The sequence below is a fragment of the Streptomyces sp. NBC_00376 genome, assembly GCF_036077095.1.
Lineage (GTDB): Bacteria > Actinomycetota > Actinomycetes > Streptomycetales > Streptomycetaceae > Streptomyces.
This window is the reverse complement of the sequence record NZ_CP107960.1, coordinates 1,031,889-1,088,458: the sequence shown is the minus strand read 5'-3', so window position 1 is coordinate 1,088,458 and position 56,570 is coordinate 1,031,889. Positions and strand designations below refer to the sequence as shown.

At 70.9% G+C, this 56,570-nt stretch carries 52 protein-coding genes, 1 tRNA gene and 1 pseudogene (2 of these 54 cut by a window edge); 21 read left to right on the top strand and 33 right to left on the bottom strand.

The genetic code is table 11. The annotated features are described in order from the left end of the window. On the top strand, positions 1-1,200 hold the 3' portion of the coding sequence (locus OG842_RS05080) for a DUF6519 domain-containing protein (RefSeq protein ID WP_266727798.1). 417 nt of this gene lie to the left of the window's left edge; the window shows 1,200 of its 1,617 coding nt (coding positions 418-1,617); its start codon lies off the left edge, out of view; its stop codon occupies positions 1,198-1,200. After that, complete coding sequence (locus tag OG842_RS05075) at positions 1,200-2,093, top strand: peptidoglycan-binding protein (RefSeq protein ID WP_266727796.1); 894 nt, start codon at positions 1,200-1,202, stop codon at positions 2,091-2,093. The genes OG842_RS05080 and OG842_RS05075 overlap by 1 nt, the downstream gene beginning before the upstream one ends. Positions 2,094-2,238: 145 nt before the next feature. Here OG842_RS05075 and fusA read toward each other — a convergent pair whose 3' ends face one another. Next, positions 2,239-4,323 carry an elongation factor G gene (fusA, locus tag OG842_RS05070; RefSeq protein ID WP_266727794.1) on the bottom strand — a complete coding sequence of 695 codons (2,085 nt, stop codon included), beginning with the start codon at positions 4,321-4,323 and terminating at the stop codon, positions 2,239-2,241. Between the two features lie 543 nt (positions 4,324-4,866). Here fusA and OG842_RS05065 point away from each other — a divergent pair. Beyond that, entirely contained in the window at positions 4,867-5,499 is a 633-nt protein-coding gene (locus OG842_RS05065; protein ID WP_266727792.1) for a class I SAM-dependent methyltransferase, read from the top strand. Positions 5,500-5,536: 37 nt separating this feature from the next. On the opposite strand, the gene OG842_RS05060 is transcribed toward OG842_RS05065, so the two are convergent. Continuing rightward, a complete protein-coding gene (locus tag OG842_RS05060) occupies positions 5,537-5,863 on the bottom strand; it encodes a hypothetical protein (RefSeq protein ID WP_266727790.1) in 327 nt (108 codons plus the stop codon). Positions 5,864-5,983: 120 nt separating this feature from the next. Beyond that, positions 5,984-6,862, bottom strand: a complete 879-nt coding sequence (locus tag OG842_RS05055; RefSeq protein ID WP_266733436.1) for a DUF2510 domain-containing protein — start codon at positions 6,860-6,862, stop codon at positions 5,984-5,986. 173 nt (positions 6,863-7,035) lie between these two features. Here OG842_RS05055 and OG842_RS05050 point away from each other — a divergent pair, with 173 nt between their 5' ends. The 6 genes from OG842_RS05050 to OG842_RS05025 all read left to right on the top strand — a co-directional run bounded on the left by OG842_RS05050 (position 7,036) and on the right by OG842_RS05025 (position 12,958). Then, positions 7,036-7,815: a crotonase/enoyl-CoA hydratase family protein gene (locus tag OG842_RS05050; RefSeq protein WP_266727788.1), complete on the top strand. Its 780-nt coding sequence runs from the start codon at positions 7,036-7,038 to the stop codon at positions 7,813-7,815. 92 nt (positions 7,816-7,907) lie between these two features. After that, complete coding sequence (locus tag OG842_RS05045) at positions 7,908-8,954, top strand: S66 family peptidase (protein WP_266727786.1); 1,047 nt, start codon at positions 7,908-7,910, stop codon at positions 8,952-8,954. 135 nt (positions 8,955-9,089) lie between these two features. Continuing rightward, positions 9,090-9,836, top strand: coding sequence for a FadR/GntR family transcriptional regulator (locus tag OG842_RS05040; protein WP_266727784.1), 747 nt, complete (start codon positions 9,090-9,092; stop codon positions 9,834-9,836). 184 nt (positions 9,837-10,020) lie between these two features. Then, on the top strand, positions 10,021-10,788 hold the full coding sequence (locus OG842_RS05035; protein WP_266727782.1) for a (Fe-S)-binding protein: 768 nt from the start codon (positions 10,021-10,023) through the stop codon (positions 10,786-10,788). Then, positions 10,785-12,329, top strand: coding sequence for a lactate utilization protein B (locus OG842_RS05030; RefSeq protein WP_266727780.1), 1,545 nt, complete (start codon positions 10,785-10,787; stop codon positions 12,327-12,329). Before OG842_RS05035 ends, OG842_RS05030 begins: the two co-directional genes overlap by 4 nt. Continuing rightward, positions 12,326-12,958 carry a LutC/YkgG family protein gene (locus OG842_RS05025; RefSeq protein WP_266727778.1) on the top strand — a complete coding sequence of 211 codons (633 nt, stop codon included), beginning with the start codon at positions 12,326-12,328 and terminating at the stop codon, positions 12,956-12,958. The genes OG842_RS05030 and OG842_RS05025 overlap by 4 nt, the downstream gene beginning before the upstream one ends. Positions 12,959-13,033: 75 nt before the next feature. On the opposite strand, the gene OG842_RS05020 is transcribed toward OG842_RS05025, so the two are convergent. The 6 genes from OG842_RS05020 to OG842_RS04995 all read right to left on the bottom strand — a co-directional run bounded on the left by OG842_RS05020 (position 13,034) and on the right by OG842_RS04995 (position 20,594). Next, the gene (locus OG842_RS05020) at positions 13,034-14,932 is read right to left on the bottom strand and encodes a DUF2264 domain-containing protein (protein WP_266727776.1); all 1,899 of its coding nucleotides are present in this window, start codon (positions 14,930-14,932) and stop codon (positions 13,034-13,036) included. Then, positions 14,929-15,975 carry a hydroxyacid dehydrogenase gene (locus tag OG842_RS05015; RefSeq protein WP_266727774.1) on the bottom strand — a complete coding sequence of 349 codons (1,047 nt, stop codon included), beginning with the start codon at positions 15,973-15,975 and terminating at the stop codon, positions 14,929-14,931. The genes OG842_RS05020 and OG842_RS05015 overlap by 4 nt, the downstream gene beginning before the upstream one ends. Before the next feature lie 35 nt (positions 15,976-16,010). After that, the gene (locus OG842_RS05010; protein ID WP_266727773.1) at positions 16,011-16,883 is read right to left on the bottom strand and encodes a carbohydrate ABC transporter permease; all 873 of its coding nucleotides are present in this window, start codon (positions 16,881-16,883) and stop codon (positions 16,011-16,013) included. Beyond that, complete coding sequence (locus tag OG842_RS05005) at positions 16,880-17,830, bottom strand: carbohydrate ABC transporter permease (RefSeq protein ID WP_266733435.1); 951 nt, start codon at positions 17,828-17,830, stop codon at positions 16,880-16,882. Before OG842_RS05005 ends, OG842_RS05010 begins: the two co-directional genes overlap by 4 nt. 139 nt (positions 17,831-17,969) lie before the next feature. After that, positions 17,970-19,331 (bottom strand): ABC transporter substrate-binding protein, encoded by a 1,362-nt coding sequence (locus OG842_RS05000; protein WP_266727771.1) that lies wholly within the window; start codon positions 19,329-19,331, stop codon positions 17,970-17,972. Positions 19,332-19,433: 102 nt separating this feature from the next. Beyond that, positions 19,434-20,594, bottom strand: coding sequence for a substrate-binding domain-containing protein (locus OG842_RS04995; RefSeq protein ID WP_266727769.1), 1,161 nt, complete (start codon positions 20,592-20,594; stop codon positions 19,434-19,436). 426 nt (positions 20,595-21,020) lie between these two features. Between OG842_RS04995 and OG842_RS04990 the strand changes: the two genes are divergently transcribed. From OG842_RS04990 to OG842_RS04980, 3 genes are read left to right on the top strand one after another with little or no spacing between them, the layout of a single operon-like run. Further along, a complete protein-coding gene (locus OG842_RS04990) occupies positions 21,021-22,937 on the top strand; it encodes a RiPP maturation radical SAM C-methyltransferase (protein ID WP_266727767.1) in 1,917 nt (638 codons plus the stop codon). Next, positions 22,934-23,539 carry a DUF5825 family protein gene (locus OG842_RS04985; RefSeq protein WP_266727765.1) on the top strand — a complete coding sequence of 202 codons (606 nt, stop codon included), beginning with the start codon at positions 22,934-22,936 and terminating at the stop codon, positions 23,537-23,539. Before OG842_RS04990 ends, OG842_RS04985 begins: the two co-directional genes overlap by 4 nt. 5 nt (positions 23,540-23,544) lie before the next feature. Next, on the top strand, positions 23,545-24,825 hold the full coding sequence (locus OG842_RS04980) for an MFS transporter (protein WP_266727763.1): 1,281 nt from the start codon (positions 23,545-23,547) through the stop codon (positions 24,823-24,825). A gap of 122 nt (positions 24,826-24,947) precedes the next feature. Here OG842_RS04980 and OG842_RS04975 read toward each other — a convergent pair whose 3' ends face one another. Then, entirely contained in the window at positions 24,948-26,477 is a 1,530-nt protein-coding gene (locus OG842_RS04975; protein WP_266727761.1) for an amino acid permease, read from the bottom strand. An 89-nt stretch (positions 26,478-26,566) separates the two neighbouring features. Beyond that, complete coding sequence (locus OG842_RS04970) at positions 26,567-27,574, bottom strand: hypothetical protein (protein ID WP_266733434.1); 1,008 nt, start codon at positions 27,572-27,574, stop codon at positions 26,567-26,569. Between the two features lie 448 nt (positions 27,575-28,022). Between OG842_RS04970 and OG842_RS04965 the strand changes: the two genes are divergently transcribed. The 3 genes from OG842_RS04965 to OG842_RS04955 are packed head-to-tail and all read left to right on the top strand — an operon-like array spanning position 28,023 to position 32,135. Beyond that, positions 28,023-29,456 carry an FGGY family carbohydrate kinase gene (locus OG842_RS04965; RefSeq protein WP_266727759.1) on the top strand — a complete coding sequence of 478 codons (1,434 nt, stop codon included), beginning with the start codon at positions 28,023-28,025 and terminating at the stop codon, positions 29,454-29,456. Between the two features lie 19 nt (positions 29,457-29,475). After that, positions 29,476-30,900, top strand: a complete 1,425-nt coding sequence (locus OG842_RS04960; RefSeq protein WP_266727757.1) for an NAD(P)/FAD-dependent oxidoreductase — start codon at positions 29,476-29,478, stop codon at positions 30,898-30,900. Then, entirely contained in the window at positions 30,897-32,135 is a 1,239-nt protein-coding gene (locus OG842_RS04955) for an FAD-dependent oxidoreductase (protein ID WP_266727755.1), read from the top strand. The genes OG842_RS04960 and OG842_RS04955 overlap by 4 nt, the downstream gene beginning before the upstream one ends. A 7-nt stretch (positions 32,136-32,142) precedes the next feature. Here OG842_RS04955 and OG842_RS04950 read toward each other — a convergent pair whose 3' ends face one another. After that, the gene (locus tag OG842_RS04950) at positions 32,143-32,631 is read right to left on the bottom strand and encodes a hypothetical protein (protein ID WP_266727753.1); all 489 of its coding nucleotides are present in this window, start codon (positions 32,629-32,631) and stop codon (positions 32,143-32,145) included. Between the two features lie 109 nt (positions 32,632-32,740). Next, complete coding sequence (locus OG842_RS04945) at positions 32,741-33,268, bottom strand: DUF309 domain-containing protein (protein WP_266727752.1); 528 nt, start codon at positions 33,266-33,268, stop codon at positions 32,741-32,743. 107 nt (positions 33,269-33,375) lie between these two features. On the opposite strand from OG842_RS04945, the gene OG842_RS04940 reads away from it, so the two are divergent. After that, positions 33,376-36,009 carry an ATP-binding protein gene (locus OG842_RS04940; protein WP_266727751.1) on the top strand — a complete coding sequence of 878 codons (2,634 nt, stop codon included), beginning with the start codon at positions 33,376-33,378 and terminating at the stop codon, positions 36,007-36,009. A 50-nt stretch (positions 36,010-36,059) separates the two neighbouring features. Beyond that, positions 36,060-36,133 (top strand) — tRNA-Pro (locus OG842_RS04935). A 110-nt stretch (positions 36,134-36,243) separates the two neighbouring features. On the opposite strand, the gene OG842_RS45165 is transcribed toward OG842_RS04935, so the two are convergent. From OG842_RS45165 to galE, 4 genes are all read right to left on the bottom strand, one after another. Continuing rightward, positions 36,244-36,570 carry a hypothetical protein gene (locus tag OG842_RS45165; RefSeq protein ID WP_266727750.1) on the bottom strand — a complete coding sequence of 109 codons (327 nt, stop codon included), beginning with the start codon at positions 36,568-36,570 and terminating at the stop codon, positions 36,244-36,246. 469 nt (positions 36,571-37,039) lie between these two features. Continuing rightward, positions 37,040-37,495 carry a transposase gene (locus tag OG842_RS45160; protein WP_443064053.1) on the bottom strand — a complete coding sequence of 152 codons (456 nt, stop codon included), beginning with the start codon at positions 37,493-37,495 and terminating at the stop codon, positions 37,040-37,042. 168 nt (positions 37,496-37,663) lie between these two features. Continuing rightward, on the bottom strand, positions 37,664-38,458 hold the full coding sequence (locus tag OG842_RS04925) for a GOLPH3/VPS74 family protein (RefSeq protein WP_266727749.1): 795 nt from the start codon (positions 38,456-38,458) through the stop codon (positions 37,664-37,666). 625 nt (positions 38,459-39,083) lie between these two features. Further along, on the bottom strand, positions 39,084-40,079 hold the full coding sequence (galE, locus tag OG842_RS04920; protein WP_266727748.1) for a UDP-glucose 4-epimerase GalE: 996 nt from the start codon (positions 40,077-40,079) through the stop codon (positions 39,084-39,086). Positions 40,080-40,545: 466 nt separating this feature from the next. Here galE and OG842_RS04915 point away from each other — a divergent pair, with 466 nt between their 5' ends. Further along, positions 40,546-41,136 (top strand): AAA family ATPase, encoded by a 591-nt coding sequence (locus OG842_RS04915; RefSeq protein ID WP_266727747.1) that lies wholly within the window; start codon positions 40,546-40,548, stop codon positions 41,134-41,136. A 154-nt stretch (positions 41,137-41,290) separates the two neighbouring features. On the opposite strand, the gene OG842_RS04910 is transcribed toward OG842_RS04915, so the two are convergent. The 4 genes from OG842_RS04910 to OG842_RS04895 all read right to left on the bottom strand — a co-directional run bounded on the left by OG842_RS04910 (position 41,291) and on the right by OG842_RS04895 (position 44,184). Further along, positions 41,291-41,749, bottom strand: a complete 459-nt coding sequence (locus OG842_RS04910) for an NUDIX domain-containing protein (RefSeq protein ID WP_266727746.1) — start codon at positions 41,747-41,749, stop codon at positions 41,291-41,293. A 232-nt stretch (positions 41,750-41,981) separates the two neighbouring features. Continuing rightward, positions 41,982-42,578: a class I SAM-dependent methyltransferase gene (locus OG842_RS04905; protein ID WP_323185703.1), complete on the bottom strand. Its 597-nt coding sequence runs from the start codon at positions 42,576-42,578 to the stop codon at positions 41,982-41,984. Between the two features lie 185 nt (positions 42,579-42,763). After that, on the bottom strand, positions 42,764-43,360 hold the full coding sequence (locus OG842_RS04900; protein WP_443063966.1) for an NUDIX domain-containing protein: 597 nt from the start codon (positions 43,358-43,360) through the stop codon (positions 42,764-42,766). After that, positions 43,357-44,184 (bottom strand): phosphotransferase enzyme family protein, encoded by an 828-nt coding sequence (locus OG842_RS04895; RefSeq protein ID WP_266727745.1) that lies wholly within the window; start codon positions 44,182-44,184, stop codon positions 43,357-43,359. Before OG842_RS04895 ends, OG842_RS04900 begins: the two co-directional genes overlap by 4 nt. 562 nt (positions 44,185-44,746) lie before the next feature. On the opposite strand from OG842_RS04895, the gene OG842_RS04890 reads away from it, so the two are divergent. Next, positions 44,747-45,058 carry a GFA family protein gene (locus OG842_RS04890; protein WP_266727744.1) on the top strand — a complete coding sequence of 104 codons (312 nt, stop codon included), beginning with the start codon at positions 44,747-44,749 and terminating at the stop codon, positions 45,056-45,058. Here the strand turns inward: OG842_RS04890 and OG842_RS04885 are convergent. From OG842_RS04885 to OG842_RS04835, 11 genes are all read right to left on the bottom strand, one after another. Next, on the bottom strand, positions 45,048-45,809 hold the full coding sequence (locus OG842_RS04885) for a GNAT family N-acetyltransferase (RefSeq protein WP_266733431.1): 762 nt from the start codon (positions 45,807-45,809) through the stop codon (positions 45,048-45,050). The two genes, OG842_RS04890 and OG842_RS04885, sit on opposite strands and share 11 nt — an antisense overlap. A 556-nt stretch (positions 45,810-46,365) precedes the next feature. Continuing rightward, entirely contained in the window at positions 46,366-46,518 is a 153-nt protein-coding gene (locus OG842_RS04880) for a hypothetical protein (protein WP_266727743.1), read from the bottom strand. Between the two features lie 95 nt (positions 46,519-46,613). Then, positions 46,614-47,831, bottom strand: coding sequence for a cytochrome P450 (locus tag OG842_RS04875; protein WP_266727742.1), 1,218 nt, complete (start codon positions 47,829-47,831; stop codon positions 46,614-46,616). Positions 47,832-47,866: 35 nt separating this feature from the next. After that, positions 47,867-49,243 carry an NAD(P)/FAD-dependent oxidoreductase gene (locus tag OG842_RS04870; protein WP_266727741.1) on the bottom strand — a complete coding sequence of 459 codons (1,377 nt, stop codon included), beginning with the start codon at positions 49,241-49,243 and terminating at the stop codon, positions 47,867-47,869. Next, the gene (locus OG842_RS04865) at positions 49,233-49,442 is read right to left on the bottom strand and encodes a ferredoxin (RefSeq protein WP_266727740.1); all 210 of its coding nucleotides are present in this window, start codon (positions 49,440-49,442) and stop codon (positions 49,233-49,235) included. The genes OG842_RS04870 and OG842_RS04865 overlap by 11 nt, the downstream gene beginning before the upstream one ends. A 590-nt stretch (positions 49,443-50,032) precedes the next feature. Then, positions 50,033-50,773, bottom strand: a complete 741-nt coding sequence (locus OG842_RS04860; protein WP_266727739.1) for an SDR family NAD(P)-dependent oxidoreductase — start codon at positions 50,771-50,773, stop codon at positions 50,033-50,035. A 478-nt stretch (positions 50,774-51,251) separates the two neighbouring features. Continuing rightward, a complete protein-coding gene (locus OG842_RS04855) occupies positions 51,252-51,401 on the bottom strand; it encodes a hypothetical protein (protein WP_266727738.1) in 150 nt (49 codons plus the stop codon). Positions 51,402-51,711: 310 nt separating this feature from the next. Then, positions 51,712-52,023 carry a hypothetical protein gene (locus tag OG842_RS04850; protein WP_266727737.1) on the bottom strand — a complete coding sequence of 104 codons (312 nt, stop codon included), beginning with the start codon at positions 52,021-52,023 and terminating at the stop codon, positions 51,712-51,714. A gap of 90 nt (positions 52,024-52,113) precedes the next feature. After that, positions 52,114-53,196 (bottom strand): protein kinase family protein, encoded by a 1,083-nt coding sequence (locus OG842_RS04845; RefSeq protein ID WP_266727736.1) that lies wholly within the window; start codon positions 53,194-53,196, stop codon positions 52,114-52,116. Between the two features lie 229 nt (positions 53,197-53,425). Next, the gene (locus tag OG842_RS04840) at positions 53,426-53,851 is read right to left on the bottom strand and encodes a DUF4267 domain-containing protein (protein ID WP_266727735.1); all 426 of its coding nucleotides are present in this window, start codon (positions 53,849-53,851) and stop codon (positions 53,426-53,428) included. A gap of 230 nt (positions 53,852-54,081) precedes the next feature. Then, entirely contained in the window at positions 54,082-54,528 is a 447-nt protein-coding gene (locus OG842_RS04835) for a DUF1772 domain-containing protein (protein ID WP_266727734.1), read from the bottom strand. A gap of 91 nt (positions 54,529-54,619) precedes the next feature. Between OG842_RS04835 and OG842_RS04830 the strand changes: the two genes are divergently transcribed. Together OG842_RS04830 and OG842_RS04825 are read left to right on the top strand one after the other, a co-directional pair. Next, complete coding sequence (locus OG842_RS04830; RefSeq protein ID WP_266727733.1) at positions 54,620-55,198, top strand: TetR/AcrR family transcriptional regulator; 579 nt, start codon at positions 54,620-54,622, stop codon at positions 55,196-55,198. Positions 55,199-55,670: 472 nt separating this feature from the next. After that, a complete protein-coding gene (locus tag OG842_RS04825; RefSeq protein ID WP_266727732.1) occupies positions 55,671-55,814 on the top strand; it encodes a hypothetical protein in 144 nt (47 codons plus the stop codon). A gap of 378 nt (positions 55,815-56,192) precedes the next feature. Here OG842_RS04825 and OG842_RS04820 read toward each other — a convergent pair. Then, positions 56,193-56,570: pseudogene (locus tag OG842_RS04820) on the bottom strand (transposase); its annotated part runs 290 nt beyond the window's last position; the annotation flags it as partial.

Below are 56,570 nucleotides of genomic sequence, written 5' to 3'. Positions count from 1 at the left end.
AAGGAGAAGCCGGGTGACCGGCTGCCCACCGACTACCCCTTCGTCGTGTACCTCGACGTGTGGGAGCGGGCGGTGACCGCCGCCGAGGACCCGGCGCTGCGCGAGGTGGCCCTCGGCCCGGCGATGCCCGACACCGCCGCCCGCCGCAAGGTCGTCTGGCAGGTACTGCCGCTCGCCTACTCGAAGCTGGGCATCGAGGGCGATGTGCCGTCGCCCGACGAGGTGCGCCGGGCCTTCGAGCGCTGGGCGGCGGGCGAAGCCGCCCCCAAGTCCCGCCTCGCCGCCCGCAGCGAGCGCCCCGACCACGCCGACGAGGACCCCTGCCTCGTCAAGCCGGACGCCCGCTACCGGGGTCCGGAGAACCAGCTCTATCGCGTCGAGATCCATGAGGGGGGCGAGGCCGGCAAGGCGGGCAAGCCCGGCAACGCCACCTTCAAGTGGTCCCGCGAGAACGGCTCAGTGGTCTTCCCGGTCGATGAAGTCGACGGCATCTGGGTGCAGTTGGCGAACCTCGGGCAGGACGACAAACTGGACCTGGACGTCGGCGACCACGTCGAGCTCGTCGACACCGCGTACGCCTCCCGTCTGGAGCCCCTGCCGCTGCTCAAGGTCGAGGAACTGGACCTGCCGGGCCGCCGGGTACGTCTTTCCGCCGAGCCGGACCAGCACGTCGGGCGGCGCCCCGAACTCCACCCGTACCTGCGCCGCTGGGACCACCGGGCGGGGCCGAGCCACCGCGGCGGCCGCACCACCGCGCTGCGCGGCGGCGCCATCCGCATCGAGGAGGGCGCCTGGCTGCCGCTGGAGGACGGCGTCGAGATCTACTTCGAGAAGGGCCGGACGTACCGCACCGGCGACTACTGGACCGTCACCGCCCGCACCGCCACCGGCAGCGTCGAATGGCCCGTGAACGCCGCCCGCAAGCCGCTCCTGATCCACCCCGCCGGCATCGTCCGCCACTACGCGCCGCTCGCCCTCGTCAAGGGTGAGGGCAGCCCCGTCGACCTGCGCCTCGGCTTCACCCCTCTCGCCACCCGGGCCGTCCCGCCGGCCGGCGCGGCCGCTCTCGCCGCCGAACAGCAGGCACGGGAAGAGGAGCTGGCCGCCGAGGGCGCCGCCCCGGCCGCGACAAGGTCGCAGACGACCGCCGCCGCCGAGGCAGCGGTGGACGAGGCCGCGGGCGGAGAGGAGAACGCCTGATGGCCACGCCCCTGACCGCGTCCAAGCTGGTGGAGGTCCTGCGCGCCGAGGGCCTCACCGTCCACGAGGTACGCAACTGGCGCCGCCACAACCGCAACGCGAAGGGCCCGTACGGCCCGATGCACGGCGTGATGATCCACCACACCGTCACCTCCGGGACGGACTCCTCGGTCGCGCTCTGCTACGACGGCCACTCCAGCCTGCCGGGCCCGTTGTGCCACGGCGTCATCGACAAGAAGGGGGAGATCCACCTCGTCGGCAACGGCCGGGCCAATCACGCGGGCCTCGGCGACAGCGACGTGCTGCGCGCCGTCGTCAACGAGACGAAGCTGCCGCACGACAACGCCGCCGACACCGATGGCAACCGCCACTTCTACGGATTCGAGTGCATCAACCGCGGCGACGGCAAGGACCCATGGCCCGAGGCCCAGAAGGAGGCCATCGAGAAGGTCGCCGCCGCCATCTGCCGCGCCCACGGCTGGAGCGAACGCTCGGTGATCGGCCACAAGGAGTGGCAGCCCGGCAAGGTCGACCCGCGAGGCTTCACGATGGACGGAATGCGAAAGCGCATCGCGGACCGGCTGGACGGCCACGGCGGGGACAGCGGGAGCCACGAACCGAAGCCGAAGCCGAAGACCGAGTACGAGAGGTTCCCCGGCAGCGGATTCTTCCACGTAGGCCGGAGCCACCCCGTGATCACCATGATGGGGCGTCGCCTGACTGCGGAGGGCTGCAGCCACTACGAGACGGGCCCGAGCCCCGAGTGGACCGAGGCGGACCGCAAGTCGTACGCGGCGTGGCAGCGCAAACTGGGCTTCAAGGGGAAGGATGCCGACGGCACCCCCGGGAAGGTCAGCTGGGACCGGCTGAAGGTGCCGAAGGCGAAGCAGTGAGCACGATGGAGCCGGGGCCCGCCGTCGCTGGATCTCCGACTTCAGGGAGCGATTCACCCGGAAACGGGTGCGCCTCCAGCGCAGATCAAGGCGACGGCCCGGCCTGACCGGCCCCACCCGCGAACGGGTGGGGCCGGACCGGTCGCTACCCGGCCGCCGGGTTCGGCGCCGGGGCGTAGCCGGTGGGCCGGGTCGTGAACGTCCCCCGGCCCTGGGTCCGGCTGCGCAGCCGGGTCGCGTAGCCGAACAGCTCCGCCAGCGGCACGGTCGCCGTGATCACCGCCGTGCCTGCCCGCGCGGCCGAGCCGGTGACCCGGCCGCGCCGTGCCGCGAGATCGCCGAGGACACCGCCCACGGCGTCGTCGGGCACGGTGACGGTGACCTCCGCCACCGGCTCCAGCAGCACCATCGCGCTCGCCCGCAGCGCCTCACGGAGCGCGAACCGGCCGGCCGTGCGGAACGCCATCTCCGAGGAGTCCTTGGAGTGGGTGGCCCCGTCGGTCAGAGTGACCCGCAGCCCGGTCACCGGGTGCCCGCCGAGCGGACCCTCGGCAAGCGCGTCCCGGCAGCCGGCCTCCACCGCACGGACGTACTCCTGCGGCACCCGTCCACCGACGACGGTCGACCGGAACACGAAGTCGGGCCCGCTGTCCCCGCCGTCGTCACCGGTGGCCTCCAACGGCTCCGTGTCGATGACGACATGGGCGAACTGCCCGGCGCCGCCGTCCTGCTTCACATGGCGGTACACCAGCCCGGCCACCCCGCGGGCGACCGTCTCCCGGTAGGCCACCTGCGGCCTGCCGACACCGATCTCCAGCCCGTGCGCACGCCGGATCTTCTCCACCGCGACCTCCAGATGCAGTTCCCCCATCCCCGACAGCACCGTCTGCCCCGTCTCGGGATCGGTACGGACCGCCAGCGAGGGATCCTCCTCGACCAGCCGCGCCAGCGCCGTCACCAGCCGCTCGGTATCGGTCCGTCTGCGGGCCTCGACCGCCACCGAGACGACCGGGTCGGCCGCGGTGGGCGGTTCGAGGACCAAGGGCGCCGAGGGTGCGCACAGGGTCGCCCCGGCACGGGCCGCCTTCAGCCCGATCACCGCGACGATGTCCCCGGCCACCGCCGTATCGACGTCCCCGTGCCGGCCCGCCTGCACGCGCAGGATCCGTCCGACGCGCTCGTGGCGCCGCGCGCCCGCGTCCAGCACCGTGTCCCCCTTCCGGATCGTTCCCGAATACACCCGCAGAAGGGTCAGCCGGCCCGTCTCGGTCGAGCTCACCTTGAACACCAGAGCGGCGAACGGCGCCGCCGGATCGGAGGCCCGCTCCTGCACCGCGCCGTCCAGGGCGCCGCGTACCGGCGGCACGTCCAGCGGTGACGGCAGGTAGGACACCACGGCCTCCAGGAGCGGCTCGATCCCGCGGTTGCGGTAGGCCGAACCGCACAGCACCACTACACCTTCGCCGGTACGGGTCAGGTCGCGCAGCGCGGACCGCAGCGTCCGCTCGGACACCGACGACCGCGCGCAGAACTCCTCCAGCGCGGCCGGATGGAGCTCCGCCACGGTCTCCTCCAGCAGCCGCCTGCGCCGCTGCGCCTCGTCGCGCAGCGCCTCGGGCACCTGCCTCTCCTCGAACGTGCCACCGCCGTCGGCCCAGACCAGCGCCCGCATGCGCAGCAGATCCACCACTCCACTGAACCCGTTCTCGCTCCCGATCGGCAGCTGGACCACCAGCGGGACGGTGTGCAGCCGGTCCCTGATCGACGAGACCGCCGTGTCGAGGTCGGCCCCGGCACGGTCCAGCTTGTTGACGAAGGCGATCCGCGGCACCCCGTGCCGGTCGGCCTGCCGCCACACCGACTCGCTCTGCGGCTCGACGCCCGCGACGGCGTCGAACACCGCGATCGCTCCGTCGAGCACCCGCAGCGAGCGCTCCACCTCGTCGGTGAAGTCGACATGGCCCGGGGTGTCGATCAGATTGATCCGGTGACCGTCCCACGAACAGCTCACCGCGGCGGCGAAGATGGTGATCCCGCGGTCGCGTTCCTGGGAGTCGAAGTCGGTGACGGTCGTCCCGTCGTGGACCTCGCCCTGCTTGTGGACGGCGCCGGTGAGGTAGAGGATCCGCTCGGTGACGGTGGTCTTGCCGGCGTCGACGTGGGCGAGGATGCCCAGATTGCGAACGGCGCTCAGCGGACTGGTGGGTTGACGGTGCAGTTCGGTACGCACGGCCCATGGCCTTTCGGAATGATCCGGAACGGGAGGGCGCGATTCCCGGACGAACCGGGCCTGTGATCAGGCCGGGCGAAGACCTCCGGCACGGTGTGTCACACCGGTGAGCCGCCGCCCGGCCGTGTCGACGCCGGGCGCTGCGAGGTCAGTTGTCCGTCGCGGGGGACCGGTGCGGGCCGCGCAGCCTGCACCGGGCGCACGAAGACACCAGGATCACCTCGTACCGCGACGAGGGGACGACAACAGCGGTGCGGTAGCGCACGGCAGGTCTCCCCCCACTGGTCACGGTGCGCGCCGCAGTGTTGTTGTGGCGCGCGTTTCGTGGTGAGTGTAGGGAACCCGGGTGCGGGCAGGAAACCGGATTTCGTGGCCCCGCGCCCGGCGGCCGGTCGTGGACGGCCCGCTCCGCCCCGCATGCGTGCACCAGTTCCTCGATCGGCCCCATGTTCCTTGCCATGGACGGGCGTTGAAGGCGATGGCGAATGATGAAACGATCCTCGGGAGCCGCACTGGGCGGCGCTCGGGGAAGGAAACACATCGATGGACGGAGACCACGGCCAGGCTGCCGCCACGGTGTTCGACGCGCTGGGCGCCGACTACGAGCGGGCGTTCGCCGGATCCGCCGCCCACCACGCCTCGTTGCACCGGCTGCTGGGCGATCTCGCACCGCACAGCCGTATCCTGGACGTCGGCAGCGGAACGGGGCGGCCGACCGCCCGGACCCTCACCGAGGCCGGCCATGACGTGCTGGGGGTGGACGTCTCGCCCGGCATGGTCGAACTGGCGGCCCGGCAGGTCCCCGACGCGGCGTTCGAATGCGCCGACATTCGCGAACTCCCCCTGGAAGAAGGCAGTTTCGACGCGGTCTGCGCCTATTTCTCACTGCTCCAGATGTCCCGCGACGACCAGTTCCGGCTCCTGCGGAAGCTCGGACGGCTGCTGGTTCCCGGCGGTCATCTGGTCGTGGCCACGGTGCCGCTGGACGTGGAGGACTTCGACGTCGTCTTCATGGGCCACAACGTGCGGGCGACGAGCTTCGGCCCGGAGGAGTTCACCGAGCTGGTCACCGAGGCCGGGCTCTCGGTGCTGTGGGAGCAGAGCACCCTGTTCACCCCGGAGTACGAAGCGGCGGTGGCCGAGCCCCAGTTGTTCCTGCACTGCCGACGGGCCTGACACCCGGTCCACCTTCGGGTGCCGGGCCCGCCGCCCCTCAGTGCTCGACCGGCAGCTTCACCGGGCGGCGCGTGCGCCGGACCCCGGCGCACCGCCGCACGAGGGAGACGGGACGCCGGCCGGCCTTGAGCGGGGCCTTCCAGTTGCGCAGCGCCTGCCTGCCGCACCCGCGCCACTGCGCGGGCGAGATGGGTACGGGCTGCCCGCCCCGGGTGACCATCGCGTTCACCGGTGTCATCGGGTCCGCCGCCATGGTCTTGGCGAGCAGCACGCCGATCACCAGCGGGGCCAGCGACAGCGCCAGCGTCGTGCCGGCGGTGGCGACGTGCTGGATGCGGGGGCGGGACGGTGCGTCAGGAAGCATGATGGTCATTCGACCAGCGACGCCCCGTCGGAGGATCGGCCGACGTACTCAGCTCGGCCCGCCCTCGTACTCACGCCCGGGTGTACGAAGGCGGGCCGCCGTGCCCGTCCGCGACGGCCGCTACGCGGTGGTGCCGGGGCCGGAGCCCGCTCCCGAGGCGGCCTTGATGCCCTTGGTGATGTCGTCCATGACGGAGAGCGCGGGTGCCTTGGCGTTCACGTCGAAGCCCGACCGGACCACGACCAGCAGGTCCTTCGAGCGGGGCGACGGGAAGGCCAGCGACTGGACGTACCCGTCGTCACCGTTCTTCGTCACCACCTTCCAGCGCACCAGGTACCCCTGTTCGCCGGCCACGGTCACCGGCTCGGACTTGAGTTCCTGGTGCGAGGTGATGCCGCCGTAGATCTTCTCGCCGTACGATTCGGTGGCATTGGCGGAGATGTCCTTCTCCGCCGTGGCCTTCGCAGTCGTGGTGTCGAGCTTCAGGGCCTTGGCGGGCGCGGAGAAAACCCCGCCGCGCACACACTGCTCGGACGTGTCGCCGGGACACGGGTACTCACCCGTCGTCACTCCCGCACTCGTGACCCCGGAGGTGCCCTTCCAGCCGTCGGGCACCGGCAGGTTGATCCCGCTGGTCAGGTCGGTGGCGTAGCCGTCCTCGGTCCCCGGCATCCGCTGCTCGGGGGCGCCGCTCCCGCCGCCGCCTCCCGGAGCGCCCGGCCCGCGACGGGGGGAGTCCGAGGGCGGGGCGGACGGGGCCGTGGCCGCGCGCTCGTTGTCGGCGCCGGAGTTGTCCGACAGCAGGAAGACGCCGCCTCCTACCGCGGCGAGGACCACCACCGCGGCCGTGATGCCCAGTCCGACGCGCATCCGGCGGCGCCGGATCGTGGCGGGCGGCACGCGCAGTTGGTCGGTCCACCGGGTGCCGTCCCACCAGCGCTCGTGAACGGGGCCGATTCCTGTGTACCCGGGGTCTGGGTGCCAGCCGGGCGGGGTCATCTGGGTCACGGGCCCCACCGTAGAACGGTTGCGTGAGAATCGCATGAATCAGCTGTGACGGATCGATCCGGATCAATAGGGTGAGGCAGCGCTCCGTCCCACGGACGGAGCCCGGGTCCAGGACGCCCCGCCGGCCGGAGGGGCTCTCCGCCGTCCCAGCGGGAGGCCGAACGATGAGCGAAGAAACAGCCGTGCGGATCGAGCGCGACGGCCCCGTGTTCACGGTGATCCTCCACCGGCCCGAGGTCCGCAACGCCGTGGACGGGCCGACTGCCCGGCAACTGGCCGACGCCTTCCGGGAGTTCGAAGCCGACCCGGACGCGGCCGTCGCCGTGCTGTGGGGCGAGGGCGGTACGTTCTGCTCGGGTGCCGACCTGAAGGGCATCGGTACGGAGCGGGGCAACAGGGTCCTGGCCGACGGCGACGGGCCGATGGGGCCGACCCGCATGCGCCTGGGCAAGCCCGTCATCGCGGCGGTCTCCGGCCACGCGGTGGCCGGGGGCCTGGAGCTCGCCCTCTGGTGCGATCTCCGGGTGGCGGAGGACGACGCGGTGTTCGGGGTGTTCTGCCGGCGCTGGGGAGTGCCGCTGGTGGACGGCGGAACGGTACGGCTGCCGCGGCTCATCGGTGAGAGCCGGGCCATGGACATGATCCTCACCGGGCGCCCCGTACCGGCCGCGGAGGCCTACGCCATGGGGCTGGCCAACCGGATCGTGCCACCCGGCGAGGCACGCGGCACGGCGGAGAACCTCGCCCGCGAGATCGCCGCGTTCCCGCAGCTGTGTCTGCGCCACGACCGGCTTTCGGTGCGCGAGCAGCACGGGCTGAGCGAACCGGAGGCGCTGGCCCAGGAGTACCGGCACGGTCTGGTGCCGCTGACCGCGGGGGAGACACAGGCCGGGGCCGAACGGTTCGGAGGCGGCGCGGGCCGTCACGGATCCTTCGACGGGTGACCGGTGGGCCGGCGGCGGTGCCCCGCCCCGCTGCCGTCGGCCGGACCGAAAATGCGACGCCGCCGCCGCACGGGCCGCCCTACGCTCGGCGGATGCCGACCCACACGTACCCCGACAAGCCCCGGCCCGGTGACCGCGTCGCCGTGCTGTCTCCCTCCTCCGGCCTCCCCGGCGTCCTGCCGCTCCCCCATGAGCTGGGGCTGCGCAGGCTCCGGGAGGACTTCGGCCTCGAACCGGTGGAGTACCCGACGACGCGGAAGATGGGCTCCACTCCGCAGGAACGGGCCGCCGACATCCACGCGGCATTCGCCGACCCCGACATCAAGGCCGTGATCTCCACCATCGGCGGCGACGACCAGATCACCGTGCTGCCGTACCTGGACCGCGACCTGCTGCGCGCCAACCCCAAGCCCTTCTTCGGGTACAGCGACAACACCAACCTGCTCGTGTTCCTGGAGAACCTGGGCATCGTCGGCTACCACGGCGGCACGGTGATGGTCGAGATGGGGCGTCCCGGCGCGATGCACCCGCTGACCGCCGACTCCCTGCGGGCCGCGCTCTTCACCCGGGGCGACTTCGAACTCACCCCGTCCAAGGAGACCAACGGGGCAGGCGGCCGGTGGGAGGAGCCCCGTACCTTCGACTCCGAACCCGAGATGCGGCCGTGCGACGGCTGGACATGGCACAACGCCGACGGCCGGACCGTGAAGGGTGCGAGCTGGGGCGGAAATCTGGAGATCCTGGCCTGGCTGCTGATGGCCGATCGCGAGATCCGGCCGGTGGACAGCTACGCGGGACGGGTGCTGTTCCTCGCAACGAGCGAGGAGATGCCCTCGGCCGACGAGGTCTACCGGATTCTGCGGAACATGGGGGAGCGGGGGATACTCGCGCAGTTCCCCGCCCTCCTCATGGGACGGGCCAAGAACTGGTCGTTCGAGCAGCCGCTGGACGCCGAGGCGGGGGAGCGGTTCCGCGAGGAGCAACGGCAGGCGGTCCTGCGGGCGTTGAGCGAGTACGCCCCCGGGGCCACGGCCGTCCTCGACGTCGACCTCGGTCACACCGACCCCCAGCTGGTCATTCCCTTCGGCGGACGGATCGAGGTGGACGGAGTGGGCCGCCGCATCGTCGTCACCTACTGAGCCGGCGCCACCTGTCGGAGCCAACTACCGGCATCTCCTCTTTGGTCCGACCATATGTGGTGTGTGACATAGTTGAAGATCCGGCAGCAGACGCGACGGCAACCGGACGATTCCGGCCGAGGCAGGGGGTGACGGATGCCCGTCGAATGGCAACCCGTACGGCAGTCCCGTACGCATGAGCTCGTGCTCCAGAGCATCGAGGAGCGGGTCTTCGCCGGTGAGCTCAGGGCGGGCGACCGACTTCCGCCCGAGCGCGAGCTCGCGCCGGTGCTCGGGGTCAGCCGGTCAGCGCTGCGCGAGGCGCTGAGGGTGCTGGAGACCATCGGTGTGCTGGTCGCGCAGCCGGGCCGGGGGCCGGATGCCGGGGCGCGGATCGTACGCAACCCCGACGACGCGCTCGGGCGGCTGCTGCGACTGCACTTCGCGCTGGGCAGCTACAGCCTGGAGGACGTCCTGGAGGCGCGCGTCGTGCTGGAGCGTTCCAGCTTCGAGGCGGCCGCCGGGCATGCCTCCCCGGCGGATCTCGACGAGGCGGAGGCGCTGGTCGCGCGCATGGGGGAGCCGGACGTCACGGTGCCGGAGTTCAACGATCTGGACACCCGGTTCCATGTGCACATCGCCCGCAGCTCCGGCAATGAACTGACCTCCACGCTCACCTCCGCAGTCCGTGAATCGGTGCGACCGCTGATCCTGAGGGCGCTGGAGGAGGCCGAGGACTGGCCGGCCACGGCCGCCGCGCTCAACGCGGAGCACACAGAGCTGCTGAGGCTGGTGCGCGCGGGCGAGGGTGCCGGCGCTGCCGATCTGGTCGAGAAGCACATCCGCAGCCTTCACGGCACGCTGGTCGACGAGAACTCCGACCGGGGCCCGGAGGATTCCTGACGCAGGGGTGAGGGCTCGGACTGTCGGTCGGCCCCGAGCCCTTGGTGTGCGGATTAAGTGTTGTCAGGTGCATGACTATGCATGACTACGTGTGCCCAGGCTCGTGGCGCCGCATCCTTCACGTTCCGGACCGAGGCTAGTATGGTCGGACCATAAAAATGGAGAAGCGATCGGAGAGACCCCCATGCGCATCGGACTCTTCGCCACCTGTCTGGGAGACACACTGTTCCCCGAGGCGGTGAAATCGACCGCGGTCCTGCTCGCCCGCCTGGGCCACGACGTGGTGTTCCCGCCGGGGCAGACCTGCTGCGGTCAGATGCATGTCAACACCGGCTACCAGCGCGAACCCGTCCCCCTGGTGCGGAACTTCGCCGACCAGTTCGGCGACGCCTCGATCGACGCCGTCGTCATGCCGTCCGGATCGTGCGCGGGCTCGGTCCGCCACCAGCACGAGATCGTCGCCGAACGGTACGGGGACGCCGCGCTGCGCGCGGGCGTCGCCACCGTCAAGGCCAAGACGTACGAGCTGTCGGAGTTCCTCGTGGACGTCCTGGACGTGGACGACGTCGGCGCGTACTTCCCGCACCGGGTGACGTACCACCCCACCTGTCACTCGCTGCGCATGCTGCACGTCGGTGACAAGGTCCTGAAGCTCCTCCGGGCCGTCGACTCCATCGACCTCGTCGAGCTCCCCGAAGCCGACTCCTGCTGCGGGTTCGGCGGCACCTTCGCCGTCAAGAACGCCGAGACGTCGACCGCGATGCTCCAGGACAAGATGCGCAACATCGCCACCACCGGAGCCGATGTCTGCACCGCGGGCGACTCGTCCTGCCTCATGCACATCGGCGGCGGGCTCTCCCGCATCAAGTCGGGCACCCGCACCCTGCACCTCGCGCAGATCCTCTCCGCCACCCGTACCTCGCCGTACGTCCCCACGGAGGCCGTCCGATGAGCAGCACCTTTCTCGGCATGCCCGCGACCCCGCCCCGTTCCCCGTACGGGACGGGCAATCTGCGCGGCGACCGGAAGTTCCCCGAGGCCGCCCACGACGAGCTGCGCAACGAACAACTGCGCCGCAACCTCGGCCGGGCCACCCGCACCATCCGCGCCAAACGCCTGAACGTCACCGGTGAACTCCCCGACTGGGAAGCACTGCGCGAGGCGGGCTCGGCCATCAAGACCGACACCATGAACCGGCTCCCCGAACTCCTGGAGGAGCTGGAGCGGAAGGTCACCGAGCGCGGCGGCACCGTCCACTGGGCGCGCGACGGCGTCGAGGCCAACGAGATCGTCACCCGGCTGGTCAGGGCGACTGGCAGCAGCGACGTCATCAAGGTCAAGTCGATGGCCACCCAGGAGATCGGCCTCAACGAACATCTCGAATCCGTCGGCATCACCCCGTACGAGACGGACCTCGCCGAGCTGATCGTCCAGCTCGCGCACGACAAGCCGTCGCACATCCTGGTCCCCGCGATCCACCGCAACCGCGACGAGATCCGGCAGATCTTCCTCAAGGAGATTCCGGGCGTCGACCCGCGCCTGGACAACGTGCCCGCGCACCTGGCCGCCGCCGCCCGCGCCTATCTGCGCGAGAAGTTCATGACGACCAAGGTGGCGGTCTCCGGCGCCAACTTCGGGATCGCCGAGACCGGAACGCTCGCGGTCGTGGAGTCCGAGGGCAACGGCCGCATGTGCCTGACGATGCCCGACACCCTGATCACCGTCATGGGCATCGAGAAGGTGCTGCCGCGCTACCAGGACCTCGAAGTGTTCCTGCAGTTGCTGCCGCGCTCCTCCACGGGCGAGCGGATGAACCCGTACACCTCGATGTGGACCGGTGTGACGCCGGGCGACGGGCCGCAGGACTTCCATCTGGTCCTGCTCGACAACGGCCGCACCGCGGCGCTCGCCGACCGGATCGGACGCGAGGCCCTCAACTGCATCCGCTGCTCGGCCTGTCTCAATGTCTGCCCGGTGTACGAACGGGCCGGCGGCCACGCGTACGGATCGACGTACCCCGGACCGATCGGCGCGGTCCTCACCCCGCAGCTCGCCGGGATGCACGCAGCCAAGAACGACCCCAACAGCTCGCTGCCGTACGCCTCCAGCCTCTGCGGCGCCTGCTTCGACGCCTGCCCGGTCAAGATCGACATTCCGTCGCTCCTGGTCGAACTGCGCCACCAGCACACCGAGCAGTCCGGCATGACGGCGGAGAAGCTGGCCATGAAGGCCGCGGCCACCGTCATGAAGCACCCGAAGCTCTTCACGGCCGCGCAGAAGGGCGCGGGGATCGGCCGTGTCATCGGCGGGCGGGACGGCAAGATCTCGCACCTGCCCCCGCCGTTCAACGGCTGGAGCGAGAGCCGGGACACCGAAGTGCCGCCGAAGCAGACCTTCCGCTCCTGGCTGGCATCGGCCGAGGGCGCCGCGACGATGCGCGCCGCCGCGGGCGAGCACGAACAGAACCGGAAGAAGAAGGAGGAGGAGAAGTGACCAACGCTCGCGAAACGGTGCTGGGGCGGATCAAGGACGCCCTCTCCCTCGCGCCTGCCCCCGATGTCACCGTCCCGCGTGCCTACCGCACCGGCCGCACTCTCCCCGACGACGAACGCCTGGCCCTCTTCACCGACCGGCTCGTCGACTACAAGGCCACCGTCCATACCTGCACCGCCGACCGCACCGCGGAGCTCGTCGCCGAGGTGCTGCGGGAGCGCGGGGCGCGGCGGATCGGTGTGCCGGCCGGGCTCGACGCACGCTGGCTCGAAGCGTTCGACGGCGAGGTCCAGCAGGACTCCGCAGACATCCCGGCGCCCGGCCTCGACGCGTTGGACGGGGTCGTCACCGCCTCGGCCGTCAGCTGCGCCGAGACCGGCACCATCTTCCTGGACGGTTCGCCCGACCAAGGGCGGCGGGCGCTCTCTCTGGTCCCCGATCTCCATGTCTGCGTCGTCGATCTGTCGACGGTCGAGACCGGTGTGCCGGAAGCGGTGGCGCGGCTGGTGCCGCAGCGTCCGACGACGCTGATCAGCGGCCCCTCGGCCACCTCCGACATCGAGCTGGAGCGGGTGGAGGGCGTGCACGGTCCGCGCACCCTGGCCGTGGTGATCCGGACGGACATGTGACGCGTAGGGCCTGCGCGGCGGGGGGCGGGGTGCGCGGCAGTCACGGGACGGTCCCCGGGCCGCGCACCCCGGCGCTCAGCCGTGCGTGACCGTCACCGGCTCGAAGCCGATACGTGTCGTCGCCCCGTCCGCCCAGCGGACCTCCACCGTGTCCCCGTCCACCGTCACCGCGTCGACCACCGCGTCGAGCGGCGCCGCGTCGGACTCCGCGGTCAGCGAGGCCAGCGCCACCAGGACCACCGAGCCGGTCGCGGACGCGGACAGTCGGGGGACCACCGCCCAGGGCGTGTACGCGGTGCCCTGCGGAGCCCGTAGCTCGTCCCGGGACTCCCAGCCGTGCAGACCGTGCAGCGCGGAGGTCAGGGCGTCGTCGCGGCCGGTCGCCCAGCCCGTCTGCTCCACCCGCGCCCCGTCCGGCGCGCCGAGCACCCGGTGCGCCCGCAGTTCGTAGCGCCCGCGCACCACCGTGACGCTCTCCACCCGCAGCCCCGGCACCATCGGCGAGCCCGACGTGAACACCGGGCGGTGCCAGGAGGCGGCCCAGCCCCAGCCGTCGCCCCCGCCGGCGCCCAGCGCACGGATGACGCGGCGACCGCTGCGGGCCCCGGCGACGACCACGGCCAGGTGGTTGTCCGCCGCGTTCGCCCTCGATGTGGGACCGGTCACCGTGGAATACGACTGGCGGCTGTACAGCGGGTCGTCCTGCACACCCGACTCGCCCTCGTGCGGGCGCACATGGTCGCTGCCGTGGTTGTGCAGCCGTACGATCCCGTCCGCGCGGGTGGTCTGGACGAGCAGTCCGGGCGCGGGCAGCGCGAGAACCCGGTCGGGGCCCTCGCTCGGCGCGGGCTCCTCGGTCGCGGTCCACAGCGGATGGCCGTCCGGGGCGAGGAGCGACACGAAGGCCTTGGACGCCCAGTACGGCGAGGCGGGCGCCGAGTAGTTCTGCAGCGACGCCTCGTGCGGGCCGTGCCAGCCCAGGTTCAGCAGCCCGTCCGTACCGGTCGCGCCCCGGTCCAGGAAGTAGCGCAGAGATCCGTTGATCACCCGCCGGGAGGCGCCGGGCGTGAGCGGGGTGTGCCCGCTGACGGCGCCGAGCGCCACCGAGGAGGCCGCCGCGAAGCGGTAGGTCAGCGAGCGGCCGAAGTGGATAGGCGCCCCGTCGCCGCCGAACAGCAGCGAGTAGCCCTCCAGGTGCTCGCGCAGCCGGGCGCCGTAGTGCGCGGACAGTTCGGCGTCGCCCGAGTGATGCGCGTCCAGCACGGGGTAGAGGTGCAGTGCCCAGCCGTTGTAGTGGTCGAAGGCCCGGCCGTCGCCGTCCGCGTACCAGCCGTCGCCCCGGTACCAGCCCTCCAGCAGTTCGAGGGCCCGCTCCTTGGCCCGCGCGGTCTGCGCGTCGCCACGGCCCACGGACTCCAGGAATCCGGCCACGGAGTAGGGGAAGAGGTACCAGTTGTTGGGGGCGGGGGTGTGCCGCAGCGCGTCGCGCAGCCACTCCTCGGTCCGGTCCTGGACCCCGGCGTCCAGCCGGTCCCAGAGCCACGGGCGGGTCAGCCGCAGACCGATGGCCACCGAGGCGGACTCGACCATGGGCTGGCCGAACACGGTGTGGTCGCGGATCAGCGGCCAGGACTCGGCGTCCTCGCGGCCGGGGGTACGGGTACCGGCCGCGAGCCCGTCCGCGTACCGGTCCAGCCAGCCGTGCGGGTCCTTGCCCTGAGCGCCCGCGACCCGGAAGGCGGCGGCGAGGAAGGTGCGTGCGTAACCCTCCAGACCGTCGGAGCGCACTCCGGACGCGGACGGCCGGCCCGGCAGGTCCAGCAGGGCGCCGCCCGGCGTCGCCCACTGCCAGGCGGCCCGGAGCAGCCCGTCGGCGGCGGCCTCCCAGTGCGCGCGGGTGTAGCCGGTGTACGGGCTCGACACCCGGTCGTCCGCCGGGAGTTCGAGGGTTGAGATCGGATGCGGAGCGGTCATGCGAGGAATGCCAGCCTTTCGCGTCGTACGGGATGGGCGAAACCGTCGCCCGCGGCCCAGCGGCCGGCCTCGCCCGCCGCCAGATCGACCAGCCGCCGCAACTCGTTGCCCTGTGAGCCTGCGAGGTGCGGGGTGATCAGGGCGTTGTCGCAGCCCCAGAGGGGGTGTGCGGCGGGCAGTGTGTCCGGATCGGTGACGTCGAGGATCGCCCGGATGCGGTCCTGCCGGAGCACGTCGACGAGCGCGTCCTGGTCGACGACGGCGCCCCGCGCGGTGTTGATCAGCACCGCGTCCGGGCGCATCGAGGCGAGCAGTTCGCGGCTGACCAGCCCGTGGGTGGCCGGCAGCAGCGGGGTGTGGATGCTGACCACATCGCTCTGTGCGAAGAGCTCCGCGAGGCCGACGGGCCGGACGCCGAGCGCGGCGGCCTCCGCGTCGGAGACGTACGGATCGTGCAGCAGGACGGGCAGATCGTAGGGGCGCAGCAGTTCGACGACGCGCCGGCCGATCATGGAGGCGGACAGGATGCCCACGGTGCGGCCGTAGTTCCCGACCCGGTCCGGGGTGGCCAGCCAGTTGTCGCGGCGGCGCTGTGCCCGGTAGTCGTGGGCCCGCTCCAGGACCCGTTTGCCGGAGAGCAGGATCATCGCGACGGTGTACTCGGCCACCGGCAGCGCGTTGGCGGCGGCCGCCGAGGACACCTCGATGCCGCGCTCCCAGCAGGCCTCGGTGATGTGTCCGCGCACACTGCCCGCGGTGTGGACGACCGCGCGCAGCCGCGGCGCCGCGTCCAGGGCTGCCGCGTCCAGCGGCGGGCAGCCCCAGCCGGTGATCAGCAGTTCGGTGTCGGCCAGCACCGCGCGGGCCCGGTCGGTGGAGAAGTCGTCGAGGGCGGGCAGGGCGGCGAGATCGCACACCTCGTCGAGCGCGGCCAGGGACCGGGCACCGAGGAGCGCGTCCGCGGCGGCCGGTTTCATGGCGACGGCGGCGCGCGGCCGGTTCCGGGCGGCGGAGGCGGTGGCGGAGGGGTCTGTGCTGGGCATCTCTCTCCTGGTGGGGAACGGGGGCGGTGCTCCGGTCACTTCACGGCGCCTGCGGTGAGCCCCGACTTCCAGAAACGCTGGAGCAGGGCGAAGGCGAGGATCAACGGCAGGACCGCGAGCAGCGAACCCATGATCACTACGGGGTAGTACTCGGGTGAGACGACGGCGGCGCTGTTCCATGTGTAGAGGCCGAGGCTGACCGGATAGAGATGCTGGTCGGAGAGCATCACCATCGGCAGGAAGAAGTTGTTCCAGATCGCCGTGAGCTGGAAGAGGAAGACAGTGACCAGGCCCGGCCCCAGCATCCGCAGGGCGACCCGGAAGAAGGCCGCCAGCTCGCCGGCGCCGTCCATCCGCGCCGCCTCCAGTACCTCGTCCGGCACGTACCCCCGGCTGAAGATCCGGCCGAGGTAGACCCCGAACGGGTTGAAGAGCACCGGGATGAAGACCGACCAGAAGGTGTTGACGAGTCCGGTGCCGGACGCCATCAGGTAGAGCGGAAGCGCGAGCACGGTCTGCGGCACCATCACCGCCGCCAGCACCAGGGCGAACAGCTTCTCCTTGTGCGCGAAGCGGTACTTGTCGAAGGCGTACCCGCAGGCGATGCTCACCATCGCGCCGAGCGCGGCACCCAGGACCGCGTACAGCAGGCTGTTGCCGTACCAGCGCCCGTACAGTCCGCCGTCCATCGCGAACAGGTCCTTGAGGTTCTGGCCGAGGGAGAAGTGGTCCGGCGACAGCACATCGCTGCCGAACAGCGCGTCGCGGTCCTTCGAGGCGGCGAGCACCAGCCACAGCACGGGCAGCAGTGTGTACAGCACCGAGATGCCGACGACGAGGTTGACGACGGCGCGGCCGAGGAGCCGGGGCCGCCGCGCGCCCCGGGCGCGGGTGGAGCTCGCGCTCACCGGGCGTCCTCCTCGGGGGTCCCCGCGCGGTTGGACCAGCGGGTGACGCCGTACGAGAGCGCGATCGTGCAGACGAGCAGGACGACCGAGGCGGCAGAGGCGAGGCCGTAGTTGTTACGGGTGAACGCCGCGTCGTAGATGTACATGCTGGGCGAGAACCGCGAGCTGATCATCGGTGTGGCCTGGCCGAGCAGCATCGGTTCGGTGAACAGCTGCAGCGCAAGGATCAGGGTGAACATCGCGACCATCACGATCGACGAACGCACCAGCGGGGCCTTGACCTGGAGCGCGGTGCGTACCGGACCGGCGCCGTCGACCACCGACGCCTCGATCACCTCGCGGGGCACGGCCTGGAGGGCGGCGTAGAAGACGACCATGTTGTAGCCGAGATTGCTCCACAGGGCGATGTTCACGATCGACGGCACGACGGTGTGCACGCCGAGGAAATCGACGGTGATGTCGGCCTTGCCCAGCAGTTCGATCACCGGGCTCAGCCCCGGCGTGTACAGGTACAGCCAGATGACGGCCGCGATGATGCCGGGCACCGCGTGCGGGAGGAACAGTCCGAGCTGGGCCCAGGACCGCAGCCGCACCACCCCGGAGTCCAGCAGCAGGGCGAGCACCAGGGCACCGGTCACCATCAGCGGGATGTAGAGCAGGCAGTACAGGACGACGGTGCCCAGCCCGCCGATGAACGTCGGGTCGGTCAGCACGGCGGTGTAGCTGCGGAGCCCGACGAAGACCGTCCGCTCCGGGCCGAAGCCGAGTCCCGGCTGGTCGTCGGCGAAGAAGCTGAGCCACACGGCCGTCCCGACGGGGATCAGGAAGACCGTCACGAGAAGGATGAAGAAGGGGGTCATCAGGGCGCCGCACGCGCCGAGTTCACGGCGCCTGGCGGCCCTGCGGGCGCGGCGCGCCGGTCCGGCGGCAGGCGGTTGCTCCCCGATGGTCCCCGAGGGGTGCGCGGGCGGACGCGTGGAGGCGGGAGCGGGGGTGGTGAGGTGGCTGGACACGGTGTCACCTGCCTCTCTGCTGCTGGAAGGGCTGCTGCCGGAACGGGGGACGGGGGGAGGGGACGGGGCGCGGTCAGGTGCTGTGCTCGGTGGTGGCGAGTCCCAGGGCCCTGAGGTCCGGCATGGTGCCCCGCTGGGTCGCGCGCACGGCGTCGATCAGTGAGCCCCGGCCGCCGCCGACCCGGGCGAAGCCGTCCTGCATCACCTTCTGGGAGGCGGACATCCGGGGTCCCCATGTCCAGCCGTCCCTGATCTTGTGCGCCTCCTGCTCGAAGAGCGCGTAGATGTCCTGGCCGTCGTAGTAGCCGCGGTCGAAGGCCTTCCTGCCGACGGCGACGAGGCCGGGTGCGGCCGGGTACTGGCTGCTGGTACCGCCGGAGAGCCGGGCGCGCAGCGCGTCGGGGTGCGACACCTGCCACTCGATGAACTCCATGGCGGCCTCCGGGTGGCTGCTGCCGGAGGTGACCGCGAAGGTGGACCCGCCGTGGGTGCCGAGCACGGCGGCGGACGGGCTCCACTGGGGCAGCGGAGCGATGGCCCACCTGCCCTTCTGCGCGGGCCGGGCGTTCATCTGCGCCCCGGCGTCCCAGGCGCCGCTGAGCCGGGTGAGGACCTGGCCGGCGGCGAGCTGGGCGTCGTACTGCCGGCTGTCGACGGCGTTCACGACGACCAGGTCCTGGTCGATCAGCCGCTGCCAGTACGCGGCGACGCGGCGGGTCGGTGCGTCGGCGAACGACACGTTCCAGGCACCCGCCCGGGTGTCGAACCACTGGGCACCGGCCTGCCAGGCGAAGGAGGCGAACTGTGGGGCACCGTCCGTGGCGAAGGCCGCCATCCGGCGGCCGGGGGTCTTGCGGCGCACGGTCCGGGCCACGTCCTCGAACTCGGCCCAGGTGCGCGGGACCGGCAGGCCGTACTCGGCGAAGAGGTCGGTGCGGTAGTGCATCACCATCGGCTCGACGTCCAGCGGCACGCTGAAGACCCGCTTGTCGAAGGTGGTCAGGCCGAGCGCCTGCGGCAGCAGCGCGGCACGCAGCCGGTCGCCGACCAGGCCGGTGATGTCCCGGGCGACCCCGTCGATGGCGAAGCCGGGGATCTGGGGGTACTCGATCGTCGCGACGTCCGGGGCGTTGCCCGCCCGCGCGGCGTTGCTGAGCTTGGCGTACCCGCCCATCGAGCCCGCGGGGACCTGCTGGAAGTCGACCTGGACGGTGTCGTGGGTGCGATTGAACGCGTCCACGACCTCCTGGCTGCCGCGCAGGGCGGACCAGAAGGTGATGCGGGTGGCGCGCTTCCCGCCTCTGTTGCCCGGCCCGGACGGTCCGGACAGCCCGTCGCCGTTGCCGCTGCTGCCTCCGCAGGCACCGAGCGCACCTGCCAGCGGCAGAGCGGCGATCGTGGCAAGCACGGACCGACGGCTCTGTCGTCCGGGCATGTGCGCCTCCCGCGGCTGCTGAATCGGCTCACGGGGAATCCTGATCGACTGATCGGTACTGGTCAAGTGATCGCTCAGAAGAAGAACAAAACGGTCAAACGATCACTCGGTGGAACGGGGCAGCTCCTGGGCCGATCCACGCACCTTCAGCGTGGGCAGCAGCTCCGTGCGGCGCACCGGTCCGGTCGCGCCCGCCGCACCGGACAGCCGGTGGAGCAGCAGTTCGGCGGCGGCCCGCCCGATCTCCGCCTTCGGCGGCGCCACCGCCGTCAGCGGAGTGCTGCCGAGGGCCGCGACCACATCGTCGTACGCCACCACCGAGCAGTCCCGGGGCACCTCGACACCGCTCTCCGCCAGCCGCTGCACCAGCATCAGCGCGTCCACGTCGCCGTGCAGCACGGCCCCGGTGGCGCCCCGCTCCCGCAGCAGCGCGGCGAGGTCGAGAGCGGCCCGGCCGTCGGCCGCGGATGCCGAACCATGGGGCCCGGCCGCCGGGCCGGACCCGTGGGGCTCCGCCGCCGAGGGCGAGCTCAGCACCACCGACCAGTCCGCCACCTCCGGACGGGCCGCCGCGATCTCGGCGAACGCGGCACGGATGCTGCGCGCCGTCGGACTGTCGTCACGGGCGGCCAGCACGATACGGCGATGCCCCAGCGAGACCAGATGGTCCACGGCGAGATGGATCCCGTACCAGTGATCGGAACAGACGGAGTCCAGGGCGTGCAGCGCGCTTCCCGGCCGGGGCCGCCGCTCCATCAGCACGGTCGGCACCCCCACGTTCGCGAGCCAGCCGTAGTCCAGCTCCTCCGAGCGGGTACTGAGCCAGCGCGGCGCGATCAGCAGCCCGCGCGCCCCGTCCGCCAGCGCCCGCTCCACCAGCGGACGTTCGGCACCGGCCGACGGGGGCGCGATGTGCAGGGCGATCCGGATCCCGGACTCCTCCAGGACGGAGCGGGCGCCGTGCAGGGTCTCGTACAGGTACGTGTGCCGCTCCGGGACGACCAGGGCGACCGCCCCGGCCTCCCCGGCCGGCTCCTCGCCCCGGGCCGCCGGGACCGCGCCGGTCGGGACCGGCTCACGCACCGGGCGGGCCACCCCGTGCCCGCGCCGCAGCCGCCCGTCCCGGGCCAGTTCCTCGACGTCCCGCCGGATCGTGACCACCGAGACGTCGAGCTCGGCCGCGAGCGCGCTGACCTTCACGGCGCCGCGCGACTCCACCACCGACAGGATTCGCTGACGCCTGAGTTCAACCGGCTCCCGCATGCTGCTGGCCCCTTCGCCGTACCGCCGCGCACTGTTCGTTTGAGCGCTTCCGGTGAGCGCTTCGGCACGCAGCATAGCGATCGGTCTCCGGCCCGCCACCGGTGCGGACCACCCCGTCCGCCCCACCGACCCCAGCAGGCACTCTTGCGACTCCGTCACAACGCGACCTAACGTCAACGGACTTGAGACCGAAAGCCGAGGGGAGGGGCATATGGAGATCAAGAAGGTAGTGGTCCGCGAGGAAGAGGCGAAGAACCGCGAACGGCAGACGATCGAGAAACGTCCGACGCGCTGAACCGGTGCGTTCCGGTTCAGCCGGCACCTGACGCGATCGCCCTCCGGGGCCGTGCGCCACGGCCGGACAGTGACGAAAAGGGCGGACGCCGGACGCGGTCCGGCGTCCGCCCCCGTGCCGTGGGAGGCGCAGTGCGAATACATCTGGTGACCATGCCGTGGCAGCCGATCGAACTCCCCTCGCTCCAGGTGGGACTGTTGCACGCGCTGCTGGACCGGACCCGGCCGGACGACGAGGTGCGCGAGTTCCACGGCTCCCTGCGTTGGGCGGAATTCCTGCTGGAACGCTCGCAGGGGGCGATCCGGCCCGGCGATCACGTCGCGGTCGGCAGCGAATCGATCTTCGACGGCCTCGGGGACTGGGTGTTCTCCGGCGTCCTGTACAACGATCCCGAATGGGGCGTGGCGCAGCTCAAGGAGTACGCCACGCGGCGCGGGACCGACATGTCCACCGCGACCGCGATGAGGGTCCACGCGGCGGAGTTCATCGACGAGAGCGCGAGCGCGATACTCGACGACGCACCCGATGTCGTCGGGTTCACCTCCACGTTCATGCAGAACGTCTCCTCGCTGGCGCTCGCGGCGGAACTGAAACGACGCCGCCCCGGACTGACCGTGGTTTTCGGCGGCAGCAACTGCGACGGCCCGATGGGCCACGCCCTGCACCGCAACCACCGCTTCGTCGACCATGTGGTGCGCGGCGAGGGGGAGTACGCCCTGCCCGCCCTGCTCGCCCACATCGACGCGGGAACCGCACCGGCCGACGTACCCGGACTCTGCTGGTGGGACGGGCCGGAGTCGCGCGCCAACGAGGAGTCCCGGCGCACCGTCGCGCCCGCCGACATCCCCTCGCCCGACTACGACCTCTGGCAGCAGGCCATCGACACCTCCCCGCTCGCAGAGTACGTCCATCCGAAACTCGTGGTCGAGGGGGCCCGGGGCTGCTGGTGGGGCGAGAAGCACCACTGCACCTTCTGCGGACTCAACGGCTCGGCGATGACCTTCCGCGCCAAACCCGGAAACCGGCTCTGGGACGAGGTCGACCGCCTGGTCCGGCGCCACCGGATCCTGGACATCGTCACCGTCGACAACATCATCGACATGGCGTACTTCAAGGACTTCCTCCCGCTCGCCGCCGACAGCGGCTGGGACCTGCGCATGCACTACGAGGTGAAGTCCAACCTCACCGCCGAGCAGCTGGAGACGCTCGCCCGAGCCGGATCGGTCCACATCCAGCCCGGCATCGAGAGCCTCAACAACAAGGCCCTGGAGCTCATGGACAAGGGCGTCAGCGGGGCCCGCAACATTCGTACGCTCCGCGAGTGCGAGAACCACTCGCTCACCTGCTCCTGGAACTACCTCTACGGCTTCCCGGGGGAGACCGCCGAGGACTACGCCTCCGTCATCGACCAGATGCCCGCGCTCGTCCACCTCCAGCCGCCCGGCGGCGCCCACCGCATCCAGCTGGAGCGGTTCAGCCCCAACTTCGCCAACCCCGCGCTGGGCTTCCCCGAGAGGTGGCCCGCCGAGATGTACCGCCACGTCTACGACCTGCCCGAGGAACAACTGGCCGATCTGGTCTACCTCTTCGACACCCCGCCCGCCGGGATCGGCGGCGGGACCGAAGCGCGGCTGAAGGCCGCGGCCCGCGACTGGTACACCGGCCACCCCGCCTCGACCCTGGTCCTGGAACAGCCCGACGGCGAGGAGGTGCTGCTCGTCCACGACCGACGGCACGGCTGGCCGCGCCGCACCCACCGGCTGACCGGCTGGCACGCCGCCGCCCTGCGCCACCTGGAGGCGGGCCGCACCCGGACGGCACTGCACCGGCTGCTCACGGCCGAAACGACCCCGCCGACCGCCGAGGAACTGGACGCCTGGCTCCGCGAAGCGGTCGCTCTGGGGCTCCTCTTCGACGACGGGCGGTCGTACGTGTCGCTGCCCACCTGGCACGTGCCGGTCCGGTCGGTCGAGCGCACCCAGGCGCCGGACGGGACGGCCGGCGGGTCATCGGGCGCGCCGGACAACGGAGAGAAGGTCGCCGGATGAGCCCGCTGCCCGCACCCCCGACCCGCACCGCCCCCGCCCTGCCGGCCTGGCAGGTGCCGCACCGGATCCGAGGACGGCTGGTGACGGTCGACGAACCCCTGCGGCTCGGCGCCGGCGGCCGGCCGGCGGCGGAAGCGGTCCGGTTCCTGCGCGAGTGCCAGAGCCACGATCTCGTCGTGCGCTGGCTTCCGGCGACCGACGACCCGCTGTTCACCGGGCCCGCGCACGAGGTGGCCGACACGGCGGGCCTGCTGCGCCACCTGCCGGCCCCCGGCCCCCTGCCCGGCGAACCGCCGGAGCTCACCACCTGGCGGGACCGCCACGCCTACGGACAGCTCTACCACCGGCGCGGACCGGACTTCGTCACCGTCATGGACCGCAGGGAGCCATCGGCCGCCGCCCGCTTCACGATCGACGACCCCGATCTGCTCTCCACGTTCCGCACCGTCCAGGACCCCACCGCCGTGGCCGAACTGAGCGCCATCGGCCGGGAAGCGGTGGAGCTGCTGGTGGCGGAACGCCTCGCCCGGGTGACCGACGGCTGGGTGGTGGCCCTGCCGCCCCGCATCCGCCGGTGGCCCGTCCCCTGCACCGACATCTGAACGGGATGGAGCAGCTGCCCGACCCGCCGACCCCGTCAGCCGAGATCCCTTCCGCCGGTGCCGGGACCGACCGCTCCGGGCGGTCCGGACGTAGCCTGCTGCGCCACCGGCCGTTCGCGCTGCTGTGCGGGGAACAGATCGCCAGCTCCGTCGGGCGCCAGGTCACCACCCTGGCCCTCGCGCTGCTCGCCGTGACCCGGCTGGGCGCCGGGCCCTTCGGCGCCTCCGCGCTGATGGCGCTGAGCTACCTGCCCGGCGCGCTGCTCAGCCCGTTCGCCGGGGTGCTGGTCGACCGGGCACGGCTGCGCGGGCTGACCGTACTCCTCACCGTTCTCCAGGTGCTGGTCGTCGGCTCCGTACCCCTGGCGGACACCCTGGGACGGCTCGAGCTGCCGCAGCTGTACGTGGTGGCGGCCCTGTCCGGCGCGCTGACCTCCATGCTCGCCGTCGCCCTCCAGGCGGCCCTGCCCAGGGTCGTGCACCCCGAGCAGTTGCTGTCCGCCAACTCGGCGCTGACCGGTGCCCGGACCACCGGGCAGATCGGCGGCCCCGCGCTCGGCGGTGTGCTGGTGGGCCTGACCGGGGCCTCCACCGCGCTGCTGGCCGCCTGCGCGGCGTACGGCATCGAGGCACTGCTGCTGCTGGGTCTCCCCGCCACACTCAACTCCTCGGTCCGTGAGGCCGGTCGCGAGAGGGAATCCCGGACAGCCGCACTGCGCGCCGGACTCGAAGTGGTGCGCGGCGAAAGGCTGTTGCGCCGACAGGTGCTCGCCGGGGCCGGGTTCAATCTCGGCAGCGGAGCCGTCGACGCGCTCTTCGTGCTCTACGCCACGCGTGATCTCGGACTGCCGGCCTGGCAGTTGGGCACGGTCTACGCCGCGTTCAGCGTCGCCACCGTCCTCGGAGTGCTGCTGGCGGGGCGCTTCGCCGCCACCATCGGACTGGCCAGGGCAACCCGGATCTGCGCCGTGGTGGCCGCCCTCGCGATCTTCCTGATCCCGGGCGCCTCCCTGGGGCCCGGCTTCCCGGCGCTGCTCGCGTACCAGTTCGTCTTCGGTCTCGCGGCCACGGTCTGGGCCATCTCCATGACCACCACCCAGCAACTGATCACACCGCCCGAGCTCCAGGGCCGGGTCGCCGGGGTCCTGCAGGCCGCGCTCATCGGTACGGTGCCGATCGGCGCCCTCGGCGGCGGTGCGCTCGCCACCTGGCTGGGCAATGTGCCGGTGCTCAGCGGCGGGGCGGCGGTGGCACTGGTGGCCGCCGCCTGCCTCTGGCTGCCGTAGCGCGTGGAGCCGTCGGGAGGCGGCACAGTGGACCGTGCGGGGATCCACCACGCACGCGGCCCTCCCGGACCGCTGCCTGTCGGCGGGGCGGTTCCGGAAGGGCCGGCGGGAAAAGGGCCGGATCAGACGATGCCTTCCTCGATCTCCGCCTGCTCGCGGGCGTTCCCGTACGCCGACGGCGTGCTGTACGAACGACGGGCGACGAACCACCACACGGTGGCCAGGACCAGCACGGCGATCAGCGCGATCGACGCGTAGTTCATCGAGTCGACCGTCACCGGGGAGGACTGCGGGAGCAGGAACAGCACGGTCACGATGGCGACCCACACGACGGCGATCCAGCCGATCGGCTTGCTCCAGCGGCCCAGGTGCCACGGCCCGCGTTCGAACCGGCTGCCGGAGCGCAGCTTCAGGAAGATCGGGATCGCGTAGGCGGGCGTGATGCCGATGACGTTGATCGCGGTCACCGCACCGTACGCGGTGGCGGAGTACAGCGAGGGCAGCGCGAGCACACCTGCGACGACGACCGACAGCCACACCGCGTTGACGGGGGTCTGGGTGCGGGCGCTCACCTTGTGCCACAGCGCCGAGCCCGGCAGGGCGTTGTCACGGCTGAAGGCGAACACCATCCGGCTCGCGGCCGCGACCTCGGCGTTGCCGCAGAACAGCTGGGCCGCGATCACGATCAGCAGCATGGCGGTGGCCCCGGAGGTGCCCAGCGCGTCGATCAGGATCTGTGCCGGCGGCACCCCGGTGGCGCTCTTCTGGGTGCCCGCGTAGTCCTGGATGGCGAAGGTCAGCCCGGCGAGCAGCACGAAGCCGGCGATCCAGGAGACCCAGATCGCGCGGACGATGCCCTTGGCCGCCGTCACGGAGGCGTTCGACGTCTCCTCCGACAGGTGGGCCGACGCGTCGTAGCCGCAGAAGGTGTACTGCGCGAGGAGCAGGCCGATCGCCGCCACGTACAACGGGTTGTGCCAGCCCGTGTCATTGACGAACTCGGTGAAGACGAACGACGGCGACTGGTGGTGCGAGGGGACGATCGCCAGCACGGTGACGATCACCGCGACACCGGCCAGGTGCCACCAGACGCTGATGGAGTTGAGGACGCTGACGAGGCGGACGCCGAAGAGGTTCAGCACGGCGTGCAGCAGCAGGATGCAGACAAAAATGATCATTGTCTTGCCGGGCGTGGGAGTGAATCCCCACTGGAGGTTCATCAGCGCACCGGTGAACAGCGCCGCACCATAGTCGATGCCCGCGATCGCGCCCAGCAGACCCAGCAGATTCAGCCAGCCGGTGTACCAGCCCCACTTGCGGCCGCCGAGCCGGTCGGCCATGTAGTACAGCGCTCCCGAGGTCGGGTACGCGCTGGTGACCTCGGCGAGCGCCATGCCGACGCAGAGCACGAAGAGCCCGACACCGGCCCAGCCCCAGAGCATCACGGCCGGACCACCGGTCGACATGCCGAAGCCGTACAGGGTCATGCAGCCGGACAGGATCGAGATGACGGAGAAGCTGATGGCGAAGTTGCCGAAGCCTCCCATGCGGCGGGCGAGCACCGGCTGGTAGCCGAGCTCGCGCAGCCGCTCCTCCTCGTCCTTCGGCGGGGTTGCCTCCGCGCCCGACTGGGTCGGGGTGGATATGGACATCGGGAAAACCTCCATGAGCGGGTGGTGAAAAGGGACGGTCGGTCATCGGTCCGGGACGGGGCGGGCACACGGCATCGCGGTGCCGTCGCTCAGCGCTGCGGCCCCCGTCCGGTGTCGCGGGAGGCGGAGAGGCAGCGGCTGCGGGCACGCAGGAAGACGTCCTCCGCGTCTCCGGGGCCCTTGCGGCCCCGTGTGCGGTACACCCATGGAACCGAGGTGAAATAGGGGCCGAGCTCCTGGAACACCGTTGCGGCGTCAGCGAATTGGAGCGCTCCCCACAGGGCGTGGGCCAAGTGGTTGAGGTCGAGCAGGGAGTGCGAGATCGGTGGTGTGCGACGGAACCAGAGTTCCAGCGCACGGGCCGCGTCCCGTTCCGCGTCCTCGGTGACCCAGTGCAGGTCCAGGGCCTTCTCGTGGCCCTGCTCGCGGCGGTAACGCTCGACCCGCACATACAGCGGCAGCACATGCAGCGCGGAGCCGTCGGGCGCCGAAGAGGCGGCCCACTGAACGAAGTTGACGGCCTCCGAGAGCGATCCGCCGGCCTTGCGCACGTACACGAACTGGAGCATCCGGTGGTAGGCCTCGCGGTTGCACGGATCGCGCTTGTCGGCCTCGGCCAGCAGCCCCCACGGACCGGGGAAGAGCATCGGCCCCGGCGGGCGCAGCCGGTGTTCCTCCAGCTGCTGGTGTTCGTCCAGCTGGGACAGGGCCAGCAGGCATACCCAGGGCACCGGGTCCGCGGGCGAGGCGTTCGCGGCCGTCCGGCACGCCTGCCAGGCCTCCTGCCACAACTCCTGTGCCCGGTGGTGGCCCTCGCGGTGGGCGCGCACCGCCCGCTCGACGACGACGCGCGCCTGCATCACCGTGGCGGCGACGCTCCGAGGGTCCTCGGCCAGCCAGGCCTGCACCGCGTCCGAACCGGCGGCAACCGCCCCGAGCACCTGTGTGCGCTGGGTCCACAGGGTCCAGTCCGGCGTGCTCTCCAGCAGATTCCGCATGGACATCCAGCGTCCGGTGCGCAGGTCCTGTAACGCGACCCGTAGATCGTTGTCATGGCCGGCCGGGTGGTAGACCGGCCGGAAATCACTGTTGGCCATGGACTTGCCCTGTCCCTGCCCCTGCACGACAGAACGGCATACGACGGTCGGGAGATCTGCTCAGCACGTCACGCAACCCGTTGGCGGCATGGAACCCGTGCGACTGCAAAAGGCCGGGACATCGGTGGTCGGTGGTTCGGGGCAGGGTGTCGGTCTCATCAATCCTCAAGGACGTGGGGGGTGAAGCAGCTGTTGAAAAACGAACTGCTCGAAAGCGTCCGGTTGTTGCTCGGCGGTGAGTGTAAGGCCAGTCACTCCGAAGTCCGGACCGATTCGCGGATCTTACTCAAGTCAGTTGATTCCCCAGGACGTTGAAAGATGTACCGGTTGTTCCGGTCGTGCCCCGGGTGGCGCTTGACGTACGCGGTGGTCTGCACCACTCTGGGCGGCGAGTTCAGTGATCACGATTCCGTTCAAGCCGCAGAGCTTCCGCACAGCTGGAGAGTCGATGACAGGCCCGGTACTCGCCGTGGACCAGGGCACGTCGGGGACGAAGGCGCTGGTGATCTGCCCCGAGCGAGGTGTGATCGGTTCCGCTTCCGTTCCGGTGCGAACCCGGCACTGCGCCGGAGGAGTGGTCGAGGCGGACCCCGCCGAACTGCTCGGCTCGGTCGTCGAAGCGGGCCGCCGGGCGTTACGGGAGGCCGCCGAACCCGTGGTCGCGGTCGGCCTCGCCAACCAGGGCGAGACGGTGCTCGCCTGGGACCCGGACACGGGACGGCCGCTCACCGACGCGATCGTCTGGCAGGACCGGCGGGCCGCCTCGGTCTGCGCCGAACTCGACCAGTACGACGAAGAGTTGACGCACCTGACCGGGCTGCCGCTCGACCCTTACTTCGCCGCGCCGAAGATGGCCTGGATCCGCCGGGAGCTGACCCGTGAAGGCGTGGTAACCACCAGCGACTCCTGGCTCGTCCATCAGCTGACCGGCGCGTTCGTCACCGACGCGGCGACGGCGGGCCGCACCCAACTGCTCGACCTCGACCGCGCGGACTGGTCGCCCCGGGCCCTGGACGTCTTCGGCCTCGGCGACGAACGGCTGCCCGATGTCGTCGACTGCGACAGCACGGTCGGCACGACGACCGCCTTCGGCGGCGAACTACCGCTGACCGGCCTGCTCGTCGACCAGCAGGCCGCCCTGCTCGCCCAGAACGCCCTGGACCCGGGCAACGCCAAATGCACCTACGGAACGGGTGCCTTCCTGCTCGCGCAGACCGGGCCCGCCCCACGCCGCGGCTCCACCGGACTGGTCAGCTGCGTCGCCTGGCGGCTCGGCGGCCGCACCAGCTACTGCCTCGACGGGCAGGTCTACACCGCCGCGTCCGCCGTCGACTGGCTCACCGGCCTCGGGGTGATCTCCGGCGCCGCCGACCTCGACCCGGTCGGCACGGCCGTCCCCGACTCCGGCGGCGTCACCTTCGTACCGGCACTCGCCGGACTCGCTGCTCCCTGGTGGCGCGGTGACCTGCGCGGATCGATGACCGGCCTCGGCCTCGGCACCGCCCCGGGCCATCTGGTGCGGGCCCTGTGCGAGGGCATCGCGGCCCAGGTCGTCGAGCTCACCGAGGCGGTCGCGACCGACCTCGGCTCGCCGCTGACCGTGCTCCGGGTCGACGGCGGCCTGACCCGCTCCGAACTCCTCATGCAGACCCAGGCCGACCTGCTGCAACGGCCAGTCGAGGTGTCCGCCCTGCCCGATGTCACCGCACTCGGCGTCGGAGCCGTCGCCAGGCTGGGCCTCGACCCGCGGCTCCCGGTCCGCCAGGCCCTGCCCGACTGGAAGCCGGCCGCCGTGTACGAACCCCGCATCGGCGCCGACGAGGCGGCCGAACGGCTCGCCGGGTTCCGGACCGCCGTACAGACCCTGCTGGACCATGCCTGAGATGTACGAGAGTCACGCGATGAGCCCCACGATCACAACGGCCGGCGAGCTGACCGTCGACGAGCCGCCCGGCAGCCCGGTCTACGACGTGACCGTCGTCGGTGCGGGCGTAGTCGGCGCCGCCATCGCCCGCGAACTGGCCCGCTACCGGCTGCGCACCGCACTCCTGGACGCCGGTGACGACATCGGCAACGGAACCTCGAAGGCCAACACCGCCATCCTGCACACCGGTTTCGACGCCGTACCCGGCTCCCTGGAGGCCCGGCTGGTACGCGAGGGACAGCACAGACTCCGCGCGTACGCGGCCGAGACCGGCATCCCCGTCGAACGCGTCGGAGCCCTGCTCGTCGCCTGGGACGAAGAGCAACTCGCCACACTCCCCGCCCTATTGGCCAAGGCCGAGCGGAACGACTACCACGCGGCCCGCCTCCTGGGCGCCGACGAACTGCGCGCCCGTGAACCCCACCTGGGACCCGGCGCCCTCGGCGCGCTCGAAATCCCCGACGAGAGCATCATCTGCCCCTGGACGACCCCGCTCGCCTACGCCACCCAGGCCGTGCGGGCCGGAGTCCATCTGCACCTCAACTGCCGGGTGCGGCACATCGAGAGCGGCGACGACGCCCACACCCTCACCACCACCCGTGGACCGCTGCGCACCCGCCACCTGATCAACGCCGCCGGACTGTACGCCGACGAACTCGACCGGGAACTCGGCCACGACGACTTCACCGTCACCCCGCGCCGAGGCCAGCTCATCGTCTTCGACAAGCTCGCCCGGGACCTCGTCGACCACATCCTGCTGCCGGTTCCCACCGCCGCCGGGAAGGGCGTCCTGGTCGCACCGACCGTCTTCGGCAACGTGCTGCTCGGCCCCACCGCCGAGGACCTCGACGACAAGACGGCCACCGGATCGACGGCCGACGCGATCGCCCTGCTCCGCGAGAAGGGCCGCCGCATCCTGCCGGAACTGCTCGACGAGGAAGTCACCGCCGTCTACGCCGGACTCCGGGCCGCGACCGGCCAGGAGGACTACCGCATCCGCTCCCGGCCGGAGCTGCGGTACATCACCGTGGGCGGCATCCGCTCCACCGGACTCACCGCCTCCATGGCCATCGCCGCGCACGTCGCCGACCTGCTCGGCGGCTCGGGCCTCGATCTCGGCACACCGCACGAACTGCCGCCCGTCACCATGCCCAATCTCGGCGAGGCCTTCCCGCGCCCGTACCAGGACGCCGGACTCATCGCGGCGGACCCGGCGTACGGCACGCTGGTCTGCCACTGCGAACGGGTCTCGGCGGGCGAGATCAGGGACGCCCTGGCCGGCCCGGTGCCACCGCACTCCCCGGACGGCCTGCGACGCAGGACGCGGGCCGGCAACGGGCGGTGCCAGGGCTTCTACTGCGGGGCGGCGGTCCGCGCACTCTTCGAGGAGGCCAGGCCATGACCCGGCACGAACGGACTGTCGACGTGCTGATCGTCGGGGGCGGCCCGGCCGGCCTCGGCGCCGGGGCCGAACTCGCCGCGTCCGGCGCGGGCCGGGTCGAGATCCTGGAACGCGAACAGACCGCGGGCGGCGTCCCCCGCCACTGCCACCACGGCGGATTCGGCGGCCGCACCATCGGCGGGGGAGGGGCGACCGGGCCCGCGTACGCCGAGAGTTGCGTGGCCGCCGCCGTCCGCGCCGGAGCCACCCTGCGTACGGGTGTCACCGTCACCGGCTGGGCCGGACCGCTCACCGTGGACACCACCGCACCCACCGGCCTCGAACGCATCACCGCCCGCGCGGTGATCCTCGCCACCGGCGCCCGCGAACGCCCCCGAAGCGCCCGCCTCGTCCCCGGCAGCCGCCCGCCCGGTGTCTACACCACCGGCGAACTCCAGCAGGCCGTCCACCTGTACCAGCAGCGGATCGGCACCCGGGCGGTCGTCATCGGTGACGAGCCCGTCAGCCGTGCCGCGGCCGATACCCTGCGCGTCGCTGGTGTGGACGTCGTCGCCATGGTCACCGACCGGCCCGCTCCCAAGCTCGCCGCCCTGACCCGTCCGTCAGGCGACCGCACCCCGGTCCTCGGCCGCACCATCGTCACCGCCCTGACCGGCCGGGAACGGCTCACCGGAGTCTCGGTGCGCCACCAAGACGGCCGGACCGCGACCCTGCGCTGCGACACCGTCGTCTTCACCGGCGACTGGATCCCCGACCACGAACTCGCCCGGCGCGGCGAGGTCACCCTCGACCCCGGCACCCGCGGCCCCGCATACGACGCCGCCCACCGCACCGACCGGACGGGAGTGTTCGCCGTCGGCAATCTGCTGCACGGTGTGGAGAGCGCGGGCGTCGCACTGGCCGAGGGACGGGCCGTCGCCGCGCCCGTACTGCGTCATCTGACAGCCGGCGACTGGCCCACCGGACGGCCGGCCGTCGCGGTCGACTCCCCACTGCGGTGGATCGCGCCGAACCTCGTGGACCCGGACGGCGGCCTCCCGCTCCGGGGCCGCTTCGTCCTGCGCACCGACCGGCGGCTGTCCTCGCCGCTGCTCGTCGTCAGCCAGGACGGCCGGGAGCTCCACCGGCAGCGGCTGCTGCTGCCCGCCGTTCCGGACCGTCCGTTCCATCTGCGCGGCGACTGGCTCGACCGGGCCGACCCGGGCGGCGGGACCGTGCGGGTCTCGGTTCACTGACCGTACGTCAGGGAATCAGCAGCCAGTCCGATCCGATCGCCGCGACCAGACCGACGGCCAGCAGCCAACTGCCCAGGCGGGTACGGCCGTTCCGGCTGAGCTCGATCACGATCCCGCACAGGATCAGCGCGAGCCCGTACACCCCGACCACCAGGACGGACGACCGGCTGGCGATCCGCAGCGCGAGGACCACCGCCATCGCGGCCATGCCGACCGACGAGAGGGCCACCCGCAGCCGTCTCGCCTGACGAGGTGTCAGCTTCCGGTCCCCGGCCTCTTCGTCCGCCCCGGTCTCCTCGTTCGGCACCGCCTCCTCGTCAGCCCCGGGCTCCTCGTCCGCTGCGGGTTCCGTCTCCGCGGCGGGTTCCGCCTTCGCGACGGCCTCGGGCCCGGTTTCGGCACCGGCCTCGGGATCGGCCCCGGGACCGGTTTCGGGATCGGCCTCGGGACCGGGTATCGGGGTCTCCACGGCCTGGTCCTGGTCAGAAGTGCTCATGACGCGCGATCGTAATCGGTACGGGCCGCCCTGTTCACCGCTCCGGCGGACGGGCGGCGCAATATGACGCGGACGTGCGGCGTGCCCGGCCACATCCCTGCGGTTCGGCCTACCGGGCCCGGGGCCGCAGGCACGGCGCCTCGGCGGCCGCGTCGACCGGCTCGGCACGCACACCCTCTCCACCGGCCGCGCCCGCGCCACCCGCGGCCTCCACCCGCCCGGCCAGCTCACCGGCCCAGCCGATCAGCCCGTCGACGCCGATCCCGTACGGCCGGTCCCCGGCGAACTCCGCGAGCGCCGCCGTCCCACGCCGCAACAGCCGGGCCCCGCCCGTCGCGTTGCCCCGGGCCGCATGGGTCAGCCCCACGGCCAACTGGGCGAGACCGCGCCACAACTCCCGTTCCGCCACCGGGCCCGACTTCCACGCGTCCTCGAACACCTCGTGCGCGTGGAACGGCATCCCCGCGTCCAGCAACCGCTGTGCCTCCCGCACCGTCTCCTCGGGAGTACGCACCACCCCCTCCGGCTGCCGTTCGACCCCCGGCGCCCCGTACGGAAGGGGGCGTCCCAGCCCGTCGCGCGGGCGGGCGTTGCGCGCCCGGCCCTCGGTGTCGCGGTCCCTGCCAGTCTCGTCCACGCCACGATTGTGCCCCGCACCTGCGGCGAACTGTCCGAACCACTGTCCGTGGACCCCCGTACACGACTAGTGTCGAAGCCATCCGCACCACCTTGGGGAGGGTAGGCATGAAGCCGTCCCGGCCGCTGTACGAGCGCGAACCGGAACTCGCTGCCGCCGCACAAGCCGTGGACGCCCTTTGTGGCGCCCAGGCCGTCGGCGGGCTGCTGATCTTCAGCGGCGAGGCAGGCATCGGCAAGACAGCACTGCTCGGCGAGATCCAGACGATCGCCGCCGACCGCTGCTCCGTCTGGTCGGCACGAGGCGGCGAGACGGTCACATCCGTGCCGTTCCACGTCGTGCGCCAGCTGCTGCAACCCGCACTCGACCAGTTCCCGCCCGACGAGGTGCGGACCCTGTTCGGCCCCTGGTACGAGATCGCCGCACCGGCCCTCGGACTGGCCGAGCCGACCGGTCCGCAGCCGGACCCGCAAGGTGTGCGCGACGGCCTCGACTTCGTCGTCGCCCGGCTCGCCTCCCGGCTGAGCCACCGTCCGCTGCTCCTCATCATCGACGACGCGCACTGGGCGGACGGCGAATCCCTCGCCTGGCTCGCCTCGTTCACCGCCCGCCTCGGCGAACTGCCCGTCCTGGTCGTCCAGGCCCACCGCCCGGAAGAGCTCGCGGCGCGGCAGAACGAGAGCGGACCGGGCAGCGCCCACCCCTCCCAGGTCAGGGTCGCGCTGCGCGCACTCACCCCGGACGCCACCGCGGAACTGGTCCGCGCGGCCCTCGGCGAGCACGCCGACGACCCGTTCTGCCGCGAGGTGTGGGCCGTCACCGGCGGCAACCCGTACGAGGCGGTCGAACTCGTCGCCAAGGTCCAGGACCGCGAACTGGCACCACTGGAGGAGGCGGCAGGACTGCTGCGCGAGCTCGGTGCCTCGGCCCGGGGCAGCGGCCTCGTCGCCCGACTCGAACGGCTCGGCACCAACGCCAACCGGTTCGCCTGGGCCGCCGCCGTACTCGGCACGGACATCTCCCAGGACCTCGCCGCCACCCTCGCCGGAATGAGCTCCGCAGAGGCCGCCGACTGCACGGCACGGCTGCGCGAAGCCCGTATCGTCACCGGCTTCGACCCGCTGGAATTCGTCCACCCGCTCATCGCCAGCGCGGTGTACCGGTCCATCCCGCCGGCCACCCGCACCGCCATGCACGGCCGCGCAGCCTGGGCGATCACCCGGGCGGGCCTCGGCCCCGCCGCGGCCTCCCGCCACCTGCTCGAAGTGCACCCGGACGACGACCAGGAACTGGTCGAGCAGCTCCGCGAAGCGGCCAAGCAGCATCTCGCCGTCGGTGCCCCGGAGGCCGCCCGCCGCTGCCTCGAACGCGCCCTGCAGGAACCACCGCGCCAGCGCGTGAAGGCCACCCTGCTGTACGAACTGGGCTGCGCCACGCTGCTCAGCTCCCCGGCCACCACCGTCCATCACCTGCGCGCCGCCCTCGACATGCCGGGACTCCGAGACGACCAGCGGGTCGACGCCACCTACCGGCTCGCCGCGGCACACTCGCACAACAACCAGCTCAAGGAAGCGGCGAGCGCCCTCGCCGCAGAGGCCGCACGCACCGCTCCGGGCCCCGGCCTGATGCGGCTCCAGGCGGCCCACTTCCTCTGGGAGGGCATGCAGGCCGGCGAGGAGGACGGTCCCGGCCGATCCGGTCGGCTCGCACGGAACGCCGACCACCTCCAGGGCCGCGACAACGCCGAGCGCGCCCTCCTCACGCTCCGTGCCTTCGACGCCATGCTGCGCGGCGAGAACTCCCAGCTCATCGTCGACCTCTGCGAACGCGCCCTGGTCGACGGCCACCCCGCCCGCGGCCTCGGCTGGACCGACACCGAGTGGGGCTTCGAACTGCCGACCCTCGTCGGCATCACCTACGCCTTCACCGATCAGCTCGACCGGGCCGAGGAACTCTTCGGCGAAGCCGTCCGGGCCTTCGAGATCTCCGGCTGGAGCGGGGCGCACCTCGCGTTCGCGCACACCCTGCTCGGACTGGTCCACCGCCGTCGCGGACGGCTCGCCGAGGCCGAGGGCTTCCTGCGCGAAGGGCTGCGCCTCGCCGACCGGGTCGGCAGCGGACTCCCGGTCCACTGGGACGCGGCCTGCCTGCTCATCGACACCCTGGTCGCCCGCGGCCGGGTCACCGAGGCCCGCGAGATCGCCGACCGCTACGCCTTCGGCGCGCCCTACCCCAGCGCGATGGTGCTGCCCGACGGCCCGTGCGTACGCGGTCGCCTGCTGCTGGCCGAAGGCCGTACGAAGGAAGCGATCGCCGAACTCGAAGCGGCCGGCCATGCCCTCGAACCCCGAGGCAGGTTCAACGGGGTCTGGGCACCCTGGGCCGGCGACCTGGCCCGCGCCCTGACCGAGGAGGACCCGGCCCGCGCCGCCCAACTCGCCACCACGGCCCGGGTGCACGCCGAGCGCTTCGGCACGGACACCGCGATCGGTGAGGCCCTGCGCTGTGTCTCCCTGTTCGCCCGCCCCGAGGAGGCCGCTCACCTGCTGGCCGAGTCGGTCCGCCACCTGGAGGCGTCCCCGTCCGCGTACGAACACGCGCTGGCCCTCGTCGACTACGGCATCGCGATCCGCTCACCGCGCGAACTCGCCCGAGCCCACAAACTGGCCACCGCATGCGGTGCGGAATCCCTGGCGAACCGCGCCCACCAGGCACGGGCGTCGATCCGGTCCTCGGAGTGAGGTAATGTTTGTCCTGCGAGCCCGCCGGGGAACACCGGGGGGAACCGCATCGGGACGTGGCGCAGCTTGGTAGCGCACTTGACTGGGGGTCAAGGGGTCGCAGGTTCAAATCCTGTCGTCCCGACTGGAGACAGTCGCAGGTCAGGGCCGGTTTCGGAGAAATCCGAAACCGGCCCTCGGCCGTTCTTGGGGACCAGCCGGGGGCCAGTTGGGGACCGGCCCCCTTGACCGGTGTCAGCGGATCATGACGATCGGGCCCGGCAGGGAGCGCGGTGCACGCAGCACGCTGAGGCGCGTGGAGAACGCAGCGCCGGCAGCCGTGATCTCGCTGACCACCACCCAGCGCCGCCTCCGGTGCGTGGCGTCGCGCAAGGCGGCGGTGGAGATGCGTCCGCCGCGTGGGCCGGTGAACAGGCGTGCGTCGGGATCGGGACCGGCGGACGGGATGCGCTGGGCGACGATTGGGCGGATTTCCTCGACGATGGGAACCTTACGGGCGCGCTTGCCCTTGGTGCCCTTGCCGGTCAGCCCACCGGACGCGGATGTGGTCCGGCGTCGCACGGTCCAGATCCACTGGGTGGTGTCGATGACTCCGACGCGGCAGCCTGAGACCTCGCCGATCCGTGCGGCGGGTGCACGTGGCGAAGAGGACCACATCTCCCCAGCCGCGGTACTGGTCGTGGGAGGCGGCCAGGAGAGCGTCGGCCACTGCGGCGAGGGTTTCCCAGTCGGGCAGGGCCGGCGCGCGTGGGTGGAGGATGACGCGGACCAGGACGGCGATGGTGCTCTTCACGGTTGAGCGGCTGTGCTCGTCGGCGATCCAGTTCTGCACGGTGCGGTCGGCGACGTCATCAGTGATCACCGTACCGCGAGGTGGCCCGGAGAGGGGACCATGCGCATCGAGCGGGGACCACGCGCATCCGCCACCCGGCAAGGTAGGGGTCCAACGTTCTCAACTCCAGGCCGCGCAGAGCAAGGTCCATGTTCACTACGCCGTATTCGGCGAGCTCCTTGGTGGCGAGCGACGGGCTCAGGCCGGCCTGTGCGGCCTCGATGACGGCCTGGAGCGATTCCCGCGCTTCTTCTTCGCTGTCTTTTCCCTCGGACAGCGACTGGCGGCGCTTGCTGGTCGGATCGGTGCGCCGGACATGTGCCCGATACGGAGTTGGGCGATTAGGACGGCAGGAACGTTGGTCTTATCGGCCATTGAGCCCTTTGGCAGGGACGATACGTCGGCGGCGCAGCCATTCGACCGACATGAGCCAGTCGATGTCCCCGACCGCGTCGGCCCTTGCCCGGGCGGCCCGGAGCATCCGTTCGAACGTGCCGTCCAAGGCCCACCCCCGGATGCGGTCCCGGTTCGGAACTTCCACACGATCCCGTTGAGAACCCGCCGGTCGTCCAGCCGCCTACGTCCCCGTGGCGAAACGGGCAACAGCACCCGGACGAACTCCCACTCCGCATCCGACGATTCATGACGACGCATCACCTGGCCGTGATCCACCACGCAAGATCATTTGAAGATACGACTCAGCGGCGCCCCTGACCCGTGCCATGTGATCGGTGGTGGTGGGGGATGCCCGCACAAGCCGCGCGCCGAATGCCACCGGGCCCCGGGCCCGGTCAAGAGCCGTGCGACTTCCGGCTGCCGGAGTCACCAGCCGGCGTGCCCGTCGCCGTGGTGGCCGGTGCCGCCTGCGCCGCCCTCGGACCAACTGCCGGAGTCCAGGCCGTGGCCGAGACCGTGGCCGCCGGTGGTGAAGTCGGCGTAGAGGTCACTGAGCTCGACGAGGAGTTGGCGGGTGAGGAAGTCGGCGCCGGTGGTCAGTGCCGCAGCGAGTTCCTCGTCGGTGACCGGGACCGCTCCGGCGGTTGCGGGGGTGAGCCGGTGCTTTGCGGCGAGGGCGGCCATACGGCGGCGGTCGGTGATGCCGCGCAGTCCAGGGTAGGCGGCAGGGGCGAGGCGTGCGGCCTGGGCGAGCACGGTGAGGGTGAGGTCGGCGGTCGACCTTGCGGAGCCGGAGCGGACCACGCTGTCGAGGCGGGTCAGCAGCGCCTGGCGGCGCGGCAGGTCCACGGAGAGAATGTCGTTGCGGGTACGGCCGCTGGAATCGCGCCACCGACGGACACGGACCGCCTTCTGGTCCTCCAGCCGGGAGAGGTACTCGACGGTCAGGGAGCGCGGCGTACGGCCCAGCCAGTCCTTGAGGCCGGGCGGGGGAGCAGTTGCGCCGAGACTTTGCAGGACACTGCTCAGGCGACGGTCCTCGACGGGCCGGGCGTCCAGAACCTCGATCCGCCGGCGCCCGACGGCGATCCGTCCGGCCAGGCACAGATCCGCCAACTCCGAGGTCCGCAGGGCGTACCGAAGCCGGTCCTCGCTTCGTATCCGTATGCGCTGCCTGCCCGGGACTATCGCGAGCAGGAGCAGTTCATCCCCCGTGGTCATGTCTGCCAGGGTAGGCGCGGCGGTCCGCGGAAGGGAGAACTCCGCACTCCGAGGGACCTACCGCGCTGGCTTCCCCGACGGGCCTCACCCTGCGTCCTCCGAGTACGGGCAGGGCCAGGATCCTCAGCGTGCCGGCTGTACCGGAGCATCTGCTTCCAGGAGGCCGGGCCCGGACGCACAGGGCCTGTCTGTCGGGCCCCGTACGAGCCTTCGCCGCCTTTGACCTGCTGACCGGCACCCCGGCCTCTTCGTCGTTGCCGGCGTCCGGGATGCCTCACTGCTCAGCGACCGGCCGTCCCACCCGCAGCTCGTGGACGTCGCCGGAAGTGCCGCACGGCTCGACGAGCACGACGTACGGCGGAACCTGCGCACCCACGAGCAGCACCTCAGCGGCTCCCGTCACATTGCGCTCGGGGCATCGGCACCCTGGAGGCCGACCGGACCGCCGGCCACAAGCTCCTCGAAACGCTCGACGTCTCCCACGACGCCTTTCGGGACGCTCTGGCAGACCACCGGTGGTACACCGCGTGGCTCGCTCCCGCCATGCGGCACCTGCTCGCCCTCGAAAGCCGACCTCCTCCTGGACCCGAGCGCCAGGCAGGAGTGAAGGCGGGAAGGACGGGTTTCAGTCCGTCAACAGCGCGTCGCGCACCGGAATCCAGTCCAGGGCGGATCGGATGCCGTCCTCCAGGGACAGCTTCGGCTTCCACCCCAGCAGCTCGGCCGCCCGGTCGCTCCTGGTGTAGCCGCCGGCCACGTCACCGGGCCGCGGACCGGTGACGATGGTTGCCAAGGGGGTGCTGACGACGTTGTTGAACGCCTCGCACAGCTCCCGGACCGTGGTGCCGGAGCCGGTGCCGAGATTGATCGCGATCGAGCGCTTCGAGCCCGTGAGGATGGAGTCGAAGCGCTCGATCGCCGCGATGTGGGCCGCGGCGAGATCCCAGACGTGCACGTAGTCCCGGATACCGCTGCCGTCGCGCGTCGGGTAGTTCGTCCCGGTGATCGGGAACGGACGGCCTTCCTGGTGTGCCTGGATGAGCACACCCAGGGCATGACTGGGCCGCTTGAGCTGGAGCCCGGTACGCAGCTTGGGGTCGGCCCCGACCGGGTTGAAGTACCGCAGCGACAGCACGCGCGGCCCGGCCACGGCGATGTCGGCGAACATCTCCTCGCACACGGCCTTGGTCCGCGCGTAGGGGCTCTGTGGCGCCAGCGGCGAGTCCTCGTTGACGGGTGAACCGTCCTCGGCCCGGTAGATGGAGGCCGAGCTGCTGAAGATGATGCGGTCGCAGCCGTTGCGGTGCAGGTGGCTGATGAAGGCCAGGCTCTTGGCCACGTTCGCCTCGTAATAGCCGATCGGGTCCGCGACGGACTCGGGCACCACGATCAGCGCCGCGCAGTGCACCACGGCGGAGATGCCCGGGTGCTCCGAGAAGATCCGGTCGACCAGTGCGCCGTCCGCGATGTCGCCTTCGTAGAAGGTGCGGCCCTCGGTGAACTCGCGGCGGCCCCGAACGAGGCTGTCGAGGATCACCGGGGTGATGCCTGCGTCCAGGCAGGCCGAGGCGATGGTGCTGCCGATGTAACCGGCTCCCCCGGCGATGAGGACCTTCACCATGATGTTTCTCTCCCGGCCCTGTTCCAACCCCAGTAGGCGACCGGCAGCAAGGCTAGCGGAGAAGCCAGGCGGGGGAGGGTGGCCTCTCGGCTGCCCCGTCGGGCCCGGTTCGCGGACGTCGGCGTCACCGGGCTCCGTGACCCCCGCCGCCACCGCCACCCCGAGCGGCGGCGGTTGACAGAACGCGGAGGCGGGCAGCACCTACGGCACCCGCAGATGCCCCGCCTGCTGCTGCCCCGAGGATCTGACGCGAGCCGTACGCTTCGGGCGCCCGGGCGGGGAGCAAGACGGCCCTCGCCCCCCAATTGCCCGACTCCACCTCCGCGAATACGCCAAACTGTCCCGCGAGCCCGGATTCCCCGGATGCACCGCCCTCCGGCTCGCGAAGAACACAATGCCCATCCACCCCGCTCTGACGGGATGAAACCATGAACGGGAACCCCATGCTGACCTGCGAGAACACGCGATGAGTACACCCACCCTGGTCGTCGTGAGCGGCGGCCCGGGAACGGGAAAGACCACGCTCGCGCACGAGCTCGCCCGAGTGCTCGGATGCCCCGCGATCATCCGCGACGAGATCAAGCAGGGCATGGTCCTGTCCCACCCCGGCTACCGGAGTGGCGGCGACGACCCCCTCAACTACCCCACCCTCGATGCCTTCTTCGGTGTGCTGAAGGTGCTCTTGAAGGCCGGCGTCACGCTCGTCGCTGAAGCCGCCTTCCAGGACCGGCTCTGGCGGCCGAATCTCGAGCCGCTCACCGGCCTCGCGCCCCTCCGCGTCATCCGCTGCACCGCCCACGCCGACATCGCGCACGACCGAATCGTCCAGCGCGCGAAGCAAGACGCGCACCGGGCCGCCCATGGCGACCAGGACCTGCTTCGAGCGATCTCCGCAGGAGAGCACTCCCTCGATTCCTGGGTGCCGATCTCCCTGGACGTCCCCACCCTGACCGTGGACACATCGGACGGATACCAGCCGGGACTCCACGCCATCGCCGACTTCGTCCGGGCGCCCGTGCACGTCGGAGCCTCGCCCGAGCCGGACGCGGGCCGCTGAAGGCAGCCTCCGGGGCGATGCCGGCCGGTCCCTGCTCTGCCGGACAGCGACGCCTCCCGCAGGCGGCCGGCGCGCAGGCCGGTCCGGCCGGCTGACCGTGTCGGGTGTTCGCGCGTGGCCGAGTTGATGCTGCGCTGGACGAACGCGGTGCCGGTCACCGCCCGATTCCCTCGGTGGGGATTTCTGTGATGGGGGACCGTGCCGCGAGTGGGATGTCCCATTGTTCGTGGGCCAGGCGGGCGGCTTGGGCCGCCTGTTGGTAGCCCTGGTCGCCCCAGCCGTGGAGCGCGGCGGCCTGCTCGGGGGTGGCCAGGAGCCGGGCGTACCGGCGTCCGCTGGCAGGGTCGGTCGCGGACGGGCCGACTGCTGTGATCGGCGCCGCCAGTCGCAGCCGCGCGCACTCGCCGATGCGACCGTGGACTGCACCGGTCGCGTCGTAGACCCATCCCAGCCGCTCGATCCTTCCCAAGGGGAGAGTCAGTTGTGCTTCTTCGGCGGCCTCGCGTACCAGGGTGGCTTCGGGGGATGCGTCCGTGGTCTCGACCGTGCCGCCGGGCAGCATGGCCAGCGGATCAGCGGGGTCGATCACCACGACGACGCGGCCGTCGGGCACAAAGAGCCAGCCCCAGGCCTGGCGGACCGGGATTCGGCCGTGGACCAGGCCGGGGTGCCACGGCCAGTCGCGTCCTTTCCGGGGCCGCCGCCGACGCGAAGTCCTCCGAACCCGAAGTCTTGCAGCCCGGCAACTCCCACATGCCCCGGGTGGACCGGCCGAGCGGGACCCGGCCGGCCTCGTCGGTGACGACCGGGAGCGTACCGGTCAGAGCATGGCCCGTGGGCGGCCGCTACTCGATCGCCGCGCTGACCGTGTGCCCGGGGCCACGCAGGACAACAACAGCGAGCCCGTCCGCGTCCAGCCGCTCGGCCTGCTCCCAGCCCGCGGTGAGCAGACTGATCTCGCCCTCGTCCAGAGCGATGCTCCGCCGCTCCTTCGACGTGAGCTCGGCGGTGGGCGTGATGACCACGAGCGCGCCACCCCGACGCATCCGCTCGCCGAGCGCGTGCAGGACACGACTGCGGTCTTGCAGAAACGGGTACGCCAGACGCAGTGTCACCAGGTCGTAGCCATCCGGGTGCAGCTCCACCGGGTCATCGCGCTCGATGTCAAGCCGTAGCCAACGCACCCCCTCCACATCGGTGTGCTCGGCTCGGGCCCGGCCGATCGCACTGTCGGCGAAGTCGACGGCATCCACCACATAGCCGAGCGACGAAAGATAGACAGCCAGCCCGCCCGTCCCGCAGCCCACGTCGAGCGCACGCCCGCCACCGTCCGGCACAGGAGCGTGTTCGGCGAGCAGCGCCCGTTCGGTATCACCCAGCGGCCGGAAATCCTTCCCATCGGCATAGTGCTCGTGCCATGCCTCGCGGACGACGTACCCCACTGCTGCTCCTCAACTGGTGCGGTTCGCTGATGTGGTGTTCATGGGGGCCCGTGGCACGGAGCCATTCGAGAAGTTCCAAGTCCGCGTCCCCGGTTCCGTGCCGGTGACCGAAACGGCATTCAGCACGGCCAGGGCACGCCGGCTCGCCGCCACCGTCTGCCCGGGCGACAACACGATGCTGCCGGTCACTCGGGTCCCCAGCCCCAGGTGTCGAAGTATGCGGCCACGCCGGTACGGCGCGCCTCCTCCACGGCGCACAGGCGAGCGAAGTCGCTGGGCGGCATCAGCTCTTTCCATCCGACCAGCGGCAGGACACGGACCTCGTCGTGCTCCTCCCGGTCGAGGGTGATGCCACGGATCTGCGCTGCAGTGAGCCGGCCGCCATCGAAGACGCAGCCGATCGTGCTGTAGGGCCATCCGCCGCCGGGCGGGCCGTACACCGTGGCCAGGAGCCGGGGCGGCCCGGTCGGCGTGATTCCGGTTTCTTCCCGGCACTCCCGCACGGCCGTCTGCCAGGGGGGCTCACCGGGATCCATCGTCCCGCCCACCAGTTGCCACGGGTACGCGGGAGAGTAGACGGAGTGGATCTGAAGCGGCTGGTCGTCCTCGTCAGTGAAGTAGACGCACGCCCACAGGGTTGCCTTGGGGACGGTTTCGGCGTACTGCTCCATCGTCATCGAGGACCTGGCGGCTTCACCGCTCGACCGAATACTCGGGACCACCGGTCGCCGGGCCGCACTCGGCGAACCGATCGTGGTGGCAGGGGCCGTGTCGCGGCTCATGGGCTCTCTCCAGTCAGCGAGTTGCAGTATCGGTACTCAGTGCGCAGCCGGACCAGAGTCCGCCGGCCGCGCTCGACCAGTTCGGCATCCCCATGGGCGACGCCGAAGGCGACTCCGCTCACGGCATCGAGGGCTGAGTCGATGACCCGGCGTGATTCCTCGGCATCGGTCAAGGTCCGCCCGTACCCGGCCAGAAATGCCTCGTAGAGGTCGGGGCGATGAGCCCAGGCATCGGACAGACGAACCAGATCCCGGACCGCGGGACCGGGCTCACTTCGCTCAAGGTCGATCACTGCCAGGGCGCCATCGACGTCGTCGGAACACAGGATGTTGCGGAGCTGGAAATCGCCGTGGGTCTCGACCTGCTCCAGCAAGAACAGGGTCTTCGCCTGCCGGACGAGTCCGCGGACGAACCCTTCATCGCCCGGGGCCAGATGGGGCCGTGCGGCCGTCAGGTGCCGTTCGGCCTTCCCGACGGCCGGGCCGCTGCCTTCGGAGGCGGGCCACGGGGCAGATGCCTGGTGGACGCGGCGGGCCAGCGCGCCGATCCGTTGGAAGACATCGCGCTGCTGCCCGGGGGAGAGAACAGCGCCGTGCAGCGGCCGACCCGGCACCGATGTGAGCACCACCGCCCTCAACTTCTCGTCGACTGGTCCCACCGGAGCCGGCCCCCGTAGAGCTCCTGCTCGGCCCGCGAGACGCCACCGCGTCTTTGCTTGCGCGCGCTCACCGTCGCACCCCCAGCCCGGCGGACGGCCGGCGGCCGGGCCTGCACGTGCCCGGTGCCCGACGGATCTGGAGCCGGTCGGCTGCCCACCCCGCATCCGGCCGTACCGAGCAGCGGGCCAACACGCCGACTCGCTGCACACCAGTGGCAGGAAGAGCAGGGGAGGGCCGCAATCGTTCGAACCCGAGGGGCTCGTGCACGGAGGCGGGAAGAGAAAACATCGTGTCCTCCATCAGGCCATCGAATGGCACGGTTGCTCTAAGAACTGGCCCCGCAGCTCGCCGTAACGGGTGACGACGAGGGGAATCCTGGATGTCTGTGCGAATACCGCAGTTCGCGCCGGACGCGCGGGGGCAGGGCGTTTGAAACGTCTCCGTTCGATGGACGGTCACCCCTTCGGCCGCATCCGCCGCGGGTTTCCGGCCAATGTGAAAGCCATGCCGACCCGTGCAGCGACTGCGCCACTCCAGTGGGCGCCGCGCGGTGTCACGGGGGCGGCAATGGTCCGATTCTGTCCCGTCGCACCACAGCAGCGGAATGGGCCTGCCAGGCTGCCGACCCCGAGACGCACTCAGACGCCCCGGACTCCGCCTGCCGCCCCGCCCGCTTTCGGCGATCCGGCGCGCACAACGATCCTGCCGCGACAGCAAGGAGCCCCGATGCCGAACGACGACACACCCACCCACGAGGTGTCCACCGGCGGCTGCCTGTGCGGACACATCCGCTTCGAAGCGACCGGAGAGCCGTACGACCCCCACGTATGCGCCTGCCCCCACTGCTCCCGCCTGTCCGGCGGCCCGCTCATGGCCTGGGTCGGCTTCCGCCGGACCGCCTTCAGCTGGAAGGAGCTCGGCTCGCGTGGTGGCCGGCCGCCCGGGTTCGACGCCGAGGACTACAGGGCTCGGTACGCCGTCGAGTGCGGCATCAACCCGGGCGGAGGGCCAGTGGAGTTCGGGTGGTTCAGGGGTTGATGGCGTGTTCGGTGAACTGGCCACAGGAGCGGAACCCCAGGTGGCGGTAGACGGGCTCGCCGTCGGCTGACGCCTGCAGGACCGCGATGCGGTGGTCTCGGTCGCGGGCCGTGTGGAGTGCCGTGAGCGTGATGGCACCGCCGTAGCCCCGTCGGCGGTGGGCGGCCAGGGTGGAAATGTTGTAGATGCCGGCGACTCCCGCGTGATGAAACACTTCAGCGGAGCAGACCGGACGGCTCTCCACATAGCCGACCAGATACCGGGCCGGGCACTGCGCGGCCAGTGCCTGCGGGGCGGCCTGGGCGAAGAAGCGGCGGACGGTGTCAGCGGGCGGGTCCCAGTTCGCGGCAAGAACCGTGGCGTAGTCGGCGAGCTGTTCGGGCGTGGCCACCCGCTGGATGTCCAGCCCCTGGGCGGCAGGCGGTGGCAGGGTGTCGTCCAGTTCGGCCCACATCGCCGTCTCGCGTTCGGATGCCGGTAGACCGGCCGCCGTCAGGCGGGAGGTGAGGTCCACTGGTGTCGAGGCGGGCCCCACCCACCAGGAGAAACGACGGCCGGTGCGAGCCAGCGTCCCAGCAGTCTCGGTGATACGTGCCGTAGCGTCGGCGGTGAAGCGGGCCGCAGCAACGATGTTGAAAGTGTCGTCATCCAGGCCGCTGTCCGCAATCAGGAGGTCACCAGCATCTGTGACGGTCGCACCGGTCATACTCCGGTGCAGGTGACAGGCATGTTCCGCCAGGTTCCGTTCCATCCTGTTCATCAAGTCGGCTTCATCGAGGAAATGATCATTCATAGCGATTGATCCCAGCATGACTGGGCGGAGATCGCATGCGATTTCGGTTCGTCCGTCGGCAGTGTCGCGCTGGCGACCAGCACATTCGATACACGCCCTACCGGCGGCACGAACCGCCCGCTGTCTCCGGGGCTGACGCTTGGGCGGTGCGGTCTCGTACAGCGAGGCGGCGATCTCGGGAAGCTCATCGGTCTCGATGCGCTCGACAGCGTTCTGGATCACTCTCCAACCCCGCCAGGGCGACACCGGATTCCGCGCCCGTTACGGTCAATAGCCTCCTCTGCCTGTCAGTGACCGGGCTATGCCGACCCCATGGAAGCAGCCCAACAGATCGGTTGGCGGCTCCTGACGGCTCGCAGGGGCGGGATTGCTGTGAGATACGGGGGGACAACTGCTGTGCCCCATACCCGGGACCGCGCCTTCACCTCTCGGTCCGGGGCTGACCTGTTGCCGGCAGAAGATCCAGACCGATTCCTTGTGATCCGCGCCGCTCCCGAACTCTGGCCCGCCTGGCTCAGGCCGCGCCATGCTTCAGGGCGACGTCGGTGGCGAGCACGTAGCCCGGACTGTCATCGAGGAGTTCCTTGCGCCGGCTGCCGCGCTGGGTGATGACGTCGGCCTTGACACCATGCGGCGGGTGGTTGATGTCGTCGAGCCCGACCGCCACGCTCGACTACGGCCTTCCCAGCGTGCCCGCGGCTGAGCAGCTCCGTTCTGCGTGCCGCCTCGGTTCCATCGCCACGGCGAGGCGGTTCATTGCGTCTACGGCGACGGGGCCAGCTCGATGGGAAGGTGTCGGGGGCCGCGCAGTACGGCGCTGTGCCGGTATGGGGGAGGGTCTTCGACCAGGGTTGCGGTGGTGAGATGGGGAAGGAGTGCCCCCAGGGCGATCTGGGCTTCGACCCGGGCGAGGGGTGCGCCGTAGCAGATGTGGATGCCGCTGCCGAATCCGAGGTGCTGGTTGTCCCGGCGGGCGGGGTCGAACCGGTCGGGGTCGCGGAACCGTTTGGGGTCACGGTTGGCCGAGGCCAGCGCGAGCACCACGGGTACGCCCTTGGGGATGGTCGTGCCCGCGACGTCGACGTGGGCGAGGGGCGTGCGGTCCAGCAAATGGACCGGGGGTTCGTAGCGCAGCAGTTCTTCCACTGTGCCGGGAAGCAGGTCGGGTTCGCGGCGCAGGCGCTCCAGTTGGTCGGGGTGGCGCAGCAGAGTGAGTACGCCGTTGGTGATCAGATTGACCGTGGTTTCGTGTCCGGCGACGAGCAGCAGCACTGCGGTGGCCGCCAGTTCCTCGCGGGTGAGCCCTCCGGTCGGGCCGGGGTCGTTGACGAACGCGGACAGCATGTCGTCACCCTGGTGGCCGCGGCGCTGTTCGGCGAGGTCCACCAGGTAGCGGCCCATCTGCGCTCGGGCCTGGTTGCCGGCCTGTTGGCGCATGGTGAGGTCTTCGCCGGGCCGGATGTCGCCGGATTCGGTGATGGCGTTGGACCACTCGCGGAAGGTCGGCTCGTCTTCGCGCGGCACACCGAGGAGTCGGCAGATGACGGTGACGGGCAGGGGGTAGGCGAAGTCGTCGACGATGTCGACTCGCGTACGGCCCTGGAGCGACTCGATCAGTTCGTCGGTGATCCGGGTGATCTCGTCCCGCATCGCGTCGATCCGGCCCGGGCTGTGCGGGGGACCGAACGGCCGTGTGGCCAGGCTGCGCAGCCTGTGGTGTTCGGGGTCGTCGAGCCGGATGAAAGGGTGGGGCTCTTCCTCTTCCGCCGGCAGGCCGCTGTAGGTGCCGGCGCGGTTGCGGCGGTCGGAGCTGAGCCGTGGGTTGTGGAACAGGGCGACGATGTCGTAGTACCCGCCGACCAGGTAGCTGCCGTCCGTCTGACGCGCCACGCCCGCCTCGCGGAGTTCCGCGTACAGCGGGTAGGGGTCGGGGCGGTTGGCGTAGTCGGTGATCCGCTCCAGCAGGGTGTCGACAGCCATCGACGGGCTCCTCGTGACGGGGGAGGACGGAAGGTTCAGCCGGCGGGCCGGACCACGGTGAGTCGGCGGTCCGGCAGGTGACCGGTGAGCGCGACGGTGGGGCCGTGGGACAGTCCCTTCGAATCCGGCACGTCGGAGGGGAGCGCGAATTCGGTCACCAGCGGGTGGCCGTCGGCCGCGCCGGGCGCGGGCGGGAAGGGGGCGGCGGTCTCGATCAGGCCCTGGTAGTACTCCAGCCACTTGGCCATGTCGACGGTGACGGCGGCAGTGATCCGTCCTCGGTAGCCGTAGACCGCCACCAGACGGCGTTCACTGAGTGAGCCCTGGGCAATGACCACCTGGTCGGAGTAGGTGGGGACGCCCACGGACTTGATGTTGACCCCGAACTGACTCGACCAGAAGACCGGAACCGCCAGGTGGGGGCGGCGCGGCGGTCCGGGACTGATCATGTTGTGGGCCGCCACCTCGGCCTGCGCGACCGCGTTGCCCCAGTGCTCCAAGGAGAGCATCTGGTAGTCGAAGAGCGGGTGGGGGAAGCGGGAGACGTCGCCGGCCACGAAGACATCGTCGGTGACGATCCCGTACATGTCGAAGGCGCGGCACCCCGCATCGCAGGCGACGCCGTGCGGGCCCGCCGCCAGCCCGGAATCAGCCAGCCACTCGACGTTGCGGACCGCACCCATGGCGATGACGCACACGTCCGCGTCGATGTGGCTGCCGTCGGAGAGGTCGGCTCCGGTGAACCGCCCGCCGTCGTTCCCGCGCAGCGCGGTGACCGTCACTCCGCAGCGCAGGTCCACGCCGTGGGCCCGCTGCAGTCCGGCTGCGAGTTTCGCCAGTGTGCCGCCGAGGGCGCCCACCAGCGGTGCGGTGCCGCGTTCTGCGACCGTGACCGCGATGCCCCGCTCCCGGCAGGCCGAGGCGATCTCCGAGCCGGTGAAGCCTGCGCCGATGACGAGCACCCGGCGCGGCCCGGCGGCCAGCCGCTCGGCCAGGTGCCCGGCGTCGTCACGGGTGCGCAGGGAGAAGACTCCGTCCAGGGCCGCCTGCTCCCGTTGGGGCCAGGGGCGCGCTCGGGTTCCGGTGGCGATCAGCAGCCGGTCGTAGGGCAGGGACTCGCCGTCGCCCAGCAGGACCTGACGGCCGACCGGGTCGAGCCCTGTGGCACGCACTCCGAGCCGCCAGTCGGCATCAGGATCGCGGCGCATCGGCAGCCCGGTGGTGTCCGCCGCCGACATGCCGAGCAAGACCTGCTTGGACAGCGGCGGCCTGTCGTAGGGCGGGTGGGGCTCGTCCCCGACCACGGTCAGCGAGCCGGTGAAACCCTCCTCGCGCAGCTTCTCGGCAGCCCGCAACCCGGCCAGCGACGCGCCGACGATGACGATGGGACCCTCCCGAAGGTCACCGGGCACCGGCGATCACCGCTTCACCCACGAGGATCGCCTGGACCGGGCACGCCGCAGCGGCCTGGCGCACACGCCCCAGCTGCTCGTCCGGGACTTCCTGGCGGTACAGCAGCGCTTCCTCGCCATGCAGCTCGAACATCTCCGGTGCGAGAAACACGCACTGCGCGTACGCCTGGCAGCGGGTGAGGTCCACGACGAGCCGCATCCCAAGCCTCTTTCTCCGTCGCCTTTGAGCTCCCTGTCTCTTTCTAGGATCGGAATGCGCCAGGCGCTCGCCCGGCTACTCCGTCGGGACCAGATCCAGCGGGCAGGGCGTTCGAGAACGCGCAGATGGGGGAACGAGGCTGCGATCGGGCACCAGGAACGGAGCCGCCGTGAAAGAGATCAGTATGAGGATCACCGGCGCCAGCCCGGCAGCGGGTACACGATCACATGGAGCCCCATCATCACGTCAGCCTCGCCCGGACCGGCCCTGACCGCATGGCCAAGAATGCAGACCGACAGTGACCGGCAAGGCCACCAGATGCCGGGGCAGCGATCTTCGTCTCACCTGCTGTTGTCGTAACCACATCGCGTCAACTGCTCACGCCAGGATCAGAAACAGCTTCTTCACGGGGCGGGGCAGCCGTCCACCGAACGCCCGGGGGCCTTCACCTCGTCCCCGAACGGGCCGCTCTCGGACATCGAGCCGCTGCTCGTGGTGTGGGCCTTTCCCGTCAGGCAGGCCGATCAGCACCAGTCCATGGACATCATGGGCATGAGTGTCAGGTTTGGCATGTCCATCGCGGCCCGGGGTCATCCGATCGCAAGCTGTCCGCCGCGTGCCTCGAGAACCGCGCCGGTGATGTAGCTGGCGCGGGAGGAGGCAAGGAACAGAACCGCTTCCGCGATTTCCTCAGGGTCCGCGACCCGCCCCAGTACGGTGGTTCGCCCGATCGCCTGGAGGGTTTCACCTCCCATCTCCTCCGTCCCGGGGGTATGGACGGGGCCCGGGGCCACGGCGTTCACGCGGACGCCCTGGGCGCCGAACTCGTCGGCCCATACTCGTGTGAGAAGTTCGAGTGCAGCTTTGGAGGCCCCGTAGGCGCCCGATTCCCGCACCGGCGTGGTAGCCGCCGCTGTACTCACACTCACGATGGAGCCACGCCCCCGCGCAGCCATTCCCGGGGCGAGGGCACCGACCAGGAGCATTGGCGCGCGTGAGTTGACGGCCATCTGGGCGTCGAACATCTCGGGGGTGGTGTCCGGCGTACTGGCGAACCGGTAGATACCAGCGTTGTTGATCAGAATGTCTACTTCGCCTGCTTCAGCGGCAAGACGCAGGACATCCTCGGAACTACTCAGATCCGCAGCGACGAACCTGGCCTTCCCGCCTGCGGCAGCGATCTCTTCGACGGTCGCAGCACCTCGCTGCTCGTCCCTCCCGTGGACGACAACCGAGGCCCCCAACGCTGCCAGGCGAAGGGCAATGGCCCGGCCGATGCCAGCGGTGGCGCCGGTGACAAGAGCGGTGGATCCGTCCAGTTCTGCAGTCATGGAAAGCTCCTCCAAGCCGAGAGGAACGACATGCTGTCAGCTGTTCCTCGTGTAACTGATGATCCTGATGGTTCATTCCATGGCGGGGACGGATCCACGCCGGGCCGATCGTTGATCACGGTCCAGCCTGGCCCACGTGGCCCACGTGGGCCTGGGGGCCGGTGAGCTCGGCTCGCTGGTCGCGCGTCCGCGGGCGACTGGAGCGCGCCGCGCTGCTCGTGGAGATCGAGGGTGCGCTGCGTCCAGATCGGTGACGGCGATTGATCGGTCGAGCACACCGGTGGGGCCGCTGTGGCGCCGTTCGGCAGCCGGCTGGACCGCGGCGTCCGTCTCACCCTGTTCCCGGCTCAGCCGTAGCGTGCGTCAGCCCTCGCGGCCATCGCCGTCGTCGTCCTGCTCGGGCGCGTACGAGTTACGAAAGTGCCGCAGAGCGCCGGCCACGGGGTGGAGGCACCACCAGCTGTCCGGCCTGCCACTGTCACTGCCACTGCCCCCGGCCCTGACGGCGGCGCAGGATTCCGGGTACTCGGCCGGCGAGCGTGACGGCCCCGCTCGGGCGCCTGGCCATGTGCACCGCACCCACTCGTGGCTGCTCGGCGATCTGGAGGTGCTGCCGAAGCAGCGGCACAACGTTCAGCGGATCCTGATGCGGCTGCGGAGTGCGGGACCGACATCGCCTACACGACTGTGTGGGACTACGTTTCCCGCCGGCGCCTGAAGATCGCGGAGGCTACCGGGGCGGCGTCGACGGCGGGGTTCGTGATACGTCATAACCGTCCGGGCATGGACGCCGAGGTCGACTTCGGCGAGGCATGGGTGGATCCGGCCGGTGAACGCACGAAGTGTTTTGTGTTCGCGTTGCGTCTTGCCAACTCGGGAAAGGCGGACCACCGCATCACGACATCCTGCGGGCAGGCAGCGTTTCTGGACGGCCACGTTCACGCCTGCGGACCAATGGTGGTGTTCCCGCTGGGCAGATCCGTTACGACAACCTCTCTCCGGCTGTCTCCCGGGTGATCCACAAGAGTCGGTCGAGGCAGGAACATCCCAGGTGGGCGGCGTTCCGACAGTATTTCGGCTTCGCCCATGCGTCCTTCGCGGAGTTCGAGCGGGCGCAGGAAGGCCGCCGGGTCGGCCATCTCGAAGGTGGGGAGTTCGCGGATCACGGCGGGGATCAGACCGCTGAGCGGATCAAGGCGATCCTCGCCGCCGTCCTGCTCGGCAATCAGGTATCCGGTCAGCACGCCCACGGCGTAGAGCCCGGGAAGGTGCACCGAGAGGCCCATCGGCAGGCAGCGACCGTGGCAGCCGATTCCGGACGGCTGAGGCGAGGTCGTGGTTCAGGTCGGGGTTGTGGCGTCGGCACCCAGCTGCCGCTCGATCTCCCCGGCCGGGAACGGCGTCTGCTTGGTTTCGGTGAGCAGACGGCGGAAGAAGGAGTCCACGACGACGGTAGAGGGTGCGTGCCGGTCGATGATGGCCGTGATCTCGGGCGGGATGCCGCCAGGTCGCCGGCCCGCGATCCAGTCGTGCAGGAAGACTTCGCGTTCCGTTTCACCGCGCACGCCGTCGAGCAAGTGGTATTGGAGCAGGTGGCTCGCGGTGTAGCAGTGGTCGTACGCGAGGTGGTCCGAGAGGAAGTTGGACTCGTCCGCCGAAAGGTCGAAGCGGGAGCTCAGGGCAAGTCCGAAGTCAGCGAAGTAGAGCTGGCGGCCATCGGTCAGGATGTTGGCAAAGTGAGCATCGAAATGGACAAGTCCGCGAGAACTCATGAAGGCAGCTCCACTCATCAGAGCTTCCTCCATCCAGCGGAAGGGCAAGCCGTCCCCGCCTTCCGGCACGGCGGTTTTGCGGTGGTCGGCCAGCCATCCGGCGAGTGTGTGCGGCACGTGCTCCAGGAAGACCACCAGGCTGCACGAGGACTGGCCGATGGCCTCCAGCCGGTCACGAACGGCGGGCGATCCCTCCCAGTGCGCAACGGCCCCCTCCAGGCCCCCGAACTCGTCGGTGAATCCTTCGGGAGGGGAGTCGGGCAGAACCCGCCAGTGGTACATCAGGGGGAATCCCGCATACTCGTCGCCGAGAACCCAGTTCGTGGTCATGGTGTGCACGGCAAGCTCCCGCCAGGCACCGAACCCGGCCGAGCCCACCCCGTACTGGTAGAACATCGGCAGTCCGAAGACGTTCGCCGTCGACCGCACATTCTTTGGGCGCAACTCGGTGTCCGTCAAAGGGATCCGCTTGACGAAGACGCGCGTTCCGTTGATGTCCAGCTCTGCCGACCTGCCGCCGATGCCCGACCCGAGCGGGGTGGCGGCCGCCACGACCTCCCTGAGCCGGTGGTCGCTCAGCAAGGAGAGCTGAGTGCTCACGGTCCCGTATCCAGCCAGGCGCGCGGCGCGCAGCAAGTCCTGGTCCAGCATCGACGGCTCCTCAGCGCCCGAACCAGGGCTTCGGCGATCCCACGTACGACACCGACCGTACGCTGAAATGGTCAGCCACTCTCGTGATCGACCGTTCATGAGAATCGGGGCGGGGGCCGCGCTGCGCCATCCCGGAGAAACGGGACCAAGCCGCGCCGCCCACCGGACGTGTGCCTCGCCTTTCCCGGCGGGCGCTGACAGGCGAATCCCGACACGCGCCAAGGCGGCGTCACGCGGGCTGCGGGGCGGGCGTTGCCGGAGCGGCCGCGACCTTGCGGGTCTCGCGCAATATCAGCAGGCCGTTGACCACCATCAATGTCGCGGTCAGGCAGTGGACGCCGAGCGCGGTGGCCACGGAGCCGTGGTGGGCCAGCACGTTGGCCATGTCGCCGTACGCGGCGAAGGCCTCCACCAGCAGCGCCCAGCCCAGCGCCCGGCGGTGGCCCGTCACCAGCAGCATGCCCAGGACCAGGGCCAGGACGACGTCGCGGATTCCCTTGATGACCAGGAAGCCGTCGCCGTCGCCGGACGGCCAGCTCGGCAGGCCGTAGCCCGGCGCCGTCGTCTCCGGGCTCAGGATGTATTCCGTCCCGAACCAGAGGATGAAGAGGATGAAGGCGGCGGCCAGGACGGTGTTGATCTTCTTCAGCGACATTGTTCTTCTCCTTGCGGGTCTTCGTCGGCTTGGTGAGCTTCGTGGAGCTTGCTGAGTCGTGTGGGCCCTGATCAGACCGCGCGGACGCGGCTGATCGAGGGGCGTAGTTGTCGGGATCGCAGTTGTGGGTCCTCAGCGGCAGCCGCATTCCCGGATGGCGGGAGTTCGGTCGCACGCTGCCGCCCGGGGAGTGGGATTGTGCGCCACCAGCGCGGTGTCGGCCCGCGGGTTCAGGCGAGGGCGGCGACCAGCAGGGTGAAGGCGGCGATGATGACGGCGACGCGGAGGTAGTGGTAGCGGTCCCAGCGGTTCATCTGCTCCTTCCAGTCCTCGGGCCGGTTCTCGGGGGTCCATGTCTTGCCCCGGTTGTTGATCGGGACGAGCAGGAGGATCGACATGACGACGCTGAGGATCAGCAGCGCGCCGGCGGTGACGACGAGGCCGGTGCCGTCGTGGTGCCGTCCGGCGATGGCCCAGACCACGCTCAGGACGAGCGAGGTGATGTACCAGACCGGCATCACGGCGCCGAGCATCCGGCCCCCGTGGGCGCGGCCGAGCTGGCCGCTGTCCTCGGGGAGTGCGTCGAAGATGCGGTTCATGACGAAGGCGACGGACAACTCCACCCCCACCATCAGGCCGACGATCACGGTGGTGAACACCTCGAGTGCGTTGAGCATGATGACCCCTCCTGGGACCTAGCGCCGCTAGATGACGATGCAACGCTAGTACTGCTGCCGCTCGGTTGTCTAGCGGTGCTAGGATCGAATCATGTCGGTACAGGAACGCAAGCAGCGCGAACGGGCGGAACGCGAGCGCCTCATCGTGGCGACGGCCCGCGAACTCGCCGAGCGGCAGGGCTGGGACGCGGTCACCACCCGCCGGCTCGCCGAGCGCATCGAATACAGCCAGCCCGTCCTCTACAGCCACTTCCGCGGCAAGCGCGAGATCATCGGCGCCGTCGCCCTGGAGGGCGCCGCCGAGCTGGCCGCGGCGGTGCGGGCCGCGGCCTCCGGAGCGGGCGGCCCGCGCGAGCGGGTCGCCGCCCTCGCCCGCGCCTACCTCGACTTCGCCGCACGCAACCCGGCGGTCTACGACGCCCTGTTCCAGCTCGACGGCGGCCTGGCGTACGCGCAGGAGGACACCCCCGAGCCGCTGAAGGACGCCTTCGCCGCCCTGCTGGAGACTCTCGGCGAGGTCGCCGGGGACGGCGTCGAACCGGGGCTGTTCACTGAGACGTTCTGGGCGTCCCTGCATGGCCTGGCCACCCTGACCCGCGCGGGACGGCTGCCGCCGGAGTACACCGGGCAGAGATTGGAACTGCTGGTGAACCGGCTCGCCATCGCCTGACGGACCGTCCCGGCGGGCACGCAGCCGGACCCCTCAAACCCCGCCGCCTGCCCGCGGCAACGCTTCCAATCACTCGCGCCCACACCGTGCAGCCGCAGATCGCCGGGCCCCGTACCCCAGATGGGCACCCGCCCCGGAAGCTGCGGTGATCATTGATCACGACCCGATACGCGCCTTGACGCCGCATCATTCGCTGGTGCCCTCGTCGCCCTCACCGAGGTGGACGGTTGCCGGGTCACGCAGTGGGCGCAGTCCCTCGACTGGCTGGTGGGCGGCGAAGCTGTAGCGGCCCAGGCGGACGGGACGAACGGGCGCCCCGGCGTCGAGGGAAGTGATGAAGTCCCTTGCCTTGCAAGGGAATCGGTAGGGTACGGAATGACGACCTCGTGCAAGGTCGGGGTGAGGCGTGTTGAGCTTGTGGTTGACGTTCTGATCACGCGGGTGTGGTGGGCAGTGCGAGTACCTTCGTGTGGTGGGTTGTTCGTTGGTCGGTCAGGAGTCCGGCGACGGCTCGGATGGTGTCGGGCAGGCCGTCTCGTCGGGTGTGGTGCCGGGCGAGGGCCTCGAGTACCGGTACGAGGTGGAGAGGGTCGAACCCGCATCGGTCGACGGATGAGGTGCGAGGCCGCGCCACAGGGCGGCCGGTGCCCCGCCGAGGCCGCGTACGGCCCGGATTCCGGCGCCCCGCGGGTCCCTGATTCAGCCGCGCCCCGCCGTCGCGCGGGCACCACGCACAGGGTTCCGTGATCCCCCGTTCAGTCCCGCCCGGCGCGGGGGGCCTATGGGGTTCGTCAAGGGAATCGGGCTGCGTTCTGGTGAGGTTCGGGGCAGCATGGCGTGATGCCTGACTTGTTGTGGGATGACGTAGTGAGCTTGGTACCTTCCGGCCTTGCTCACCGGACCCGGCTGGTCTGGTAGTTCCCAGCCGTCCCGACTTCGTCAGGGCTGCTTTCCGCCCTCCCCGGCGTTCCCCGGATCGGACTGCCCTCGGCTTCTACCGGGCCGCTGCGACGGCCTGGCGGTGGAGGTCTCTCACCTTCACTCGATTGCGTGACGCTTCGTGGCGCACCTTCTTGTCGTAGTAGGCGCGGGACGCCGGGTCGCCCAGGGCGGCGAACGCGGAGAGGAAGAAAGCCCGTTTGAGCTGCTTGTTTCCTCTCCTGGAGGGTTGTTCGCCGCGGATCGATGAGCCCGAGCTCCGGGTTGCCGGGGCGAGTTCTGAGTAGGCGGCGAGGTGGCCGGCGGTCGGGAAGGTGCTGCCGTCGCCGACCTCGATCAGAATCCTGGCTCCGGTCCTGACGCCGACTCCGGCATGGACATCAGGACCTTCGAAAGAGGGTGGGCCTCCAGGAGTTCCTCGATCCGCCCGGCC

Excerpts from the sequence above, each read along its gene's own strand:
- OG842_RS05075 (WP_266727796.1), top strand. The coding sequence starts at position 1,200 with ATGGCCACGCCCCTGACCGCGTCCAAGCTGGTGGAGGTCCTGCGCGCC.
- OG842_RS05065 (WP_266727792.1), top strand. The coding sequence starts at position 4,867 with ATGGACGGAGACCACGGCCAGGCTGCCGCCACGGTGTTCGACGCGCTG.
- OG842_RS05060 (WP_266727790.1), bottom strand. The coding sequence starts at position 5,863 with ATGCTTCCTGACGCACCGTCCCGCCCCCGCATCCAGCACGTCGCCACC.
- OG842_RS05055 (WP_266733436.1), bottom strand. The coding sequence starts at position 6,862 with ATGACCCCGCCCGGCTGGCACCCAGACCCCGGGTACACAGGAATCGGC.
- OG842_RS05050 (WP_266727788.1), top strand. The coding sequence starts at position 7,036 with ATGAGCGAAGAAACAGCCGTGCGGATCGAGCGCGACGGCCCCGTGTTC.
- OG842_RS05045 (WP_266727786.1), top strand. The coding sequence starts at position 7,908 with ATGCCGACCCACACGTACCCCGACAAGCCCCGGCCCGGTGACCGCGTC.
- OG842_RS05040 (WP_266727784.1), top strand. The coding sequence starts at position 9,090 with ATGCCCGTCGAATGGCAACCCGTACGGCAGTCCCGTACGCATGAGCTC.
- OG842_RS05035 (WP_266727782.1), top strand. The coding sequence starts at position 10,021 with ATGCGCATCGGACTCTTCGCCACCTGTCTGGGAGACACACTGTTCCCC.
- OG842_RS05030 (WP_266727780.1), top strand. The coding sequence starts at position 10,785 with ATGAGCAGCACCTTTCTCGGCATGCCCGCGACCCCGCCCCGTTCCCCG.
- OG842_RS05020 (WP_266727776.1), bottom strand. The coding sequence starts at position 14,932 with ATGACCGCTCCGCATCCGATCTCAACCCTCGAACTCCCGGCGGACGAC.
- OG842_RS05015 (WP_266727774.1), bottom strand. The coding sequence starts at position 15,975 with ATGCCCAGCACAGACCCCTCCGCCACCGCCTCCGCCGCCCGGAACCGG.
- OG842_RS05000 (WP_266727771.1), bottom strand. The coding sequence starts at position 19,331 with ATGCCCGGACGACAGAGCCGTCGGTCCGTGCTTGCCACGATCGCCGCT.
- OG842_RS04995 (WP_266727769.1), bottom strand. The coding sequence starts at position 20,594 with ATGCGGGAGCCGGTTGAACTCAGGCGTCAGCGAATCCTGTCGGTGGTG.
- OG842_RS04985 (WP_266727765.1), top strand. The coding sequence starts at position 22,934 with ATGAGCCCGCTGCCCGCACCCCCGACCCGCACCGCCCCCGCCCTGCCG.
- OG842_RS04980 (WP_266727763.1), top strand. The coding sequence starts at position 23,545 with ATGGAGCAGCTGCCCGACCCGCCGACCCCGTCAGCCGAGATCCCTTCC.
- OG842_RS04975 (WP_266727761.1), bottom strand. The coding sequence starts at position 26,477 with ATGTCCATATCCACCCCGACCCAGTCGGGCGCGGAGGCAACCCCGCCG.
- OG842_RS04970 (WP_266733434.1), bottom strand. The coding sequence starts at position 27,574 with ATGGCCAACAGTGATTTCCGGCCGGTCTACCACCCGGCCGGCCATGAC.
- OG842_RS04965 (WP_266727759.1), top strand. The coding sequence starts at position 28,023 with ATGACAGGCCCGGTACTCGCCGTGGACCAGGGCACGTCGGGGACGAAG.
- OG842_RS04960 (WP_266727757.1), top strand. The coding sequence starts at position 29,476 with ATGAGCCCCACGATCACAACGGCCGGCGAGCTGACCGTCGACGAGCCG.
- OG842_RS04955 (WP_266727755.1), top strand. The coding sequence starts at position 30,897 with ATGACCCGGCACGAACGGACTGTCGACGTGCTGATCGTCGGGGGCGGC.
- OG842_RS04950 (WP_266727753.1), bottom strand. The coding sequence starts at position 32,631 with ATGAGCACTTCTGACCAGGACCAGGCCGTGGAGACCCCGATACCCGGT.
- OG842_RS04940 (WP_266727751.1), top strand. The coding sequence starts at position 33,376 with ATGAAGCCGTCCCGGCCGCTGTACGAGCGCGAACCGGAACTCGCTGCC.
- OG842_RS45160 (WP_443064053.1), bottom strand. The coding sequence starts at position 37,495 with ATGCGTCGTCATGAATCGTCGGATGCGGAGTGGGAGTTCGTCCGGGTG.
- OG842_RS04925 (WP_266727749.1), bottom strand. The coding sequence starts at position 38,458 with ATGACCACGGGGGATGAACTGCTCCTGCTCGCGATAGTCCCGGGCAGG.
- galE (WP_266727748.1), bottom strand. The coding sequence starts at position 40,079 with ATGGTGAAGGTCCTCATCGCCGGGGGAGCCGGTTACATCGGCAGCACC.
- OG842_RS04915 (WP_266727747.1), top strand. The coding sequence starts at position 40,546 with ATGAGTACACCCACCCTGGTCGTCGTGAGCGGCGGCCCGGGAACGGGA.
- OG842_RS04900 (WP_443063966.1), bottom strand. The coding sequence starts at position 43,360 with ATGAGCCGCGACACGGCCCCTGCCACCACGATCGGTTCGCCGAGTGCG.
- OG842_RS04895 (WP_266727745.1), bottom strand. The coding sequence starts at position 44,184 with ATGCGGGGTGGGCAGCCGACCGGCTCCAGATCCGTCGGGCACCGGGCA.
- OG842_RS04890 (WP_266727744.1), top strand. The coding sequence starts at position 44,747 with ATGCCGAACGACGACACACCCACCCACGAGGTGTCCACCGGCGGCTGC.
- OG842_RS04885 (WP_266733431.1), bottom strand. The coding sequence starts at position 45,809 with ATGGAACGGAACCTGGCGGAACATGCCTGTCACCTGCACCGGAGTATG.
- OG842_RS04875 (WP_266727742.1), bottom strand. The coding sequence starts at position 47,831 with ATGGCTGTCGACACCCTGCTGGAGCGGATCACCGACTACGCCAACCGC.
- OG842_RS04865 (WP_266727740.1), bottom strand. The coding sequence starts at position 49,442 with ATGCGGCTCGTCGTGGACCTCACCCGCTGCCAGGCGTACGCGCAGTGC.
- OG842_RS04860 (WP_266727739.1), bottom strand. The coding sequence starts at position 50,773 with ATGACTGCAGAACTGGACGGATCCACCGCTCTTGTCACCGGCGCCACC.
- OG842_RS04845 (WP_266727736.1), bottom strand. The coding sequence starts at position 53,196 with ATGCTGGACCAGGACTTGCTGCGCGCCGCGCGCCTGGCTGGATACGGG.
- OG842_RS04840 (WP_266727735.1), bottom strand. The coding sequence starts at position 53,851 with ATGTCGCTGAAGAAGATCAACACCGTCCTGGCCGCCGCCTTCATCCTC.
- OG842_RS04835 (WP_266727734.1), bottom strand. The coding sequence starts at position 54,528 with ATGCTCAACGCACTCGAGGTGTTCACCACCGTGATCGTCGGCCTGATG.
- OG842_RS04830 (WP_266727733.1), top strand. The coding sequence starts at position 54,620 with ATGTCGGTACAGGAACGCAAGCAGCGCGAACGGGCGGAACGCGAGCGC.